The organism is Paraburkholderia ferrariae NBRC 106233 (assembly GCF_000685035.1).
GTDB lineage: Bacteria > Pseudomonadota > Gammaproteobacteria > Burkholderiales > Burkholderiaceae > Paraburkholderia > Paraburkholderia ferrariae.
Genome location: NZ_BAYB01000002.1, coordinates 341,893 through 399,282, shown reverse-complemented (window position 1 = coordinate 399,282; position 57,390 = coordinate 341,893). Strand labels below are relative to the sequence as shown.

At 65.5% G+C, this 57,390-nt stretch carries 49 protein-coding genes and 1 tRNA gene (2 of these 50 cut by a window edge); 24 read left to right on the top strand and 26 right to left on the bottom strand.

Features of this window, described 5'->3' with window-relative positions:
- The 3 genes in view from BFE01S_RS02085 to BFE01S_RS02075 are tightly spaced (at most 35 nt apart) and all read right to left on the bottom strand, a layout consistent with a single transcriptional unit that may run on beyond the window.
- Positions 1–315, bottom strand: partial view of a serine hydrolase domain-containing protein gene (locus tag BFE01S_RS02085; protein WP_028224166.1) — the 5' portion only. The gene continues 735 nt to the left of window position 1, outside the view; 315 of the gene's 1,050 nt are visible here — the first part of the coding sequence; it begins with the start codon at positions 313–315; its stop codon lies off the left edge, out of view.
- Positions 316–350: 35 nt separating this feature from the next.
- Entirely contained in the window at positions 351–1,643 is a 1,293-nt protein-coding gene (locus tag BFE01S_RS02080) for an MFS transporter (protein ID WP_028224165.1), read from the bottom strand.
- Positions 1,633–3,081 (bottom strand): M20 family metallopeptidase, encoded by a 1,449-nt coding sequence (locus BFE01S_RS02075; protein ID WP_028224164.1) that lies wholly within the window; start codon positions 3,079–3,081, stop codon positions 1,633–1,635. The genes BFE01S_RS02080 and BFE01S_RS02075 overlap by 11 nt, the downstream gene beginning before the upstream one ends.
- Before the next feature lie 192 nt (positions 3,082–3,273).
- On the opposite strand from BFE01S_RS02075, the gene BFE01S_RS02070 reads away from it, so the two are divergent.
- Entirely contained in the window at positions 3,274–4,179 is a 906-nt protein-coding gene (locus tag BFE01S_RS02070; protein ID WP_028224163.1) for a LysR family transcriptional regulator, read from the top strand.
- Here the strand turns inward: BFE01S_RS02070 and BFE01S_RS44920 are convergent.
- A complete protein-coding gene (locus tag BFE01S_RS44920; RefSeq protein WP_169742580.1) occupies positions 4,142–4,420 on the bottom strand; it encodes a hypothetical protein in 279 nt (92 codons plus the stop codon). The genes BFE01S_RS02070 and BFE01S_RS44920 overlap by 38 nt on opposite strands.
- Between BFE01S_RS44920 and BFE01S_RS02065 the strand changes: the two genes are divergently transcribed.
- The 4 genes from BFE01S_RS02065 to BFE01S_RS02045 all read left to right on the top strand — a co-directional run bounded on the left by BFE01S_RS02065 (position 4,364) and on the right by BFE01S_RS02045 (position 8,200).
- Positions 4,364–5,116: a membrane protein gene (locus tag BFE01S_RS02065; protein ID WP_028224162.1), complete on the top strand. Its 753-nt coding sequence runs from the start codon at positions 4,364–4,366 to the stop codon at positions 5,114–5,116. The two genes, BFE01S_RS44920 and BFE01S_RS02065, sit on opposite strands and share 57 nt — an antisense overlap.
- A gap of 82 nt (positions 5,117–5,198) precedes the next feature.
- Positions 5,199–6,035, top strand: a complete 837-nt coding sequence (locus BFE01S_RS02060; RefSeq protein ID WP_028224161.1) for a class I SAM-dependent methyltransferase — start codon at positions 5,199–5,201, stop codon at positions 6,033–6,035.
- 373 nt (positions 6,036–6,408) lie between these two features.
- Entirely contained in the window at positions 6,409–7,647 is a 1,239-nt protein-coding gene (locus BFE01S_RS02050; protein ID WP_028224160.1) for an aspartyl protease family protein, read from the top strand.
- 25 nt (positions 7,648–7,672) lie between these two features.
- On the top strand, positions 7,673–8,200 hold the full coding sequence (locus BFE01S_RS02045) for an SRPBCC domain-containing protein (protein ID WP_052420761.1): 528 nt from the start codon (positions 7,673–7,675) through the stop codon (positions 8,198–8,200).
- Between the two features lie 52 nt (positions 8,201–8,252).
- Here the strand turns inward: BFE01S_RS02045 and BFE01S_RS02040 are convergent, their stop codons facing one another.
- Complete coding sequence (locus tag BFE01S_RS02040) at positions 8,253–9,521, bottom strand: GGDEF domain-containing protein (protein ID WP_245621007.1); 1,269 nt, start codon at positions 9,519–9,521, stop codon at positions 8,253–8,255.
- A gap of 45 nt (positions 9,522–9,566) precedes the next feature.
- Here BFE01S_RS02040 and BFE01S_RS02035 point away from each other — a divergent pair, with 45 nt between their 5' ends.
- Complete coding sequence (locus tag BFE01S_RS02035; protein ID WP_169742586.1) at positions 9,567–11,279, top strand: GGDEF domain-containing protein; 1,713 nt, start codon at positions 9,567–9,569, stop codon at positions 11,277–11,279.
- Between the two features lie 33 nt (positions 11,280–11,312).
- Here the strand turns inward: BFE01S_RS02035 and BFE01S_RS43840 are convergent.
- The 7 genes from BFE01S_RS43840 to fdnG all read right to left on the bottom strand — a co-directional run bounded on the left by BFE01S_RS43840 (position 11,313) and on the right by fdnG (position 20,520).
- Positions 11,313–11,408 (bottom strand) — tRNA-Sec (locus BFE01S_RS43840).
- Between the two features lie 38 nt (positions 11,409–11,446).
- Complete coding sequence (selB, locus tag BFE01S_RS02030) at positions 11,447–13,366, bottom strand: selenocysteine-specific translation elongation factor (protein WP_028224156.1); 1,920 nt, start codon at positions 13,364–13,366, stop codon at positions 11,447–11,449.
- On the bottom strand, positions 13,363–14,841 hold the full coding sequence (selA, locus tag BFE01S_RS02025; RefSeq protein WP_028224155.1) for an L-seryl-tRNA(Sec) selenium transferase: 1,479 nt from the start codon (positions 14,839–14,841) through the stop codon (positions 13,363–13,365). The genes selB and selA overlap by 4 nt, the downstream gene beginning before the upstream one ends.
- Positions 14,842–14,853: 12 nt before the next feature.
- Positions 14,854–15,786: a formate dehydrogenase accessory protein FdhE gene (gene fdhE, locus BFE01S_RS02020; protein ID WP_028224154.1), complete on the bottom strand. Its 933-nt coding sequence runs from the start codon at positions 15,784–15,786 to the stop codon at positions 14,854–14,856.
- Positions 15,787–15,889: 103 nt separating this feature from the next.
- A complete protein-coding gene (locus tag BFE01S_RS02015) occupies positions 15,890–16,516 on the bottom strand; it encodes a formate dehydrogenase subunit gamma (RefSeq protein WP_028224153.1) in 627 nt (208 codons plus the stop codon).
- A complete protein-coding gene (fdxH, locus tag BFE01S_RS02010; RefSeq protein WP_028224152.1) occupies positions 16,503–17,438 on the bottom strand; it encodes a formate dehydrogenase subunit beta in 936 nt (311 codons plus the stop codon). Before fdxH ends, BFE01S_RS02015 begins: the two co-directional genes overlap by 14 nt.
- A gap of 10 nt (positions 17,439–17,448) precedes the next feature.
- On the bottom strand, positions 17,449–20,520 hold the full coding sequence (gene fdnG / locus BFE01S_RS02005; RefSeq protein WP_156966870.1) for a formate dehydrogenase-N subunit alpha: 3,072 nt from the start codon (positions 20,518–20,520) through the stop codon (positions 17,449–17,451).
- Between the two features lie 248 nt (positions 20,521–20,768).
- Between fdnG and BFE01S_RS01995 the strand changes: the two genes are divergently transcribed.
- Positions 20,769–22,265 carry a YhjD/YihY/BrkB family envelope integrity protein gene (locus BFE01S_RS01995; RefSeq protein WP_028224149.1) on the top strand — a complete coding sequence of 499 codons (1,497 nt, stop codon included), beginning with the start codon at positions 20,769–20,771 and terminating at the stop codon, positions 22,263–22,265.
- Between the two features lie 202 nt (positions 22,266–22,467).
- A complete protein-coding gene (locus BFE01S_RS01990; RefSeq protein ID WP_028224148.1) occupies positions 22,468–23,652 on the top strand; it encodes a porin in 1,185 nt (394 codons plus the stop codon).
- 184 nt (positions 23,653–23,836) lie between these two features.
- Here the strand turns inward: BFE01S_RS01990 and BFE01S_RS01985 are convergent, their stop codons facing one another.
- From BFE01S_RS01985 to BFE01S_RS37060, 3 genes are all read right to left on the bottom strand, one after another.
- Entirely contained in the window at positions 23,837–24,745 is a 909-nt protein-coding gene (locus BFE01S_RS01985) for a LysR substrate-binding domain-containing protein (RefSeq protein WP_028224147.1), read from the bottom strand.
- Positions 24,746–25,047: 302 nt separating this feature from the next.
- Positions 25,048–25,491 (bottom strand): HU family DNA-binding protein, encoded by a 444-nt coding sequence (locus tag BFE01S_RS01980; protein WP_028224146.1) that lies wholly within the window; start codon positions 25,489–25,491, stop codon positions 25,048–25,050.
- Between the two features lie 440 nt (positions 25,492–25,931).
- Positions 25,932–27,443 (bottom strand): peptide MFS transporter, encoded by a 1,512-nt coding sequence (locus BFE01S_RS37060; protein WP_042336975.1) that lies wholly within the window; start codon positions 27,441–27,443, stop codon positions 25,932–25,934.
- A gap of 236 nt (positions 27,444–27,679) precedes the next feature.
- On the opposite strand from BFE01S_RS37060, the gene BFE01S_RS01970 reads away from it, so the two are divergent.
- The 4 genes from BFE01S_RS01970 to BFE01S_RS01955 all read left to right on the top strand — a co-directional run bounded on the left by BFE01S_RS01970 (position 27,680) and on the right by BFE01S_RS01955 (position 31,753).
- Positions 27,680–28,357, top strand: coding sequence for a DJ-1/PfpI family protein (locus BFE01S_RS01970; RefSeq protein WP_028224145.1), 678 nt, complete (start codon positions 27,680–27,682; stop codon positions 28,355–28,357).
- A gap of 209 nt (positions 28,358–28,566) precedes the next feature.
- A complete protein-coding gene (locus tag BFE01S_RS01965) occupies positions 28,567–28,899 on the top strand; it encodes a hypothetical protein (protein WP_028224144.1) in 333 nt (110 codons plus the stop codon).
- A 263-nt stretch (positions 28,900–29,162) separates the two neighbouring features.
- Positions 29,163–30,656, top strand: a complete 1,494-nt coding sequence (locus BFE01S_RS01960) for a DASS family sodium-coupled anion symporter (protein WP_028224143.1) — start codon at positions 29,163–29,165, stop codon at positions 30,654–30,656.
- A gap of 44 nt (positions 30,657–30,700) precedes the next feature.
- Entirely contained in the window at positions 30,701–31,753 is a 1,053-nt protein-coding gene (locus BFE01S_RS01955; protein WP_028224142.1) for an Ldh family oxidoreductase, read from the top strand.
- 48 nt (positions 31,754–31,801) lie between these two features.
- Here BFE01S_RS01955 and pobA read toward each other — a convergent pair whose 3' ends face one another.
- Entirely contained in the window at positions 31,802–32,974 is a 1,173-nt protein-coding gene (gene pobA, locus BFE01S_RS01950) for a 4-hydroxybenzoate 3-monooxygenase (protein WP_028224141.1), read from the bottom strand.
- 428 nt (positions 32,975–33,402) lie between these two features.
- On the opposite strand from pobA, the gene treF reads away from it, so the two are divergent.
- The 4 genes from treF (at position 33,403) to BFE01S_RS01930 (ending at position 39,167) form a co-directional block, all read left to right on the top strand.
- Complete coding sequence (gene treF / locus BFE01S_RS37055) at positions 33,403–35,094, top strand: alpha,alpha-trehalase TreF (RefSeq protein ID WP_042337081.1); 1,692 nt, start codon at positions 33,403–33,405, stop codon at positions 35,092–35,094.
- Between the two features lie 102 nt (positions 35,095–35,196).
- On the top strand, positions 35,197–35,871 hold the full coding sequence (locus tag BFE01S_RS01940; protein ID WP_028224140.1) for an HAD family hydrolase: 675 nt from the start codon (positions 35,197–35,199) through the stop codon (positions 35,869–35,871).
- 241 nt (positions 35,872–36,112) lie between these two features.
- Positions 36,113–37,072, top strand: coding sequence for a glycosyltransferase family 2 protein (locus BFE01S_RS37050; RefSeq protein ID WP_042337079.1), 960 nt, complete (start codon positions 36,113–36,115; stop codon positions 37,070–37,072).
- A gap of 46 nt (positions 37,073–37,118) precedes the next feature.
- Positions 37,119–39,167 carry a PAS domain-containing hybrid sensor histidine kinase/response regulator gene (locus tag BFE01S_RS01930; RefSeq protein WP_028224139.1) on the top strand — a complete coding sequence of 683 codons (2,049 nt, stop codon included), beginning with the start codon at positions 37,119–37,121 and terminating at the stop codon, positions 39,165–39,167.
- A 31-nt stretch (positions 39,168–39,198) separates the two neighbouring features.
- On the opposite strand, the gene BFE01S_RS01925 is transcribed toward BFE01S_RS01930, so the two are convergent.
- Together BFE01S_RS01925 and BFE01S_RS01920 are read right to left on the bottom strand one after the other, a co-directional pair.
- Positions 39,199–40,032: a class II glutamine amidotransferase gene (locus BFE01S_RS01925; protein WP_028224138.1), complete on the bottom strand. Its 834-nt coding sequence runs from the start codon at positions 40,030–40,032 to the stop codon at positions 39,199–39,201.
- A gap of 24 nt (positions 40,033–40,056) precedes the next feature.
- Positions 40,057–40,737, bottom strand: coding sequence for a MarC family protein (locus BFE01S_RS01920; protein WP_028224137.1), 681 nt, complete (start codon positions 40,735–40,737; stop codon positions 40,057–40,059).
- A gap of 264 nt (positions 40,738–41,001) precedes the next feature.
- Between BFE01S_RS01920 and BFE01S_RS01915 the strand changes: the two genes are divergently transcribed.
- Together BFE01S_RS01915 and BFE01S_RS01910 are read left to right on the top strand one after the other, a co-directional pair.
- Positions 41,002–41,217, top strand: a complete 216-nt coding sequence (locus BFE01S_RS01915) for a DUF3311 domain-containing protein (protein WP_028224136.1) — start codon at positions 41,002–41,004, stop codon at positions 41,215–41,217.
- Complete coding sequence (locus BFE01S_RS01910; protein ID WP_028224135.1) at positions 41,214–42,689, top strand: sodium:solute symporter family protein; 1,476 nt, start codon at positions 41,214–41,216, stop codon at positions 42,687–42,689. The genes BFE01S_RS01915 and BFE01S_RS01910 overlap by 4 nt, the downstream gene beginning before the upstream one ends.
- 60 nt (positions 42,690–42,749) lie before the next feature.
- Here BFE01S_RS01910 and cobM read toward each other — a convergent pair whose 3' ends face one another.
- From cobM to BFE01S_RS45520, 3 genes are read right to left on the bottom strand one after another with little or no spacing between them, the layout of a single operon-like run.
- On the bottom strand, positions 42,750–43,481 hold the full coding sequence (gene cobM / locus BFE01S_RS01905; RefSeq protein WP_028224134.1) for a precorrin-4 C(11)-methyltransferase: 732 nt from the start codon (positions 43,479–43,481) through the stop codon (positions 42,750–42,752).
- A complete protein-coding gene (locus BFE01S_RS45525; protein WP_028224133.1) occupies positions 43,478–44,224 on the bottom strand; it encodes a cobalt-precorrin-6A reductase in 747 nt (248 codons plus the stop codon). Before BFE01S_RS45525 ends, cobM begins: the two co-directional genes overlap by 4 nt.
- Complete coding sequence (locus BFE01S_RS45520; RefSeq protein WP_042336973.1) at positions 44,221–45,444, bottom strand: bifunctional cobalt-precorrin-7 (C(5))-methyltransferase/cobalt-precorrin-6B (C(15))-methyltransferase; 1,224 nt, start codon at positions 45,442–45,444, stop codon at positions 44,221–44,223. The genes BFE01S_RS45525 and BFE01S_RS45520 overlap by 4 nt, the downstream gene beginning before the upstream one ends.
- 185 nt (positions 45,445–45,629) lie before the next feature.
- Between BFE01S_RS45520 and cobG the strand changes: the two genes are divergently transcribed.
- Genes cobG through cobJ form a run of 4 tightly spaced genes read left to right on the top strand, consistent with a single transcriptional unit; the run spans position 45,630 to position 50,090 of the window.
- Positions 45,630–47,024: a precorrin-3B synthase gene (gene cobG / locus BFE01S_RS01890; protein WP_028224131.1), complete on the top strand. Its 1,395-nt coding sequence runs from the start codon at positions 45,630–45,632 to the stop codon at positions 47,022–47,024.
- Positions 47,017–47,643, top strand: coding sequence for a precorrin-8X methylmutase (locus BFE01S_RS01885; RefSeq protein ID WP_028224130.1), 627 nt, complete (start codon positions 47,017–47,019; stop codon positions 47,641–47,643). Before cobG ends, BFE01S_RS01885 begins: the two co-directional genes overlap by 8 nt.
- Positions 47,644–48,375 carry a precorrin-2 C(20)-methyltransferase gene (locus BFE01S_RS01880; protein WP_028224129.1) on the top strand — a complete coding sequence of 244 codons (732 nt, stop codon included), beginning with the start codon at positions 47,644–47,646 and terminating at the stop codon, positions 48,373–48,375.
- Positions 48,363–50,090, top strand: coding sequence for a precorrin-3B C(17)-methyltransferase (gene cobJ / locus BFE01S_RS01875; RefSeq protein WP_042336972.1), 1,728 nt, complete (start codon positions 48,363–48,365; stop codon positions 50,088–50,090). The genes BFE01S_RS01880 and cobJ overlap by 13 nt, the downstream gene beginning before the upstream one ends.
- A 3-nt stretch (positions 50,091–50,093) precedes the next feature.
- Here cobJ and BFE01S_RS01870 read toward each other — a convergent pair whose 3' ends face one another.
- The 3 genes from BFE01S_RS01870 to BFE01S_RS01860 form a co-directional block, all read right to left on the bottom strand.
- Positions 50,094–52,484, bottom strand: coding sequence for a DNA polymerase II (locus BFE01S_RS01870; protein WP_028224127.1), 2,391 nt, complete (start codon positions 52,482–52,484; stop codon positions 50,094–50,096).
- A 113-nt stretch (positions 52,485–52,597) separates the two neighbouring features.
- Positions 52,598–52,942 (bottom strand): DoxX family protein, encoded by a 345-nt coding sequence (locus BFE01S_RS01865; protein ID WP_028224126.1) that lies wholly within the window; start codon positions 52,940–52,942, stop codon positions 52,598–52,600.
- Positions 52,943–52,944: 2 nt separating this feature from the next.
- Positions 52,945–53,910, bottom strand: a complete 966-nt coding sequence (locus BFE01S_RS01860) for an NAD-dependent epimerase/dehydratase family protein (RefSeq protein ID WP_245621005.1) — start codon at positions 53,908–53,910, stop codon at positions 52,945–52,947.
- A gap of 87 nt (positions 53,911–53,997) precedes the next feature.
- On the opposite strand from BFE01S_RS01860, the gene BFE01S_RS01855 reads away from it, so the two are divergent.
- Positions 53,998–54,603 (top strand): TetR/AcrR family transcriptional regulator, encoded by a 606-nt coding sequence (locus tag BFE01S_RS01855; RefSeq protein WP_028224124.1) that lies wholly within the window; start codon positions 53,998–54,000, stop codon positions 54,601–54,603.
- Positions 54,604–55,256: 653 nt separating this feature from the next.
- On the opposite strand, the gene BFE01S_RS01850 is transcribed toward BFE01S_RS01855, so the two are convergent.
- Complete coding sequence (locus BFE01S_RS01850; RefSeq protein WP_028224123.1) at positions 55,257–56,369, bottom strand: porin; 1,113 nt, start codon at positions 56,367–56,369, stop codon at positions 55,257–55,259.
- A 197-nt stretch (positions 56,370–56,566) separates the two neighbouring features.
- Here BFE01S_RS01850 and BFE01S_RS01845 point away from each other — a divergent pair, with 197 nt between their 5' ends.
- A complete protein-coding gene (locus tag BFE01S_RS01845) occupies positions 56,567–57,274 on the top strand; it encodes a GntR family transcriptional regulator (protein WP_028224122.1) in 708 nt (235 codons plus the stop codon).
- Positions 57,275–57,362: 88 nt separating this feature from the next.
- On the opposite strand, the gene BFE01S_RS01840 is transcribed toward BFE01S_RS01845, so the two are convergent.
- Positions 57,363–57,390, bottom strand: partial view of an MFS transporter gene (locus tag BFE01S_RS01840; protein WP_028224121.1) — the end only. The gene runs 1,283 nt beyond the window's last position; the window shows 28 of its 1,311 coding nt (coding positions 1,284–1,311); the start codon falls outside the window, past its right edge; the stop codon is at positions 57,363–57,365.

Sequence of the window (57,390 nt, the reverse complement as noted above, 5' to 3'; positions counted from 1 at the left end):
CACGAGCACGTGCACCGCTTCGTCCAGGTCGGGCAGCAGGCCGCGGTCGTGGGCGACGCCGGCAAGCAGCGCGAGATAGGTCTTGGCAATACTGAACGTGAGGTCCGCGCGATCCGGCTCGCCCCACGTCGCGAGTACACGCGAGTCGAGGGCGAGCGCGCCCGATACGGGTCCGCGGTCGTGCACGGGACCGAGCAGACGGTTCCAGGGTGCGGGATCCTTGATGTGGACGCCCCATTCGCCATCGACCTCGCGCGTCCAGGTCGATTCATGATCGACGGAAAACTGGATGGCGCTTTGCAAAGCCTTGTTCATCTGCATTTCCGGATTCTTTCCAGGGTGAAGGTCGTTCATCGCGCGAGCCGACGCGCGCGCGCCCAGCCTATCGTGAACAGACTCACGACCGCGGCGATCATGAGGTAGAAGCCCGGCGCGAGATTGTTGTGGGTCACGGCAATCAGCGAGGTGACCGCGAACGGCGTGAAGCCGCCGAACAGCGTCGTGCCGATGTTATAGCCGAGCGCCATGCCGGTCGTGCGGGTCGCCGTGGGGAACAGCTCGGCCATGAGCGCAGGGATGGGCGCGAAGTACGTGGCCTTGAGCAGCGCAACCCAGATCACGGCGATCAGCAGCGTGGGCAGCGACGGATGCGCATTCATCAGCACGAATGCCGGATAAATCGTGACGAAGAAAATCACGCCCGCCACGAGCATGATGCGCGTGCGGCCGATCTTGTCCGAGAGATGTCCGACGAACGGCACCAGCACCATCATGATGAAGCCCGCGCTCAGGGTAGCAATGAAGCCCGACGACGGGGCGAGACCCAATTGCCGCGCCGCGTAGGTGGGCATATAGAGCAGCATGTAGTTGGCCGTGGTGGTGAGCACGAGCGAGCCGATGGCGATCAGCACGCGCTCCTTCTGCTTCGCCAGCACTTCGCGCACCGGCGAAGCAAGCTTCTCGGCCTGCTCGAACTCCGGCGTTTCCTCCATGCGGCGGCGAATGTACAGGCCGATCGGACCGATCAGCATGCCGAACAGAAATGGGATGCGCCATCCCCAGCCTTCGAGTTGCGGCGGCGTCAAAAACCCTGTGAGCACCACACCGAACAGCGAGGCAAGCAGCGTGCTCGCGCCCTGACTCGAAAACTGCCAGCTCGACATGAAGCCGCTTCGCCTGGGCGCATGCTCGACGAGAAATGCCGTGGAGCTGCCGAATTCGCCGCCTGCGGAAAAGCCTTGCAGCAGCCGCGAGCAGAAGATGAGAATCGGCGCGGCGAACCCGATGGTGTCGTACGAGGGCATGAGCGCGAGCATGCCCGTGCCGACCGTCATCAACGCGATCGACAGGGTGAGCGACGCCTTGCGTCCGTGGCGGTCGCTGTACGAGCCGAGCACGAGCGCACCGACCGGGCGCGCCAGGTAAGACAGCGCGAAGGTGCCGAAGGTGAGCAGCAGCGAGATCGTGCGATCGTGCACCGGGAAGAACAGGCGCGAAAGCGTTGTGGCGAAGTAGCCGTACGCGACGAGATCGTAGAACTCGAGCGCGTTGCCAATGGAAGTCGCGACGATCAGCCGGGTGACATTCGACTTCGACGCCTGCGTGTGCGGCGCTTGCGTCAGCGTGGCGGATTCACTGCTCATGGCGTAGGCCTCCGGTAAATTTGCGGGGCAGATGAAAAGCGGAGTTGCTGCCGGGCACCCCGGCCTCGCGCGTGCCGAGATCCCAGAAGAGCCCGGCCATGATCTGGAGTCCTTCGCGTATCACGGGGCCGAGCATGTGCTCGTCGGGCGCGTGCTGCGAGCAACCAGGGTACGAATGCGGCACCCAGAGCGTGGGCATGCCGATCACATCGGCGAACACGTCGTTGGGCAGCGTGCCGCCGAGGTTGGGCAGCAGCACCGGTTGCGCTCCCGTGGTCTGCGCGAGCGAGCGCCGGGCCCACTCCACCCATGGGTTGTCCGGATCGACGCGCGTGGCGGACATGCCGCGCTCGACTTCGACCTCGACCATCGTGTAGCCCTGCGCGTCCAGATGGCGGCGCACGATCTGCTGCAGGTTCTGCCAGTCGGTCCCGACCACGAAGCGCAACTGCATGTGCGCGAACGCATGCGGCGGAATCGCGTTCACCGGCTTCTCCGGGTTGCCGGTGCGAAACGCCAGCACTTCGATGGTGTTCCAGGCGAACACGCGCTCGGCCGGTGTCAGGCCGGGTTCGCCATAATCGGCATCGACTGCGGGCTCGTCCGGATTGCCGCCTACAACGACCTCGGCGAGCGCGCGGCGCACGGCGTCCGGAACCGGCGGCGGCCGCAGCCCATCAATCGCGATGCGGCCGTTCGCATCGACCATCGAGGCAATGGCATTGGCGAGCACGACACCCGGATTGCGCAGCAGGCCGCCCCAGTTGCCCGAGTGATGCGCGCCGTCGCGCAGCTTGACGTCGAGGCGGAAATTGATCGAGCCGCGCGAGCCGAGAAAAATCGTCGGGCGGCCGGCGGCGAGCCGTGGGCCGTCCGAAGCGATCAGCACATCGGCGGCGAGTTCGTCGCGCAACTGCGCGCACAGCGCGGCGAGTCCCGGCGAGCCCCGCTCCTCCCCGGTTTCGAACAGCAGCTTCACGTTGAACCCCAGCCGGCCGCCGCGTGCGTCGAGCACGGCTTTGAGCGCGGCGAGATTGATGCTGTGCTGGCCCTTGTTGTCGGCCGTGCCGCGGCCGTACCAGCGCTCGCCGCGCAAGGCGACGCGCCAGGGCGAAAGCCCCTCGGACCACTGGGCGTCGTAGCCGCGCACCACGTCGCCGTGACCATAGCTCAGCACCGTCGGCAGATCGTCGCCCTCGTGCCGGTGGGCAACGAGAAACGGGCCCGCGCCGTCAACGGGATTCTCGACGATGCGGCAAGCGAAGCCCCAGGCCGCGAGCGTGGGCATGAGTTCCTCGTCGAGATAGGCGCGCAACAGCGCGTAGCTGCCGGCCTCCTGGCTTTCCGTGCGTACGGCGACACGGCGCTGCAAGTCGTCGAGAAAGGCTCCGGATTCGTAGCAATGCGTGGCTAACTGGATGGCGGTGTCGCGAGTCACAGGGGTCTCCGTTCAGGCGTGAGAGCGGCCGCCGGGCAGCGCATGGTGCGTGGCACACCACCCCGGATCGGACGTCATGTATTCATGCTGACGCGGACGATATTTCTGGACAATTACAATATTTCTCACCGATCTTTGCCGAATCGGCAAAGCTCACCCGTGTTTTCCCGTAGCCACCGGGGTGCCGATACCATGGATCAAACCGCTTTACGCTACTTTCTCGAGGTCGCCCGCAGCGGCTCGCTCAGCAAGGCTTCCGAACGGCTGTTCGTGGCCGTGTCGGCACTGAGCCGGCAGATCGCGAAGCTCGAAGAGCAGATGGGCACGCCGCTCTTCGAACGCCGGCCGCGCGGCATGGTGTTGACCGAGGCGGGACGCCTCGTCGCCAATCATGCGCGGCGCAGCCAGCTCGAGGAAGAACGCGTGATCGACGAGATTCGCGGCTTGAGCGCGCACGGGCGCGTCATGCTGCGTATCGCTGCGTCGCAAGGCGTCGCGCCGGATTTTCTTCCGCAGGTCTGCCGGCATTTCCTCAAGACCTGGCCGGGCGCGCACTTCCAGATGGATGTTTCCGCGCCCTCGGTGGCCACGCAGCGCGTGCGCGAAGGCACGCACGACGTGGCCGTGTGCTTCAGCATGGCGCCGGAAAAAGATGTGCATGTGCACTACGCACAGCGGGCGCCCATTTATGCGGTGATGCGAAGCGGACATCCGCTTGCTTCGCGGGAGGCCGTGGCGCTTGCCGACCTGGTGTCGTGGCCGGTTGCCATGAATAACGAAAGCGGAACGCTGCGGCAGTTGTTCGATATTGCGTGCAGTCTGGAGGGTCTTATTTTCGAGCCTGTCTTCGTCGCCAACCTTCAGACAGCACTCCAAAGCTTCGTGCTCAATACCGATGCAATCACGCTGGCCGGCTATCTCACGGCGCGCAGCCGCTTGGGACCCGGCGGACTGACCGCCCTGCCCATCACCAACCCCGAACTGCACCAACGCACGCTGCAGATCCAGACGATGGCGGGCCGCACCTTGCCGCGTGCCGTTGTTGCGTTCGTGGATCTGGTTAAAGAGGCGATTGAAACGCCGGAACTGGTGGACTAGCGTCTTTTCCTTTTGGAAACACAAGGCTTGTTCGCGATAGAAGACGAATCGCAAGTTCGCTGCCTGACAACGCGCGGCTGATCGAGCCAACGCGCATGCGGGCGGACTCGTGTACTTCTGTCACAATCGGAGTCAGCGCTTTTGCCGATCCGACTTCAGCCACGCACCCTACCGGAATTTGTACATGCCCATTTTCGGAATCAGCCTTCACGTCATCATCGCGTTGTTCTTTGCCGTCCATGCAGTGCGCACCCAGCAGAACATGTACTGGCTGCTGATCCTGTTTCTCTTTCCCGGCATTGGCAGCGCCGTCTACCTCTTTGCCGTTTATTTGCCGGCGCTTCGCCAGTCGCGGGGAGCGCGGGCCGCGACGCGCACCCTCTCCCGGCTCGTCGATCCCAACCGGGCGGTGCGCGAGGCGCGCATGGATTTCGACAGTGCGCCGACCGTGGCGCATCGCATGCGTCTGGCTGCCGCGCTGCTCGAAGCCGGCGATGCCGCCGAAGCCCTGACGCACTATCAGGCGGCGGCCAGCGGGCCGTTCTCCACCGATCAGGCGCTGCTCGAAGGCATGGCGCGCGCGCAGTTCGCCACCGGCGATGCGTCGGCCACGAGGGAGACGCTGGAGCGGCTATTCGCCGCCCATCCCATTTGCCGCCAGCAGCCCGAGCCTGCCTTGCTGTATGCGCGGGCGTTGGCCGCGACAGCCGCGCCACAGACACGCGCCGCATTCGAGACGGCACTCGCCAGTGCGCGCGACGCCGAGCCACGGTGCCTGTACGCCGACTGGCTATCCGCACAGCCCGATGAGGCAGACCACGTGCGCGCCCGCGAACTGTATGCCGAGATCGTGCACGATGCCCGGCACTGGCCGCGCCATGCCCGCGAACACAACAGCGAGTGGCTGCAACGAGCCCAGGCCGCGCTGGCGCGATGAACGCAAGGAGGCCCTCAGCAGAAAGGGGGCGTTGGCTGCTTGTCTCCACGCTTATCTCCACATTGACGAAGGGAGTCAACGCTTGAACGCGCATACCGAAGCCGAAAATTATTTGCTGGACTTCCATCGACGGATAGTCAGCTCCACGAGCATTGCGTTTGGAGCGGTTCCCGCCTCGCTCAACGGTGTCGTCCATGCATCGTCCTACCATGCTTTGGCTTCGATGCTCCCGTTGGACGACAACGCGCTATCGGTTGTGGACATCGGCTGTGGAGACGGCCACCTGCTCGGCTTACTGGCTGCGCAGAAGCATCGAGGATTGCGATTGATCGGCGTTGACATGAGCGACGGAGAACTGGACGTCGCCCGAGCCGTATTACCCGCCGATATTGCCTTGTTAAGGGAGCGCGCACAGGATCTATCGATCGCGACGGGATCGATAGACGTTGTGCTCAGTCATATGGCTTTGATGCTCATGGGCGACCTCGAGCAAGTTTTCTCGGAGATACGCCGGATTCTACGTCCGTCCGGTTTAGTCGCGTTCATAGTCGGCGGCAAGGGATTGCTGGAGCCGGTCAGGCATCTGTACCTGAACGAACTGCGACCGATTCTGCGAGAGGAAAACATATCTCTGTGCTTGCACAACGAAAGAACGACAAGCGAAGAAGGATGGCGCACGCTCCTGTCACCCTCCTTCACCGATTGCAGGTTTGCCGATGTTGATCTGAGAATCGATGCAACGCCAACGGAGATCTGGGATTCCTTTCTATCGACGACCTACGACGTTGACTTGCTGTCTTCCGAGGGACAAGAGAAGTTGCGCAAGCGCACCATGGCGGCGCTGGCGAGTCATTGCGATAGTAACGGGAAACTCCGTTACGGTTGCGGGCTTCGGCTAGTCGCTGCGCGGGCACGGTGAAATGGGCTAATCAGGCGGCATTGCCCCGGTGGTGCTTTTCCAGCATCGACGCCATTTAGCCTTAGCCATAGAGCCCGATGCAATTTTCCCAAGGATCGCGCAGCATGCACATCTGCTTGCCGGCTTCCACGTGGGCCGGCCCTCGGTAAAGCGTGGCACCTATACGCAGGAAATGCTGTAACGCTTCGTCGAAGTCGTCGACAGTCCTGTGCATGCGTCGATCTACCTTTCATCACGATTGCGAGGGCAAGGATGCGGATCTCGGTCGTTGACGCAGAGCCACGCAAAGGAACAAGCCTGCCAATGCTTCTGCCTCTCGGCTCGTAAGCAAGCGCAAGCCGTACAAGTCGCGTATCGATCTGGGGAGAAAAACATGCGTCTCGCGCGCGCAAGCCTCTTTGCCCTGCTCTGGCTGTCTGCCTCTATAACCAGTCTCGCGTCGGCATCCGAAGGTCGCCAACCCGGACGTTTTCCGCTTTCTATCATCGATAACCGTGCCTTCGTTGATGTGCAGGTCGATGCAAAGGGTCCATTCGCTTTCATTCTGGATACGGGCTCGTCCAGTTCGACGATCAGTACCGCGTTAGCGGAAAAATTGAAGCTCGTCCCTGTGGGCGCCGGAACGGGAACAGGCGCCGGCGAGCAGCCTCTCTCTTTTAGCAACGTCCACCTGAACGACCTGGCCGTCGGCTCATTCTCCCTCGGCGACCTGGATATCCCGGCAATGGACACGACTCGACTGAGTCGCGTCATCGGCTTTCAGCATTTCGACGGTGTGCTTGGCGCAGAGCTATTCCGGAAATACGTTGTGACGCTGGATGCTGCGCGCAAGCAGGTAGCCATTCAGGATCAGGATCAATTCAAGCCGGCGGCAGATGCGATACCGGTTCCGTTCACATTGGACGAGAACGAAACACCGCTTGTGGAAGCTTCCATTGATGGCACAACTGCCTTGTTTCAGATCGATACCGGCGACCGCTTCAGCCTGACGCTGTTCAACGGCTTCTGGCGTTCCCATCAACTCGACATGAAAATGGGGACTACCGTTGAAGCCATGACCGGGTACGGCGGCGGCGGTCCGATCCGCGGCATTGTCGGAAGGCCAGCACGCTTTTCCATCGGCAATCTTGCCGTGCCGCCACCCGTCACGCGTCTGTCGCTTCAGGCAGCCGGCGCATTTACCCGGAGTGACCGCGCGGGAAGTATCGGCATGGGCATTCTGAAGCGATTTACGGTCTCATTCGACTATGGTCATCGCGTGATGTGGCTTTCGAAGAGCGCCGGGTTCGATGTCCCGGACCGGTACGATCGAAGTGGCATGTGGCTGGGGCTATCCCCGCAGGGGCTGCGCGTAATCGACGTGATCGCAAACGGACCCGCGGCAAAGGCCGGCGTGCATGACGGCGACGTCGTCACGAAAGTAGGTGCCCTGCCAGCAGATGCGAATACGTTGTTCGCGATCCGCACGCTGCTTGAGGAGCCGGGCATATCGAGTGTTGCCGTGCTCGTAAGCCGGGCAAGCGGAGTTCAACTGACCCATGTTGTACTTCAGGATCTGATCTCGCCCCAGGCTGCGCTAACTGGGCGCTCCGGCACAGCCGCCCATATATGACTTCTTCGACCGCAAGGAATGCACCTTGAATCTGGCAAAGCGCGTTACGTACGGATTGGCTGGAGTGGTTTTCCTGTGCTTTCTGGTCATACTAACGCTGCATCACAATGGGTCGATTGAGACAGAGACCTTGATCGACAGTTCGCCTCAGACCGTGTGGACGGTGCTCACGGCAACCGACGATTACCCGTTGTGGAATCCCGAGATTTCACAGCTTCACGGACAGCTTCGCGAGGGCAACGTCATCGAGTTCGTCGAGGGGACGGGGCCGGACGCGATGGTGTTTCATCCCACGATACTTGCGGTGCAGGCTGATCGAGAATTGCGATGGAAGGGGTACGTCGGGTTTCCGGGTATTTTCGACGGCGAGCACCGTTTCGTTCTCGAGGCCGTGGGCAATAAAACGCGCTTTATCCAGAGTGAAACGTTCACCGGCATTCTTGCTGGCGCACTGACCGAGAGCGTCCTGAAAGACACGGTGAATAGCATGCATGCAATGAACGATGCGTTGAAGAAGCGAGCCGAGCTAGTGTCGGGTCAATCGCCGAAATAGCCAGTCGGCTCGCACTGGGTAACAACGGCCGCTAACCAGCCCGCCATCGAGTTCAGGGTGGCACGCTCGCGAAGGCGCTCTCCTCCGTCCGCCCCTGATAGACACAGATCCGGTTTCGGCCCGAGTACTTCGCCTCGTAAAGCGCGGCGTCCGCGCGCATATTCAGGAGATCGAATGTATCCCCTGGCTGCCATGCCGCGATACCTCCGCTGAAGCTGTACCTGCGAGGCCCCGAGCCGGTATCCACCGGTTGCAGGGTCACGGAGCGACTCAGCCTCTCTGCGAAGCGCAGCGCGTCGTCCGTCCCAGCCTCGGGCAGCAGTATCGCAAACTCTTCGCCGCCCATGCGCCCCAGCACATCGCCTCGCCTTAGCTGACTCTCGACTCGACGGACAAACTCGCGCAACACCGCGTCGCCGCCCGCATGACCGAACGTGTCGTTGATTGCCTTGAAATGATCGAGGTCGACGATCAAAAGAGAAAGCGGCACGCCGGAGCTCACAGCGCCGGCAGACAGGCGCTGCACAGCGGCCTCGAACCCCTTGCGCGACAGCGCACCGGTCAGGAAATCGCGGTCGGCGGCGGCACGCGCATCGGTGAGGAGGGCGTCATGCACCATCATCATCGCCGCCATCGAAAGCATCGGCATGATTGCCCCGCCGATCGCCAGCAACGCCACACTCCCGGCGGTGGCAAACAGCAGCGTGTTCGTCGTACCGGTCAGCGTCGTGAAATACACGCCTCTCACAAGCTGGCAGACACCGAGCACAAGTGCCATCGTTGCCGTCGCCCAATACGGATACGCCGCTCGCGCGGGCGGCCGGTGGCGCACAACGAGGACCGCAACGGCCATGCACAACGCAGCCGAAAAGAGTACCGTGACGAGCACACGCTGCGGAATGCTGTCGACAACGTAGCGCCAGTACACCAGGGCGGCGCCAAGCGCGACCAGCCCAGCAATCAGGACGCTCCAGCGAACCGGGCGCTGGAGAAAGCGTGCGCAGCCCACGTAATAAATAACGGCCGAAAGCGCCATCAACTCGTTTGCCACGACGACCGATACGGCGTCCGGAATCCGTCCGCGCAATAAAATGAGCGGCAGCGCCACCACCATCATGAGGTTGGAGGCAAACCAGTCAGATACGCCCGGCATTCTGGAGCGAAGCAGTGAGCCCAACAGCGGCGTCAACATCAGGCTCATCAGCGCAGAGATGGCAATGGCTACTGCGGGATCTAGCATGCAGGACAACCCGACCCGGAAGGCATAAGGCACCGGTGGAGCAAAAGCCGGCGCACCCGATTTGTAAAGAAGTTCCAGCAAAGCACGCCGGTGCCTTTGCTTCGACGCGCGGCCCGCGCAACGCAAGTGCGATCCCACCAGCACCCGCACCCACATTGTGCGCAAGGAGCCTCAAGTTTTCGCCCTGCGTGCCGTCGATCATACTATGGAGAATGCCTGCATAAGCAAGGCAACGAAAGCATTGCGTCAGCCTATGCCCGCTCCTGCGACTTCCACTTGCCTCCTGGGCCCCGGGATCAGACCGTGCGCCGCCCGCCGACGTTGACACATCTCGTGGTGCTTGCCGCCACGTTCGTGCTGCTGCATGTTACAGGTCTATGGTTACTGCCCGCGCAGGCTACGCTGGTCACTTATCCGTTTCTGCTGCTGGCGCCGCTGCTTGCCTTTGCCAGTTGCTGCTGGCAGGCCAGGGCTGAAACGTCGGGGGCACGTTTGCCCTGGGTTCTGCTCAGCGCAGGTATTTTTCTGTGGGCGTGCGGCATTTTCCTCAGTGCCTGGGAAGATATCTGGCAGCACCTTCCGCAGAGCGCCGCATGGTTTTCGGATTTCGCGTTCTTCCTTTATGGCGTGCCGGTTCTGCTGGCCCTTTCGTCGGCATCGGAGGAACAACGCATCCCCTCTTTCATCTGGATCGACGCGACGCAGGCCCTGCTAACGGGCTTTCTGCTGTACATCAGCATTTTTTCGGCCATGCCGTTTGCGGACGACACCCTCGCGCCGGTTTCGGCTTCCACGCTTGTTCTGACCTATAACACCGAGAATTTCATTCTTGCCATCGCGGCCACCTTGCGCGTGCTCGCCCAGCCACGAGGCCCGGAGCGCCGGTTTTACCTGATCCTGTTCCGTTTCCTGTGGATCTACGCGCTCATGGCCTACGTGTACAACAACTGGGCGGCGGTGTCGAACGCGCATACCTCGATGGATGTGCTGGTCGATCTGCCATTCCTGTTCCTCGCCGTGGCAGCCGGGGCGCCGCGCCCGTTGCGCGTTGAAGGCGACGAAGCCGCTGAAGCAGGGGGAGCGCCCCACCGGCACACACTCGCCCTGTTCGTCGAAAACGTCAGCCCGGTTTTCTATACGGTGGCTCTGCTCGCGCTCAGCACCTCGCTGATGCGCCGGCATTTCTACGTGGGAACGGCGGGCGTTTTCGCGGCTATCGCGCTCTATGGAACCCGCTCGACGCTGCTCCAGAGCAGGTACATCCGCATACAACGCGAGTTGCGCGAGGCGCGAGACCGCCTGGAGCAGATCGCGCTCACGGACGCCTTGACCCATACCGCGAACCGTCGCCGCTTCGACGAGGCACTGGTGCTCGAATGGAATCGCGCTATCCGCCACCGGCATCCGATTGCGCTGCTGCTAATCGACATCGACTATTTCAAGCAGCTCAACGACCGCTTTGGACATCCGGCTGGGGACCGTTGCCTCGTTTCCGTTGCACTCGCGCTGCAATCCACGTTGCCGCGCGCCGGCGATCTGCTCGCCCGCTACGGCGGCGAAGAGTTTGCCGCGATTCTGCCTTCGACCGATGAAGCCGGCGCGCGCCGGGTGGCCCTGACGATGCAGGAAGCCATTCGCATGCTCGAACTTCGCAACGAAACGGCAACGGGGCCGTTTGTCACGGTAAGCGTGGGGGCTGCCGTGTTCGAATCGCCGCAAGGCGGCCCGGCGGATATTGTGGCGGCCGCAGATCAGGCGCTCTACCGGGCAAAACAGTGTGGCCGCAACCGCATTGAGGTCACTACGGAGTGCGGTATTCTGCGCAGTGGCATGCAGTAGCGGCCAGGTATTCGCGCCAAGGCGCCTTGCGAGTGGCGGAAAGCAGCCGGAGTCGAACCGACCTGGGAACGGCTGACGTCCCCAACCAGGTTTGAAGCCTGGCCGTACCACCGGATACGAATGCCTTCCTTCGCACACCTGACATACCGCGGACAACCACGCGGCATTCACAGCACGTCACGCAACCGGCTATCGGCACGCAGCACGTGCCGCTCGCGGTGAAACCGAGTATATCCAACGCGGTCGAAGAACTCCAGAATCTGGATCGCGCGCTTGCGGCCCAAGCCCGTAGCATCGCGGAACGCCGCGGCGGAAATCGAGCCGCCTTCGGCAGCCGCCACTTGCGCCGCGAGCCGCGCGAGTTCGTGCACGACATCCCGGTCGTAGAACAGATCGCGCACGACCTGATACAGCTCGCCTAGCCGAGCGAGCTTGCGCAGCAGCGCGCGCACGGCCTCCTCGGGCTGCTGCGTCTCGCGCGCGAGATCGCGCACCCAGGGCGGATCATAACGTCCTTGCGCAATCAACGGTCTCAAACGTGCCGCCAGCGCGTCCTCCCGCGCATCGAGCGACACGGCATGCGAAGGCAGATGCAGCCACGGCCCGCTGCGCGCGAGGCGGCCGTCTTCCACGAGCGCATCCACTACGGCACGCCAGACGGTATCGGTCACGAGCGGCGCTGCGATACGGCGCAGGCGCGCGGCATCGGGCCCCTGCTCGTCGGGCATGCGTGCATGAAATTCGTGCAACGCTTCGACGATGCGCGCCGCCATCCGTTCCCAGTGCTGCCGCGCCATCACGACACCGTCGTCCGCGCGGCCATGCGCTGCAATTTCGATAGCGTCGCGAGGCAGCGCAAGCGCATCGGCGGCGTAGCCCGTCAATTGCGTCAGCGTGGTGCGGGCGATGCCTCTCGGCGCCTGCTGGATCAACGCGTCGATACGCCCTTCGTCGAGCCACACCTGCAACGCGTCGAGCCACGCGCGGCGCTCGGGCGTGCGCCGTCGTCTGGCCGGCCCGAACGGATCGAGCACGCGTCCGCCGCCCACCGTTCGCGTGGCCTGGGCATTGCGCACGATGAGCCGGTCGCCGGGCAATGCGACCAGCGGCGTATCGAAAACAAGTTGCACGCGCGCATGCTCGCCGGGCCCCAGCGTCTCGCCGTCGAGCAGCACAACGTTCGCCATGCGGTGGGCCGTACCCAGATGTACGTGCAGCGGCGTCCAGTGCTGCAGCGTGAGATCCGCGTCGCCGAGCAGGTTCAGTTCGCAATCGATACGCGTCGCGCCCTGCGCGAGCCTCGCATCGACGATCCAGTCGCCGCGCACGATCTGCGCCTTGTCGATGCCCGCAAGGTTGAGGGCGCAACGTTGCCCCGCTCGCCCCTCCTGCGCCGGGCGGTTCTGCGCATGGATGCTGCGCACGCGCACGGGCAACCCCGCAGGTGCCAGCATGAGCGTATCGCCTACCTGCACGCGACCCGCGAAAACCGTACCCGTCACGACCGTGCCCTGCCCGGCCAGCGTAAAGACGCGGTCCACGGCCAGCCGAAAGAGCCCGTCCGCGCGGCGCCCCTGCCACGCCATCGCCTGCTCGCGCAGCCAGGCGTCGAGCCTCGTCACGCCTTCGTCGCCCGCCTGCGTGGCGCGTGTTTCGAAGCACGGCGCGAGCGCAAATGCAGTCGGGGCAAGCCATGCGGCGACTTGCGCGCGTACCTCGGCGAGCCGGTCGGCATCCACACGATCGGTTTTCGTGAGCGCGACGGCACCCTCGGTCACGCCAAGCAGTTGCAGGATCGCGAGGTGCTCGCGCGTTTGCGGCATCACGCCGTCGTCGGCGGCCACCACGAGGAGCGCGAAATCGATGCCGCAGGCGCCCGCCGCCATCGTGTGGACAAGCTTCTCGTGCCCCGGCACGTCGATGTAGCCCAGCACCTCGCCGTTGGCGAGCGGCACATAGGCATAGCCCAGCTCGATCGAAATGCCGCGGGCTTTCTCTTCCTTGAGGCGGTCGGTATCGACCCCGGTCAGCGCGCGGACCAGCGTGGTCTTGCCGTGATCGATATGTCCGGCCGTGCCGACGATCACAGGCGCAACTCCGCCAGCTGCGCGATAAAAGCGGCTTCGTCGGCGCTTTCGAGGCAGCGCAGGTCGAGCCGCAATGCGTCGTCGGCAATGCGGCCGATCACCGGGCGCGGCAGTTCGCGCAAGGCCCGCTCGAGTTTCATGAGCGCACGGCCGCTGCCGCTCTTGCCCGCATGACGCACGACCAGGCCGCAGCTCGGCAGCACATCCACGGGTAACGCGCCGCTGCCGATCTGGCTGAACATGGGTTCGACGCTCGCCGCATAGGCGTCTCCCAGTGCGCGCTGCAACGTGGGCAGCGCGCGCTCGGCCAGCGTCTGCATCTCCGCCGCTGGCCGCGTAAGCAGACGCAGCGTGGTGAGCCTTTCGCGCAGAAATTCCGGCGCCTGATAGAGCCTGAGCACCGGCTCCAGCGCGGCCAGCGTGAGTTTGCCCACGCGCAGCGCCCGCTTGAGCGGATGCTTCTTGATCTTCGCGATCAGTTCCTTGCGGCCGACGATCAGCCCCGCTTGCGGGCCGCCCAGCAGCTTGTCGCCGCTGAACGTCACGAGATCCGCACCGGCTTCCACGGTCGCGCGCACGGTGGGCTCGGCCGGCAAGCCCCACTGCGTGAGGTCGGTCAGCGTGCCGCTGCCCAGATCGACCGCTACGGGCAAGCCCCGCGCACGCGCGAGCGGCGCGAGTTCGTCGAGTTCGACGCTCTTCGTAAAGCCGCTAATGGCGTAGTTGCTGCAATGGACTTTCATGAGCAGCGCCGTGCGCGCATTGATGGCTGCTTCGTAGTCCTTGAGATGTGTGCGATTGGTCGTGCCGATCTCGCGCAGCTTCGCGCCGGCGCGGCTCATGATGTCGGGAATGCGGAACGCCCCGCCGATCTCGACCAGTTCGCCGCGCGAAACCACCACTTCCTTGCGCGTGGCAAGCGCCGAAAGCGCGAGCAGCACGGCGGCGGCGTTGTTGTTCACCACGGTCGCGGCCTCGGCGCCGGTCAACTCGCAGATCAGGTCGTCGATCAGATCGTCGCGGTCGCCGCGCTTGCCGGTTGCGAGATCGAACTCCAGATTCGCCGGCTGCGTCAGCGCCTGGACGACAGCGGCAACCGCGGCATCGGGCAACAGCGCGCGGCCAAGATTCGTATGCAGCACGGTGCCCGTCAAATTGAACACGGGACGCAGCCGGCCCTGCGCGCGCTGCGCCAGGTAACGTCCCGCTTCGCCGATCGCCCGTTCCGGCGCGAACGGCTCGGCCTCGCCTTGCCCAGTTGCCGGCACGCCGCCCTGGCCGTTTGCCTGCACGTCTTGCCGCCATCGTTCCAGCGTGGCGCGTATCGCTGCCAGCACCTGCGTGCGGCCATATTCGGCAATCAGCGGTTGCGCCGCTGCGGAGGCAATCACACGCTCTACGGCCGGCACCCTCGCGAGCAACGCATTCAGCGCGCGCGCGTCGCGCTCCGTTTCCTGTCCCACGGCTTCGCTCATCGGGCTTGTCGGTTATTGGTCGGCCGGCACGTCGGGCCATAGCAGCGGATTCGGGCTCGCGCGCCGGTAGCCCGCATCGCTCATCAACAGGTCGAGCGTGAGGCTCGCGAGATCGTCGGCCAGCGGCTCGAAATCGAGGTCCTTCTCCTGATAGCCGATTTTGCGGTACGTATGGCACTCGTCGCACGATTCGGCCTTGACCGCCGGGTCGCCGCCATCGATGCCGTGGTACGCAATGCCTTTAGTCGAGTCGCAGTTCGTGCACTTCACGCGCACCACGTGCGTTTCGGTCCCGCACAGGCTGCATTGCACGTAGCGATAGCCCTGGTACGCGCCGCCCACGCGCACGATGCTCGCAACGGGCGGCACGCCGCACACGGGGCAGGCGCCGGGCGCATCCACATAAGGAATGTCCCGCGTGTCGAGCCGGCTGGCGAGGTCGGTCCAGATCACCTGGAGCGCGGCCATGATGAAGGGCGCGGTAGCGGGTGAGACTTCGGCGTAGCGCTGCGCGAGCAGGGCGTCGGCTTGCGCGTCGAGTTCGGCGTCGCTCATGGCGCGCAGCGTGTCGATCACCTTCGCGAGCGCGGGCGCCACCGCACCGGCCGCTTCCACATGATCCAGGAGGCGGCGCAGCACCTCGCGCCACTGCGGATCGCGCTCGCCGGAATGCGCGGGCAGGATCGGCATGGAATGGCGCTGTGCGTTCGCCACAGCATCGGCATCGGGCATCTGCGCGGCCGTGTGTTCGAGCACGGCCTGCTGCGCATCGACCAGCGCCGCCATCAGCCGGACATATCCGCCGATGGGACTGCGCGGCGCCAGGTGGCGCAGCCGCTCGGCGCGCGCGGCGAAATGCGTTGCGCGCTCGGGCAGGCGAATGCGCGGGATCGCGGAAGGATCGAGGGCCTCGATCTCGCGGGGTTCGAGAATACGTTGCGTCACGGCTTGAGTTCTCCAGAAACAAAAAGCCGCCGCGCCCTGCCGGGCGGGCGGCTTGCTGGCACGCTCCCGAGGCCTCGCTCCGAGGCCCGATGCGGCGCGCCGGCTACTTGATGCTCTCGCGGAACCAGCGCGGATGATGCTTCATCGCCCACCCCCACGTAACCGTGCCGCGCACCATCGCACCGATCGAGCCTTTCACCCACAGCGCCGCATAGATATGAACGACGATGCTGACGATCAGCACGAAGGCCGCCGCCGCATGCACGAGGGCAGCGATGCGGACCACCTCGATCGGAAAGTAGAACGAAAAGTAGCGCCGCCAGATCACGATGCCGCTCGCGAGCAACAGCACGAGACAAGCCACCAGGGTGAAGAATAGCAGCTTCTGTCCCGCATTGTATTTGCCGATCTCGGGCAGCTTGTCCTCGCGGTTGTGCAGCACGTCGTCGATCTGCTTGAGCCACTGCACGTCGTTCTTGTCGAGATAGTTGTGATGCCAGAAGCGCAGTGCGAGGATCAGAAACGACACGAACATCACGAGGCCGACGAACGGATGCAGGATGCGCGTCCACTGCCCGCCGCCGAACAGCGCGGAGAGCCAGAACATGGCCGGATGAAACATCGCGAGACCGGAGAGCGCGAGCAGCACGAAGGTGATCGCGGTGATCCAGTGATTGGTGCGCTCGTTGGCCGTGTAGCGCACCAGCAGCTTCGGTTCATGATCTTGCATCGTCGCGCTCCTCGGGTTCACCCTTGATGCGGCGCGCCTCTTCCTCGGCGGCCGCTTCGTCTTCGGCGCTCACCTCGTTCGGACCGATCCGCGTGTAATGGAAGAAGCCCGCCAGTGCGGCGAGCGCGATGCCCGCCAGCGCCAGCGGCTTCGCCACGCCCTTCCACAACCGCACGAACGGGCTGATGCGCGGGCTGTCGGGCAGGCCGTGATAGAGCGAGGGCTGGTCCGCGTGGTGCAGCACGTACATCACGTGCGTGCCGCTCACGCCCGGCGGATCGTAGAGGCCCGCGTTCTCGAAGCCGCGCTCCTTGAGGTCCACGATACGTTCGGCCGCGTGCTGCTTCATGTCCTCCTTGGTGCCGAACACGATGGCGCCGGTGGGACAGGTCTTCACGCAGGCCGGTTCCTGGCCCACGGCCACGCGGTCCGAGCAGAGCGTGCACTTGTACACGCGATGGTCCTTCTTCGAAAGCCGCGGGATATTGAACGGACAGCCGGCAATGCAATAGCCGCAGCCGATGCAGTTCTCCTCATGGAAATCGACGATGCCGTTCGTGTACTGCACGATCGCGCCCGGCGAGGGGCAGGCCTTCAGGCAGCCGGGATCCTCGCAGTGCATACAGCCGTCCTTGCGGATCAGCCACTCGAGGTTGCCGTTCGGATTTTCGTACTCCGTATAGCGCATCACGGTCCACGAATGCTCGGAGAGGTCCATGGGGTTGTCGTACACCCCATGGTTCACGCCCACCTCGTCGCGCAGGTCGTTCCACTCCATGCACGCTGTCTGGCAGGCCTTGCAGCCGATGCATTTCGTGACGTCGATGAGCTTCGCCACGGTGCCCGTGACCGGCTCGCGCACGCCAGGCGGCGGCGTGGTGGTCGCGGAGAGGCGCTTGATATCGAGTGATTGCAGTGCCATATCGCGCCCCCTATGCCTTTTCGACCTTCACGAGGAACGACTTGAACTCGGGCGTCTGCGAATTGCCGTCGCCCACCGGCGGCGTCAGCGTATTCGTCAGATAACCCGGTTTGGTCAGACCCGTGAAGCCCCAATGCAGCGGTACTCCCACCGTATGCACCTTCTTGCCCTCGATCGTGAGCGGCTTGATGCGCTTGGTGACCACGGCCACCGCGATCAGATAGCCGCGGTTGCTCGACACCTTCACGCGCCCGCCATCCACCACGCCCACCTCCTTCGCGAGTTCTTCGCCGATCTCCACGAACTGCTGCGGCTGGATGATCGAATTCAGGCGCGCGTGCTTGGTCCAGAAGTGGAAGTGCTCGGTGATCCGGTAGGTCGTCGCAACATGCGGGAACGACTGCACCGTGCCGAACGTGGCGCGATCGTCGGGGAACACGCGCGCGGCCGGGTTGTTGGTCGCGAGCGGGTTGTTGGGGTGGAACGGGTTGTAGCCGAGCGGATTCTCGAAAGGTTCGTAGTGCTCAGGGAATGGACCTTCGTTCATCCCGTCGCGCGCGAAGAAACGTGCCACGCCCTCCGGATTCATGATGAACGGCCCCATGCCCAGGTCGGGCGCTTCGTCCACCTTGTAGTCGGGAATGTCCGCGCCGGTCCACGCAGCGCCGTTCCAGGCGATCAGCTTGCGCGTGGGGTCGAAGGGCTTGCCCGCCGTATCGCACGAAGCACGGTTGTAAAGCACCCGGCGATTGGCCGGCCACGCCCAGGCCCAGTTCAGCGTCTGGCCGATGCCCGTGGGGTCCGAGTTGTCGCGCCGGCCCATCTGGTTGCCCGCCTCGGTCCACGCGCCGCAGAAGATCCAGCAGCCGCTCGCCGTGGTGCCGTCGTCCTTGAGCTGCGCGAAACCGGAAAGCTGTGCGCCCTTCTTCACGAGCACCTTGGTGGGGTCCTTCGCGTCGGTCTGATCGGCAAGCGCCTGGCCGTTGTACTCCTTCGCCAGTTCCTCGGGCGTCGGACTCTCGGGATCCGAATACGGCCACGTCAGCTTGACGATGGGATCCGGGCACTTGCCGCCGTCCTTCTCGTACGCGGCGCGAATGCGCAGGAAGAGGCCCGACATGATCTCCAGGTCGCTCTTCGCCTCGAACGGCGCATCTGAGCCCTTCCAGTGCCATTGCAGCACGCGGCTCGAACTCACGAGCGAGCCGTTTTCCTCGGCAAAGCACGTGGTGGGCAGGCGGAACACCTCGGTCTGGATCGAAGCCGTATCGACGTCGTTATAGTCGCCGTACTTCTTCCAGAACACCGATGTTTCGGTCTCCAGCGGATCCATGATGACGAGCCACTTGAGCTTGCCGAGCGCGGACAGCGTCTTGGCCTTGTCCGGCGCCGAGGCCATCACGTTGAACCCCTGGCAGATGTAGCCCGTGAGCTTGCCCTGGTTCATGAGTTCGATGGTCTGCAGCAGGTCGTAAGGCTTGTCGAGCTTGGGCAGCCAGTCGTATCCCCAGTTGTTGTCCTTCGTCGCGTTATCGCCCCACCAGGACTTCATGAAGCTCACGAAGAACGCACCGTAATGCTGCCAGTAGCTCAACTGGTTGGGCCGCAGCGGCTGCGAGGCACGCCGCTTGATGTAGCCGTCATAGTCCTGCTCGGCTTCGCCCGGCAGCGTCATGTAGCCGGGCAGCAGGTTCGACATCAAGCCGAGGTCGGTAAGCCCCTGGATGTTCGAGTGGCCGCGCAGCGCGTTCATGCCGCCGCCCGCAATGCCGATGTTGCCGAGCAGCAGTTGCACCATCGCGCCCGTGCGGATCATCTGCGCGCCGACCGAGTGGTGCGTCCAGCCAAGCGCATACAGGACCGTGCCCGCGCGCCCCGGCACGGCCGTGCTCGCGAGCATTTCGCACACCTTGAAGAATTTTTCCTTCGGCGTGCCGCAGACCTTCTCCACCATTTCGGGCGTGTAGCGCGAATAGTGCTGCTTGAGCAGGTTGTAGACGCAGCGCGGGTGCTGGAGCGTCGGGTCGGTCTTCACGAAGCCGTCGTCGCCCCGTTCGTAGTCCCACGACGATTTGTCGGGATACGTGTGCTTTTGCGCGTCGTAGCCCGAATAAATGCCGTCGTTGAACGCGAAATCCTCGCGCACGATGAACGTGAAGTCCGTGTAGTTCTTCACGTACTCGTGCTGGATCCGGTCGTTCGAGATCAGCCAGTTGATCACGCCGCCGAGGAACGCGATGTCCGTGCCGGTGCGAATCGGTGCATAGAAGTCCGCCACCGATGCGGTGCGATTGAAGCGCGGATCGACCACGACGAGCCGCGCCTTGCGGTGCGCCTTCGCCTCCGTGACCCACTTGAAGCCGCACGGGTGCGCCTCGGCCGCATTGCCGCCCATCACCAGTATCACGTCCGCATTGCGAATATCGACCCAATGGTTCGTCATCGCACCACGGCCAAACGTCGGGGCAAGACCTGCCACCGTCGGGCCGTGTCAGACACGCGCCTGGTTGTCGAATGCCAGCAGGCCCATGCTGCGGGCCACTTTATGCGTGAGATAACCGACCTCGTTGCTGGCCGCCGATGCAGCCAGCATGCCGGTGGTCAGCCAGCGGTTGACGGTCTTGCCCTCATCCGTCTTCTCGACGAAATTCGCGTCGCGGTCCTCTTTCATGAGCTTCGCGACGCGGTCGAGCGCCTCGTCCCACGAAATGCGCTTCCACTCGGTCGATCCCGCCGCGCGGTACTCGGGGTACTTCAGCCGCGCCGGACTATGGATGAAGTCGATCAGGCTCGCGCCCTTGGGGCAGAGCGTGCCGCGGTTCACGGGATGGTCGGGATCGCCCTCGATGTGGATGATGCTGGCCGTGGCGTTCTTCGCGCCGTCGCCCAGACCGTACATGAGGATCCCGCAGCCTACCGAGCAGTACGGGCAGGTGTTGCGGGTTTCAGTGGTGCGCGCCAGTTTGTATTGTCGGACCTCGGCGAGTGCGGTGTCGGGCGCGAAGCCCATCAACGCGAGGCTGGAACCCGCCAGCGACGTCGCCGTGATCTTGAGGAACTGACGCCGGGACATTTGCAGCATGGTGCGTCCTCGGCTATTCGAGTTGTGGGTCGTTTCAGTATATGCGCAATTTCAGAGACGGATCACTCAGAACGGCCGGAAAGTCAGATCGATCTGCAAGATGGAAGGCGCCCAGGAATCGCGCTTGCTATATTAAAAGCGATGCTGCGCCGCAGTCAGCCTGCGGCGGCAGGCGGAACCCGCGGGCCGCCCTGCGCGGGCCGCCGTCTCGGCACCCGCCCCTACGCCGGCAACACGGAACGAACATCATGGCCACGCTCTCCCCCGAACGACTGCAATCGGCCGCGCGCAAGGAAGCGTCGTGGGTGGTCGGCGCCTGCCGGCAATTCTTCAACGACCGCTGCCCGGGGCTCGCCGCCAGCATCGCGTTCTACTCGGCGTTTTCACTCGCGCCCACGCTCGTCATGGTGATTGCGGTGGCCGGCTGGTTCTTCGGCGACGACGCCGCGCGCGGCCAGCTGTTCCGCCAGGTTCACAACGTACTGGGCGACGAGGCCGCCGCCGGCATCACCACCATCGTGCAAAACGCCCACCGGGCAGGCAAGGCGGGCGGCATTGCCACGATCGTCTCGCTGTCTTTGCTGGCGATCGGTGCCTCGGCAACCTTTTCGTCGCTGCATGCCGCGCTCAACGTGGTCTGGCCGCCGGACGGCAAGCGCGCTTCCAGCGTATTCGCGCTCGTGCGGGTACGGCTGATTTCGTTTTCGCTCGTGCTGGGCGTGGCATTCCTGCTGATCGTCTCGCTCGTGCTGGACACGGCGATCACGTTCGTCGGGCAGTGGCTGTGGGGCAATTCTCCCTATGTGATTATCGGAAACCTGCTGCAATTCGCGGTCGGCCTGATCGTGCTGGCCGCCGCTTTTGCGGCGCTGCTGCGCTTTTTGCCCGACGCCGACGTGCTCTGGCGCGACGCGCTGGTGGGCGGCGCCGTCGCGGCCGTGCTGTTCTCGACCGGCAAGAAGCTCTTCGCGCTCTATCTCGCTCACGCGGGGATGGCCACGACCTTCGGCGCGGCCGGTTCGCTCGCCGTGCTGCTGATGTGGCTGTACTTCTCCGCAGCCGTGCTCCTGCTCGGCGCGGAGTTTTCGGCGGCGCGCGGGCGCATGCACGACCCGCGCGGCGCCTGGGGTTTCCTCGAGGAAACGCCGCCGGGCAGCCGCGCCAAGCTCGCCTCCGTGCTCGCCGCCTCCACGGTGCTCGCGCCGCACGGCAATCCCGCTGCGGCCCGCGCCACCCATTCCGTGCCGATCGGAAACCCGGGCGCCGGGGCGGGCAAAACAGTCGCCGAAGGGTCCGCCAAAGTGCCCACAGACTCGACTGGCGACGTGCCGCTCTATGCCGCCGCCACGCGCGCCGGGATGACCGAGGCTACGCCATTCGACACACAGACCGGCACCGCCCCGGCCTCCCCGCTCCCGGCCATGGCGCGCGCCAGCGCCGAGGGCGGCGTCTTCGCCCGCAGCCCCGGTGGCCTTTCCGGACCGCCGATCCGCCGCTCCGTCGTGCGCATGGAGGACGGCGCCACCTATGCCGCCGCGCTGACGATCGTCCATGCGGGCCGCACGGTGGCCGCCGCCGACCGCTACGTCAAGCGCCATCCCTGGGGTTCGGTGCTGCTCGCCGCGGGTGCCGCGATCGCCATGACCGCCGCTGCGGGACGCCGCCACGACGCCGCCGGCGAGGCCGAACCAGACGCACCGGCCGCCGGCGCCACGGACCCCAAGCCGGCGTCCGGAAGCAACTAGTATCAAAAACAACAATAATGCACAGTCAACGATCTAATATTGCTAAAACAGGAATAATCGCTCAAGTCCCCGTTTTATAAGGCTTGCAGGCAACGTGTCAGCTTTTTGCGACAGTCATTTTTTTCAGTTCTTGATAATGAAGGTGCTGCGTTATTCTGCTTCGCGCAACAACTAAACCAATCATCTGCGTGGAGAAATCTGGATGAAACGAGTCGCACTCTCGACCCTCTCGCTTGCACTGCTGGCTGCTGCCGGTACGGCACATGCACAAAGCAGCGTGACCCTGTATGGCGTGATCGATGAATCGATCCAGTGGGCCCACAACACGGTTGATGCCAACGGCAACAACAAGAACCTGATCGGCCTCTACGGCGGCAACCTCTCCGGCGACCGCTGGGGCCTGAAGGGCACGGAAGATCTGGGCGGCGGCCTGAAGGCAGTTTTCCAGTTGGAAAACGGCTTTGACGTCAACACCGGCAAGCTCGGCCAGGGCGGCCTGATGTTCGGTCGCCAGGCATTCGTCGGCCTGACCTCGGACCAGTACGGTACGGTCACGCTGGGTCGCCAGTACGACCCGCTCGTCGACATGATCCAGCCGCTTACGGCTGACAACTACTTCGGCAGCACGTTCGCAACGCCGGGCGACGTCGATAACAACGACAACAGCTCGCGCACGAACAACGCGATCAAGTACACCTCGCCGCTCATCGACGGCTTCCAGTTCGAAGGCCTCTACGCGCTCGGCGGCGTTGCCGGTTCGACCGGTTCGGGCCAAAGCTGGGGTGCAGCAGGCACGTACGGCGTCGGCTCGTTCAACGTGGCCGCTGGCTACTTCATGATGGACAACGCTTCGTCGCTGGCCGCCCGCACGAATTCGGACGGCACGGTGGGCTGGGCGTCGGGCGCAACGTCGGGCGCCGTGTTCGACAGCCAGATCAACCAGGCTTACGCTTCGGCCAAGTCGATCGGCACGGCTTCGATCGCAGCACAGTACGTCGCCGGTCCGTTCACGTTCAGCGCACGTTACAGCAACGTTCAGTTCAAGCCGGACGGCTTCTCGACGTTCACTTCGACGCAGAAGTACAACGTCGCTGGCGGCTTCCTCGGCTATCAGCTGAACCCGGCCCTGCTGCTCGGCCTCGGCTACACGTACACGCACGGTTCGGGCGACTCGTCGAACACGTACAACCAGGTCGCACTCGGCGCGGACTACAACCTGTCCAAGCGTACCGACCTGTACGCCATCGCGGCTTACCAGCACGCCAACGGCCAGGAGCCGGGTGCGGCGCAGGGCACGTCGGCAGGCGCGTCGATCGGCTCGTACGGCTACAACTCGGCTTCCAACTCGCAAGAGCTGGTCAGCCTCGGCATTCGCCACAAGTTCTAATAGAACGGCACAGCCGGGCTTCGGCCCGGTGCCGGAGCCGGTCCCAGACCGGTCCCGGCCGTGTTCAAACGGCGTGGCCGCTAAAAACCACACGTTGCAGCACAGAAACCAGCTCCCGGTGTCAAGCCAGAGCTGGTTTTTTTATGGGCGCGAGCCCGGCACACCCCTCCACACCCCTCGCCAATCAGCGCAATCGCGCGAGCAAAGCCTCGGCGTGAGCGACGAACGCCTCGGCAAGCGCCGGCCGCGCCTCGCCCTCCCTGCGCGCAGCACGCGCTGTGTATAGCGCCTCCGGCAAAGCCGGCGTAAAGCGCTTCACGACCACACGCGCAGCCGCGCCGGTAGCACTCAACGGATCGACCAGCGCGATCCCCAGACCCGCCTCCACGAGTGCGACGACCGATTGCGCGAGCGTCGCCTCGGCCCCTGCGCGCCGCACGACACCGGCCTGCGCGAAGACCTGATCGATCCTCATGCGCCGCTCGCTGGTTCCGGCAAACGAGACGAACGCAAGACCCGCACAATCGGCCGCACTCACCGCGCGCTTGCGCGCCAGCGGGTAACCGCGCGGCACGATGCAACGCATCGGCCATTCGCCGAGCATGGCGAGCCGCACTTGCGGATGCACCATCGACTGCGCGACGAAGCCCAGATCGCAGCGCTGCGCGCCCACGCTTTCGAGCACGGCGGCGGGTTCGTGCGCGACCAGCGCCACCTCGACGCCCTCGTGCTCCCGAGCGAACGACGCGAGCACGCGCGGCAAAAAATCGGCGGCAAGATCCGGCGTAGCGGCCACCGAGAGTGCGCCCCGGCGCCGCTCGCGAATCTGCCCGGCGGCCTGCGCCACGCGCTCCAGGCCGACGAATGCACGCTCGACCTCTTCGTTCAACGCATGCGCTTCGGCGGTCGGCACGAGACGCCCGCCTCGCCGCTCGAACAACACGAAGCCGACGCCAGCCTCGAAGTCGGCAAGCAAGCGGCTCACAGCGGGCTGAGAAACCCCTAGCGATTCGGCGGCGCGCGTCACGTTGCGCCGCTGCATAACGGCGCGAAACGCTTCAACCTGACGGATACGGAGATCGGAGGGAGGCATAACATTCAGGAATGGTTGACTACGAAATACCCGGCAGCGTGAAGATTTCACATTGCCGTTTCGTCATTTATTCCGGAATTTAGCAGTCATTCTTTCAAGTTGCCAGTTATAACATTGGCACATGAATTTCTTGAACCTCGTCATGTCATACCACCTTGCCCGGAGCCGGCAAGCCACATGAATCGCAAGCCCTCCAGCGAGCGCGCATGAAAAATCCCCGCGGACGAGACGCCGGCGGGGATCTTTGGGTACTGACGTGTGCCGCAAACCCAAGGGCTGCGACACACAGCAACAGGCTGCAATTATGCAGTCGCTGCGTCCTTCAGCTTCTTCAGTGCGCGTGCCTTGATGCGAACCGATGCGGGCTTCGCCGGGAACCAGCGCTCCTGGCCCGTGAACGGGTCCTTGCCGAAGCGCTTCTTCTTCGCCGGCACAGCTTGCACGACGATCTTCAGCAGGCCCGACAGCGTGAATTCGCCAGCGCCCTTCTTGTGGACCGAACCGAGGATCGTGTCTTCCAGTGCGGCGAGCACGGCCTTGGCGGCCTTCGGCTCGACACCGGCGCGCTCGGCAACGTGCGTAGCCAGCGAGGCCTTCGTGAAGGTGTCCTTGATCGGCGCCGGTGCGCCGGACGCCTTCACGGCGACCTTCTTAGCTGCGGCCGTCTTGGCGGGCGCTTTCTTTGCTGCAACCTTCTTGGCCGGGGCAGCTGCCTTTTTGGCCACTTTCTTTGCGGAAGTCGGCATGTTTCTCCTACCAGTGTTGGTCAGTGAATCAACAAAGCACTGCGGAATGCATGTGCTTCAACGGCGGATTCTACAAGCGCGCAAGCGTTTTGCGTGACTCTTTTGCATCGCCAATGCAAATTTGTTGCGCGGCACTGACTGCCGGACTCATTTTGACGCCTGTTTACAGGGGTAAACGTGTGCCTCGCCTCGCTCGACACCCGAAGCCCCAGGCAGGCGCAGCCGTCAGACACTGCGTCAAAAGCGCTACCGTCACGCACTTTTCGCGCGATCGGGCGCCGTGCTCGCGTGCCGCAGCGGCATGCGCAACGCCGCCACGCCGCTATCGCGCCTTAAAAAGCAAAGCGCCCGGGCGTGCAGGACGTCCCGGGCGCGTCATCTTAAGCGTTGCCTGAATGCGGGCTTGCGCTGCCCGCCTGCGGCTCAGTTCGGCGCTAACCTCAGCGTGCGCCTTCGCGCTGGGCAGCGGCTTCTTTCAGGGCCGCCACATTGCTCTCGTGATGCTCGCGCGAGAGGCGGCGCATGAGCGGCAGCAGCGCAATGGCGATCACCATGCCGAGCGCCGCGAGCCAGCCGAGGCCCATGAAAAGCCGCGTATAGAGCGGCAGCGAAACAAGCGGTTCGAGCTCGCCCGAGGGCATCTGGGCGAAGTTCGCAACCACGCTGCCGAGATACTGCGAAACGCCGGTGGCCACGAAATACGCGCCCATCATGAAGCCGCTCATGCGCGCCGGCACGTAGCGTGCGACCATCGCGAGGCCAAGGCCGCTCACGAGCAGCTCGCCGAGCGAGTAGAGGCCGTAGCCGCCCACCATGAACCACGAGGACACGCGCCCGTCGACGGCATAGCGCCCGCTCGCCGCGAACACGAAGAAGCCCGCCGCGACCACCGCAAAGCCGAGCGCGTACTTCACCGCGACCGGCATGTCGCGCCCGTTGCGCGCGAGCGAGGTATAGAGCGAGGCGAGCAGCGGCGAAAGCAGCATGATCCAGATGGGGTTGAGCGCCTGGAACTGCGCTGCGCTCCAGCTAAAGAGCGTCGTGCCGAACAGCGTGAAGCCCGGATCGACGTTGCGCAGCGCGAAGAGCGTGAGCGACGTGGACATCTGCTGGTAGAAGATGAAGAACAGGATGGCCTGCAGCATCAGCACGAGCGCGGCAACGAGGCCCGCCCGTTCGGCACGCTCGGCGCGCATCAGCATCCACGCGAATACCGCGAGCACCGCCACGCCCGCCGCGTACACGCAGCTCACCGCCACGGCCTTGTGCTGCAGCACGAAGGTCGTCCCCGCGCCCAGCGCTACCGCGCCCACGGCAACGTAAGCCGCATAACGGTAGTTGATCGGCGCGTCGTCCGGCACGGAGCCGATATGCGCGAGCGTGCGGCGCATCAGCAGGAAGTTGAGCACGCCGAGCAGCATGCCGGCGCAGCACACGGCGAACGCGGCGTGCCAGCCCCAGTGATCCTTGATCCAGGGCGTGGCGAGCATCGACACCGTCGAGCCGATGTTCACCGCCATGTAATAGATGGTGAAGGCGCTGTCGAGCCGGGCGTCGTCGCCCTCGTAGATGCGGCGCACGAGGTTCGCCGCGTTCGACTTGAAGAGCCCGTTGCCCACCACGATCACGCCGAGCGAGGCGTACATGTGGTGCAGGCTGTCGTCGGGCATCGCGAGCATCAGGTAGCCGGCTGCGAGGATGAGCGCACCGACCACCATCGAGCGGCGCGCGCCCAGAATCTGGTCGCCGATCCATCCGCCGATCGACGGCGCCGCATAAACGAGCGCCGTGAAGGCGCCCCAAGTGAGGTTCGCGCGGCTGTCGTCGAAGCCGAGCTGGCCGACCATGAACAGCACGAGCAGCGCGGCCATGCCGTAGTAGCCGAAGCGCTCCCACATTTCGATCAGGAAGACCGTTGTAAACGAGCGGGTCCGGGAAGCGGGGGTAGTCATGTCACTCCTTGTCTGCGGGCGCCTGCGACGGGCGCCGACTTTACTCCGCCGGGCAGATGCAGCGGGCACGGGGCTTCGCGGGACACCCGGAAGCCGGCCGCCGGCCGGTGCTCCGCCACTGGCAGCAAATACGCCTTTTTTGGCGGCCTGGCGCGTATTCCCGGCAATAGAGTGGCAATCGACCGGCGGCAACCGGCCCACTGCCCTCCTTTCCACACCTCGCACGGAACCTCGCCATGGCGCTTCAAATCGGCTTTCTCATCTTTCCTCGCGTGCAGCAGCTCGACCTTACGGGGCCTTACGACGTGCTCGCGTCCATGCCGGACACGGAGGTCCGGCTTATCTCGAAAACGCGCGACTGTATCACGTCGAGCACCGGCCTCGTCCTGACGCCCGATACGACCTATGAAACCTGCCCGCAACTCGACGTGCTCTGCGTGCCGGGCGGCAGCGGTGTGGGCGACCTGATTCCCGACGAGGAAACGCTCGCTTTCCTGCGCCGCCAGGCCGCGGGCGCGCGGTATGTCACGTCCGTCTGCACGGGCGCGCTCGTACTGGGAGCCGCGGGCTTGCTGAAGGGGCGCCGCGCGACCACGCACTGGGCTTTCCACGAACTGCTCGCGCCGCTCGGCGCGATTGCCGTGAAGGAGCGCGTGGTGCGCGACGGCAACGTGATCACGGGCGGCGGCATCACGGCCGGCATCGACTTCGCACTGACGCTCGCAGCCGAATTGAGCGGCGACGAAGCGGCCCAGGCGCTGCAACTCGGGCTCGAATATGCGCCCGCGCCTCCCTTCAACGCGGGCAGCCCCGAGACCGCGCCGCGCACCATCGTGGAGCGTGTGCGGGCCCAGAACGCCGAGTCGCTTGCCACGCGCACGCGCATCGTTCAAGAAGCTGCAGCAAGACTCTGACGGCTCGAACGGAAACGGCGCCTTCCCCTGACACCCAGAGTCGTTGCTCAGGGTCTTTTCGCGCTATTCACTGCCATGCGCATCGTATACATTGCACGAGGGGCTTTCGCCCCGGCCGCAGCATGGCATGCGTGGTCGCCACACCATGCTGCGCGTTTTTGCCGCTTCACCCTGGCAAGCCCATACCAACCAACCAGAAGGGGTAGTCAATGCGTCTTTCCACCAGCATGCCGATTCTCGCCGCGGCCACTGCCGCATTTCTGATCGGCACGGCCGTGCCCGCGTATGCGCAGGACGCGAGCGCGCCGGCAGCCGCCGCACCGGCGGCTGCCGCCTCCCAGCCGCTCACGAAGGCCGAGAAGAAGAAACAGGCCAAAGCCCAGCACAAAGCGGAACGCAAGGCCGCGCGCGCGAAGAACAACGCCGAACTGAAGAAGCTCGAGCAAAACGGCTACAACCCGGGGGTGAACGACCCGAACTATCCGCAGAACCTCCAGAACGCCGAAAAGAAAGCCATGCCCGCCGCCGGCGCAAGCCAGTAATCCGGCCAACGCTCCGGCATCGGCCGACACGTCGAAGGCGGGACTGGGCGCAGCAGCGACCCGCCTTCGAACGCGCAACACACCCCGTGTTTCCGAAAGGAACACGGGGTGTGTCGTTTCTGGAGGACAAGGCGTCCAACGGCAAGCCCCCCGCACAGCCACCGGACGCATTTGAACAGCTTGGGGGCATTCGTCCTTCAAAACGATTACGCTTGCCCTGCCGTTCGTCGTTGCACGCACGCTCATCACGGGAGCCCAGGCCCATGAACGTATCGAAACCCGATGCCGTCCCCGCGCCCGCACCAAAAAAGAACATTCCGCTGGGGTTGATCGCAGGTATCGTCGCGCTCGTGGTGGTGATGCTCCTGCCGCTGCCGGCCAGCCTGCCGCCCGCCGGCCAGCGCATGCTCGCGATCCTCGCCTTCGCCGTGGTGGTGTGGCTCACCGAAGCCGTCTCCTACGAAGCGAGCGCCATCATCATCACTTCGCTGATGGCGTTTCTGATCGGCACCGCGCCCACCATCGAAGATCCCGGCGTCTACTACGGCACCTCCAAAGCGATCGGCATGGCGCTCGCGGGTTTCTCGAACTCGGCGCTCGCGCTCGTAGCCGGCGCGCTGTTCATTTCCGCAGCGATGACCGTCACGGGGCTCGACAAGCGCATCGCGCTCGTCACCCTCTCGCTCATCGGCACCACCACGCGGCGCATCCTGATCGGCGCGATCGCGGTCACCATCGTGCTCTCGCTCGTCGTGCCGAGCGCCACCGCGCGCAGCGCCTGCGTGGTGCCGATCATGGTGGGCGTGATCTCCGCGTTCGGCGTGGACAAGCGCTCCAATATCGCCGCCGCCATCATGATCGTGGTGGCCGAGGCAACCAGCATCTGGAACGTGGGCATCCAGACAGCCGCCGCGCAGAACCTGCTCACGGTGGGCTTCATGGACAAGGTGCTGGGCGGCCGCGTGACCTGGCTCGACTGGCTGATCGCAGGGGCGCCGTGGGCGATTGCGATGTCGGCCGTGCTGCTCGTACTCGTGCTCAAGATGCTGCCGCCAGAGACGGATGCGATCGCCGGCGGCAAGGAAGCGGTCGAGCGCTCGCTGCGCGAACTCGGCCCGATGACGGGGGCGCAAAAGAGGCTGCTGGGCGTTTCCGTGGGCCTGCTGCTGTTCTGGGCCACCGAGGGCAAGCTGCACCCCTTCGACACCACCTCGGTCACCTATGCCGGCCTCGTGCTGCTGATGCTGCCGCGCTTCGGCGTGATGGACTGGAAGACCGTGCAAAACCGCATTCCGTGGGGCACGGTGATCGTGTTCGGCGTGGGCATCAGCCTCGGCACCGCGCTGCTCACGACCCGGGCGGGCCAGTGGCTGGGCGAACTCGTCGCGCATCACACGGGGCTCGACACGGCGGGACCGTTCGCCGCGTTCGCCATCCTCTCGGCATTCCTGATCGTGATTCACCTTGGCTTCGCCAGCGCGACGGCGCTCACCTCGGCCATGCTGCCGATCCTCATTTCGGTGCTGCAGTCGATGCAGGGCGATTTCAGCCGCCTCGGGCTCACGATGCTGCTGGGCTATGTGGTGAGCTTCGGCTTCATTCTGCCGATCAACGCGCCGCAGAACATGGTGTGCCTCGCCACTGACACCTTCACCGCGAAGCAGTTCGCGCGCGTGGGCATCGCGCTGACGATCGTGGGCTACGCGCTACTGCTGCTTTTCGCCGCCACGTGGTGGCGCTGGCTGGGCTGGATCTGACGCGCGCACATCCTCGTTGAAGCACAACCGGCAAGGAGCCGCAGATGGAAGTCGCAATCGATGACGCACGCCGTTTCGCCGCCGACGTGCTGATGAAACTCTCGGTGCCCGCCGACATCGCCGCCGACGTGGCCGACCATCTCGTCGAATCGGACCGGGTGGGCTACTCGAGCCACGGGCTCTCGATCCTGCCGAACTACAAGCGCGGCGTGGAAGCGGGCTTCGTCACGCCCGACGGGCGCCCCGAGCGCGTCGTGGACCGCGGCAGCCTGATCGGCTACAACGGCCATCACGGCTTCGGCCAGCACGTGGGCAAGGTGGTGATCGACGACGCCATTGCGCGCGTGCACGAGCACGGCCAGTGCATCGTGACGCTGCGCCACAGCCACCACCTGGGGCGCATGGGGCAGTACGGCGAGATGGTCGCGCAGCAGGGCTACGTGCTGCTCGCGTTCAGCAACGTGGTGAACCGGCCGCCCGTCGTCGCGCCGTATGGCGGGCGCGAGGCGCGGCTCACCACGAATCCGCTGTGCTTCGCGGGGCCGCTGCCGGGCGGGCGGCCGCCGTTCGTGGTGGATATCGCAACGAGCGCCATTGCCATGAACAAGGCGCGCGTGCTTGCCGAAAACGGCCGGCCCGCGCCGGAAGGCTCGCTCATCGACGCCAACGGCGACCCGAGCACGGACCCGAACGTGCTGTTCGCGGACCCGCCGGGCGCCTTGCTGCCGTTCGGCGCACACAAGGGCTATGCACTCGGCCTCGTCGCCGAGCTGCTGGCCGGCGTGCTTTCGGGCGGCGGCACGATCCACCCCGACAATCCGCGCAACGGCATCGCGACCAACAATCTCTTCGCGCTCGTGCTCGATCCGCAGGTGGACTTCAACCAGACGTGGCGCTCGCAGGAAGTGGAATCGTTTCTCGACTATCTGCTGGGGTGCCCGCCGCAAAACCCCGACGATCCGGTGCAGTACCCCGGCCAGTACGAAGCGGCCAACCGCGCGCGCCATACGGTCACGATCGACCTGCCCGACTCCGTGAAAAAGCCGTTCGGTGAACTCGCCGCGGAACTGGGCATTGCGACGCTCGATGCCGTCTAGCGCCGTCGAATGGGGCGGGCGCGGCATTCACCCCGCAGCCGCCCACCGTTATACGGCGACGGCCCCCACGTAGTTTTCCGCCATGGCGGTCGCCGCCGCACGCGAGGTCGTGACATGCTCCAGTTCCGCCACCTGCAGGCGTTGCTCGAAGGGCGAAGCGTCGTCGAGGCGGTGCATCATGCGCGTCATCCAGTACGAGAAGTGCTCGGCACGCCAGATGCGGCGCAGCGCCGTTTCGCTATAGGCGTCCAGCAGATCCGTGCGGCCTTCCTTGTAGAACGCCACCAGCGCCGCCGTGAGCACGCGCACGTCGGCCACGGCGAGGTTGAGGCCCTTCGCGCCCGTAGGCGGCACGATATGCGCCGCGTCGCCCGCGAGAAACAGCCGGCCATGCTGCATGGTTGCCGAAACGAAACTGCGCATGCCCACGATGTTCTTCTGGAAAATCCGCCCTTCCACCACGTGCTGACCGTCCGAGGAATCGACCCGCGCATGGAGTTCCGACCAGATGCGGTCGTCCGACCAGCGATCGACGGAATCGGCGGGATCGCATTGGAAATACATGCGCTGCACATTCGGCGAGCGTGTACTGACGAGCGCGAAACCGCGCTCGTGGCGCGCATAGATCAGTTCGTCGGAAGACGGCGGCGCCTCCACGAGAATGCCGAACCAGCCGAACGGAAAGACGCGCTCGTAGTCCTCGCGGCGCACGGCCGGAATCGCGGCGCGCGAAACGCCATGAAAGCCGTCGCAACCGATCACGTAATCGCACTGCACTTCGTGCGGCTCGCCTTCGTACACGAAGCGAAGCGACGGGTGATCGGTTTCGATGCCGTGAATCGAGGTATCGGAAACGTTGAAGAACACTTTGCCGCCGGCGGCCACGCGCGCGGCGACGAGGTCCTTGAGCACCTCGTGCTGCGCATAGACGGTGATCGATTTGCCGGTGAGGCCGGTGAGGTCGATGCGGCGGCGCTGGCCTTCGAAGGCCAGTTCGAAGCCGTGGTGCACGGCCCCCTCCGCCTTCATGCGCTCGCCCACGCCCGCTTCGGTCAGCAGGTCCATCGTGCCCTGCTCGAGCACGCCGGCGCGGATCGTCGATTCGATCTCGTCGCGGCCGCGCCGCTCCAGCACCACCGAATCGATGCCACGCAGATGAAGAAGATGAGAAAGCAGCAAGCCCGCCGGGCCTGCGCCGATGATGCCAACCTGAGTGCGCATGACGCTGTCTCCTGTCAACCGGAGTTGGCGCTTTAGCGCCTACTCTGGTTTCATGAAAGGTGTTGCTCGTTGAAATTCGTTTTGCGCAAGTTTGGCTGCCCGGCGGGATATCGCGCAACGCGATACGGTGAATATGAATTATCTCAATTTTAGATACAGCATCAGGCAGGGTTGCCGGCACGATAGCCGTCGCGCTCCCCCGGGCGGAACGCGAATTGCTGGCGCCCATCCGCTCGACCTGCCTGACCCGCTGGCTGCGGGCGCGATGCCGCGCGGCCGGACCGTCTTTCGCTTAACCGCACACGAGAGCCATGCCGAATCCGTTACGCTTTTTCCCTACACTTTCCCATACGAAACAGCGCGGCGCGCGCGCGGCAGGCGTCGCCTCGGCCGTTGCGCTCGGCATCGCCCTCGCCGCCACGTTCGGGATGGCGGCTTCTTCCATGGAAGCGGCGCAAGCAGCAGATGCGCCGGCCGTCCCGGCGCCCGTGCAACCGGCTGCTCAAGGCGTAGCCGCCGGGCAGCGCCTCCAGGTCGAACCGCTGCCGCCCTCGGAGCTTTACGGCCTGCTCTATCGAGACGTGGAACTCGCGCAGATCTATCCGGACAGCAAGACCTTCGCCGACATGATCCCCAAGGTCCCACCGGAAGAAGTCGCCTCGGCCTACACAAGCTGGCAGCAACAGAACGCCGGGCTGCGCGACCGCACGGCGCGCAAGGCGGCGCTCACGCAGTTCGTGCAACGCTATTTTTCCGCGCCGCCGCAGGCCGATGGGCACTATGTTTCCGATCCGAACCAGGATGTGGTGGCCCATATCGATACGCTCTGGAACGTGCTGCGCCGCAACCCCGACGCCGCGCAGCACACAGGGTCGTCGCTGCTGCCGCTGCCGTATCCCTACGTCGTGCCCGGCGGCCGCTTCAACGAGATCTATTACTGGGATTCGTACTTCATCATGCTCGGGCTCGAAGCGAGCGGCCGCCATGCCCTCTCGCTCGACGAGCTCAACAACTTCGCTACCCTGATCGATCGCTACGGCCACATTCCCAACGGCAACCGCAGCTATTACCTGAGCCGCTCGCAGCCGCCGTTCTTCGCGCAGATGGTGAGCCTCGCCGCGCAGCGCGACGGCGACGCCGTCTATCTGCGCTACCTCCCGCAGCTACGCAAGGAATACGACTACTGGATGGAGGGCGCGCAAGGGCTGAAGCCGGGCAAGGCAGCCGGCCACGTGGTGCGGCTGGCCGACGGCACGCTGCTCAACCGCTACTGGGACGCGCGCCCCGCGCCGCGCGACGAGTCGTACCGCGAAGACGTGCTGACCGCGAAGGCCACGCCGCAGCGCGACCCCGGGGATCTGTGGCGCAACCTGCGCGCAGGCGGCGAAACGGGCTGGGATTTCAGCTCGCGCTGGCTGGCGGACAATCGCACGCTCGCCACCATCGAAGTCACCTCGCTCGTTCCCGTGGATCTCAACAGCCTGCTCGCCGATCTCGAACGCACGCTCGCGAAGGCCTATGGATTGAAGGGCGATGCGAGCGAAGCACAGGTGTTTTCGCAGCGCGCCCAGCAACGCACCGCCGCGATCGACCGCGTGCTCTGGGACCCAAAGCTGCATGCCTTCACCGACTACGACTTCGTTCACGGCCGGCTCACGCACCGGCTCACCGCGGCCACGGTGCTGCCGCTTTATACGGGCATCGCAACGCGCCAGCAGGCGCGCGAAGTGGCCGCGACCGTGCGCGCGGGCCTGCTGCGGCCGGGCGGCCTCGCCACGACCCAGGTATCGACCGGCCAACAGTGGGACGAGCCCAATGGCTGGGCGCCGCTGCAGTACCTCGCGGTCATGGGCTTGCGCCGCTACGGCGAAGACGCCCTGGCCCAGACCATCGCCACGCGCTGGATCGCGACCAACCTCCTCTACTACCGGCGCACCCACAAGCTCGTGGAAAAGTATGACGTGAGCGCGGCGGCAGCCAATGCGACATCGGCGGGCGGCGGAGAATATCCGCTGCAGGATGGCTTCGGATGGACCAACGGCGTGCTGCGCGCGTTGCTCCTCATGTACCCGCACACCTCCACTTCGACTTCGATGAAAGGTCTGCCGGCCACGCCGTAAGCCGCTGCCCCCGCGCCGGACGCACGCTGCGAGCGACCGGCGTACACTTTTTCCGCGCGGCGCTGCAACATCGCGCCGCCCTCTGCTTCCCCGGAGTTTCCGATGCGCAACGACACCGCCTTTCTGTTCGATCTCGACGGCACGCTCGTCGATAGCGTCTATCAACATGTGCTCGCATGGAAAGACGCACTCGATGCCGACGGCATCGAGCTCTCCGTATGGCGCATTCATCGCCGCATCGGCATGAGCGGCGGCCTGTTCATGAACCAGTTGCTGCGCGAAACGCACGAGGCCATCTCGCCCGAACGCCTCCTGCGCCTGCAGCAACTGCATGCCGACGCCTACCGCCGCCACGCCGACCAGATCCGCCCGCTGCCCGGTGCCCGCGCCCTGCTCGACGCGCTCACGGCCGCGCAGATTCCCTGGGCGATCGCGACCAGCGGGCGGCTCGAAACGGCGTCCGTGAACCTCGCTGCGCTCGGCGTGGACCCGGCCGTGACCACCGTCGTCACCCGCGACGAGGTGCGTCACGCGAAGCCCGACCCCGACCTGTTCGTCGGCGCGGCGTTGCGGCTGAACGTACCGATCGAACGCTGCATCGTGGTGGGCGACAGCGTCTGGGACATGCTGGCGGCACAACGCTGCCGCGCGCTCGGGGTCGGGCTGCTTTCGGGCGGCTACGGCACCCAGGAACTCGAACGCGCGGGCGCGCTGCGCGTGTATGAAGATCCCGCCGATCTGCTCTACCACCTCGACGAAGTCGCCGCGCGCAATTGATGGTGTGGCCGGTGGCTCCGGCCACGCGCAAACCGGCGATAGCCCGGCCGCCGCTTCACCGGGCATGCCGCTTGCGGTCAGGCATTTGCGAATCCACGGGTAAAACCCGGCAAAACCGCCGCCAAACCCGCTTCCATCGCCGTGCCCGAGCCCACAGTCCGTGGTGCACGCCGCGCGCCTTCGGCGTATGCTGATTGCAATCACTACAACATGGACGTCCGGCTTGCGCCGCTCGACCGCGATGAACGCCTTAGCCCCTGCCCCCGGTTCCCAGCCCGCCTCGCGCGTGACCGTGGTCGTGCTGACGCGCAATCACGTCCGCCAGACCGTCGATACCGTCGCCCGTCTCATCGCGTTGCCGGAACACCCCCGCGTGATCGTGGCCGACAACGGCTCGACCGACTCCACCATCGGCCTGCTCGCCTCGCTGTTTCCGCAGGTGCGCATCGTTCAGGGCCTGCGCGACCTCGGCATGGCCGGCTTCAACCGCGCCGTGGCGCTCGCGCGCACCGAATACGTCGCCTGCTGCGACGACAGTACCTGGTTTGCGCCGGGCGCGCTGGCCCGCGCCGCGCAACTGCTCGACGCGAATCCCGGCGTGGCCGTGCTGAATGCCTGCGTGGCCGACGCGGACGAACGCGAGATCCATCCGGCCTGCCTGATGTTCGCCGCCACCTCGCCCGGCGGCGACGGCCTGCCCGGCCCCGCGCTCGCCAATTTCATGGCGGGCGCGTGCATATTCCGGGTAAGCGTGTTCCGCGCACTGGGCGGCTACGAAGAGCGGCTCTCGCGCGGCGGCGCCGAAGAGCTCGCCGCACTCGACGTGCTTTCCGCCGGCCATTCGATCGTCTATTGCGAGAACGCGCTCGCGCATCGCGAGCCGCTCTACCGCTGGTTCACGCGCACGCAGCAATGCACGCTCGCGCGCAATTCGGCGTGGGTCGCCTGGATGCGCCTGCCGGCGCGCGACGCGCTCGCCGCCACCGGCCGCGCGCTCGCGGTCTTTGCGCGCCAGCGCTCGCTCGGGCCCGCAGGTTTCGCGCTGCTGCGCGGCGCGTTCTGGACGCTGCGCCGCCGCCGCGTGGTGCCGCCGCACGTCGTGCTGCTCACGCGCCAGGTGCGGCGCGCCCAGCGGCACGTGCGCGTGGGCATTCCGGCCATGGCCGAGAAGTACGACCGCTCGGGACAACGCGCATGGTGAGCTGGGCCGCACACTGCCTGCACTGCCCCCTATCTGGTCGAGGACCATGACGAAGCCCGACTCCGGCCTCGCGCCGCCAGGCAGCGCCGCCCCGCAGGCCGAGAGCCTCGCCGCCGTCGGCCACAGCAGCCGCCGTTTCGAGGCGCTCGTGCAGCCCATCGAAGACTACGCGATCTTCCTGCTCGACCCCGAAGGCTGCGTGGCGACCTGGAATCGCGGCGCGGCGCGCATCAAGGGCTACGAAGCCCACGAAATCATCGGCCAGCATTTTTCGCGTTTCTACACCGAAGAAGCCAAGGCGCGGCGCTGGCCCGAGCACGAACTCGAGCAGGCCGTCCTGCACGGCCGCTTCAACGACGAAGGCTGGCGCGTGCGCAAGGACGGCTCGATGTTCTGGGCCAACGTCGTCATCACCGCGCTGCGCGAGCACGACGGTTCGCTCGCGGGCTTCGCGAAAGTCACGCGCGATCTCACGGTCGAGCGCCGCCAGGTGGAGGCGCTGCGCCTTTCCGAAGAGCGCTTCCGGCTGCTCGTGGAGAATGTGAGCGACTACGCGATCTTCATGCTCGATCCCGAGGGCCACGTGGTGAGCTGGAACAGCGGCGCGACCAACCTGATCGGTTATCGCCCCGCCGAAATCGTCGGCCAGCATGTTTCGGTGTTCTATCCAATAGAAGACCTCGCCGACGGCCTGCCCGAGGCCGAGATGCGCCGTGCCGCCGAAGAAGGCCGCAGCGTGAACGAAGGCTGGCGCGTGCGCAAGGACGGCTCGATGTTCTGGGCCAATGTCACCCTCACGGCAATCCACGACGCGCAAGGGCGCCTCACCGGTTTCGCGAAAGTCACGCGCGACCTGACCGAAAGCCGCCGCAACGAAGAGCTCGAACATTCGAGCGAGCAGATGAAGCAGTTTCTCGCACTGCTCGCCCACGAACTGCGCAATCCGCTCGCGCCGGTGCGCAACGCCATTGCGACCCTGCGGCTCGCGCCGCTGACGAGCGCCGAAACGGACCGCGCGCGCGACCTCATCGAACGGCAGATCGTGCATCTCACGCGGCTCGTGGACGATCTGCTCGACGTGGGCCGCATCACCTCCGGCAAGATCGAGCTGCGCGAGGCGCCGCTCGAACTCCACGAAGTGATCGCGCATGCCGTGGAAGCGGCGCAGCCGTTCACTGCCGGGCGCGGCCAGCAGGTGGACGTGCAGGTGCCCGAGACGCCGCTGCGCATGATCGGCGACCATACGCGTCTCGTCCAAGTGCTGCAGAACCTGCTGCACAATGCCTCGAAGTTCTCGCCCGACGGCAGCCGCATCGTCATCGACGTGCATGCCGCCTCGCGGGTCGCGCAAATCCAGGTTCGCGACCACGGCCGGGGCCTGCGGCCCGGCACCTTCGAATCGATTTTCGGGCTCTTCAGCCAGGACCGCACGCTGCCCGGCCCGAGCGAAAACGGCCTCGGGATAGGCCTGATGCTGTGCCGCTCGCTGGTGGAACTGCATGGCGGCACGATTTCGGCAACGAGCGCGGGGCCGGGCACCGGCAGCACGTTCAGCATCCGCCTGCCGCTCGAGCGCACCGGCATGCATGGGCTTGGGCCGCTCTCGTCGGCCCCCTCGTTATCGCCGCTGTCACCGCCGCTCGCAGGCGCGGCGCACGCGGCGCCGTCCGTTCCCGCGGCGCCCGCACTGCCCGCATTACGCGTGCTGATCGTGGACGACAACTGCGACTCCGCGGACAGTCTCGCGATGCTGTTCGAACTCAAGGGTCACGACGTACGCGTCGCCTACAGCGCCAGACAGGCACGCGAGCGGATTGCGGATTTCACGCCGGACGCAGCGTTGATCGACATCGCCATGCCCGAGATCGACGGCTATGCGGCGCTGCGCGAACTGCGCGGGGAGGTGCGGCTCGCGAATACGCTATTCGCCGCGATGACCGGCTTCGGCCAGGCCGCCGACGTGGAGCTCACGCGCGCAGCGGGCTTCGAAATGCATCTCGTGAAGCCCGTGGATGCGGCCCGCTTCGACGAAGTGCTCGCGCGCGCCGCCGAACGGCGGCAGCCGGCGCCAGGATCGGCGCAAGCGAAGACATAAGCGAAGCGGCGAGCGCCGGGCCGCCCCAACGTCACGGGCCGACCGGCACGAACTGCCGGTAATCCACCTGCGGGCCGCGCACGATAATCGCAGTGGCCTCCGGCACTTCGACCCACGCATCGGGCAAATCGACGAGCGGCTCCGAGACGATCAGATAGGCGTCGTCGCCCGCGCCCGTAATGCGCGGATCGTCGGGATAGAGTTCGTGCAGGTGCCTGAACGAGTTGCTGTGATAGAGCGAGCGCGACTTGCCCTCGCTCGAATAGCGCACGGCCACGAGCTGCTCGCCGTCGCTCGCGCAAATGGTCATGTTGAGCGGGCGTTCGATACCGCGGCGCCTCGCCGTCGCTTCGACGAACCCGGCCATGCGTTCGAGCGCTGGCACGGGTTCGTGTTCGAGCCCGAAGGTCATCGCCAGATAGAACATCACTTCCGAATCCGTCGATCCCTCGAGCGCGTTGAAGCGCTCCGGATCGATGGCCACGAGCAGGTCGCGCCGCACCAGCGGAAAGCTCTCGATCAGCCCGTTGTGCGCAAACATCCAGCGCCGGTGGCGAAACGGATGGCAGTTGGTTTCCTGCACCGGCGTATGCGTGGCCGCGCGAATGTGCGCGATGAACATCGGCGCCGTGACGGCGCGCGCGAGTTCGCGCAGGTTGCGGTCGTTCCAGGCGGGCTGGATGCTGCGGTAGCGATAGGGAATGTCGTGCGGATGCTGGTACCAGCCGAGGCCGAAGCCGTCACCGTTGGTCGTCGTCGCGCCGAGCTTCGAATGCAGGCTCTGGTCGATCAGCGAATGGCGCGCGCGAAACAGCACGGTTTCCAGATGGACGGGATTGCCCGAATAGGCGAGCCAGCGGCACATGTTGCACTCCTTCGTGACGGTCGGTCAGTTCGCGCCGCGCAGGTCGGCGATAGGGGTGAGGAAGCCCGTGAGCCCGGTCAGAATGATCTGCACGCCGATACATAACAGCAGGAACGAAGAAATGCGCATGGCGACGCGCGTGCCTTCCACGCCGAGGTATTTCGAAAGGCGCGCGGCGCGGCTGTACACGTAATAGATCACCACCATCACCAGCGCCGAAATGACGATGGAGGCAATGCCGGAGAGCAGCCACGCCGAAAGCTTGTGCGTGCGGTTCGCGTTGAGCGCAATGGCCGTGGCGATGGAGCCGGGGCCCGTGGTGAGCGGCACCGTGAGCGGGAAGAACGCCTTGCCCGTGGCCGACTCCGGGCCGACGCGCTTGACCGCCGGGTCCTGCTCCTTTTCCACCGGCGTTTCGGGTGCATTGAGCATTTGCCAGCCGCTCACGGCCACCGCAAGGCCGCCGCCGATGCGCAGCGCCTCCATGGAAATGCCGAAGAAGTGCAGGATGGGCGTGCCGACGAAGAATGCCACGAGCAGCACGAAGAACGCGTTCATGGCCACGCGCCAGGCGAGCTGGCGCCGCTCTTCGTCGCTGAGCCAGGCGGTGCGGTCGAGAAAGACGAACGCAATGCCGATGGGATTGATGATGCTGATGAGTCCGGTGAAGCCGAACAAAATGTCTGAGATGAGGCTTTCGATCATGAAGTCGATCCGGTAGGGATAGTCCGGCCACGGCATGCCCCCCGCGATCCGGCTCGCGTGCAGTGTAACTGGATCGGCGGCGCGCGTGCCTCTTCTGCGCCTGCCGCCGCCGGCGCCCGGCCGCGATCCCGCGCCGCAGCATGCTTTCAAAATACATACGGCATTATTGGCACCTTTACGGGGCACCCTCACCAAGCATAGAGTGAGCGCAACGGCGCTGGTCACGACGTTGTCCTTTTTATAGTCATATAAGAGGAGTTGTTCATGTCATTGCGGTTGCTCGCTGCCTTGCCCTTCATCGGCATCCTGCTCGGGGTGCCGTTCGTCAACCGCACCGAGCCGCTCGTGCTCGGCATGCCGCTCGTGCTGGCGTGGATCGTGATGTGGGTCGTGCTCACCGCGGCGATCATGGCGATCGTGTACCGGCTCGATCCCATCAACCGCGAACCGCTGAACGACGCGGGCGAGGTGCAATCATGAGCGCACTCGTTCTTATCGCCGCCATCACGCTGGTCGCGCTTTATCTGGGCATGCGTGCGCGGCGCGGCCACGACATGGATCTCGAGCAGTGGTCGGTAGGCGGGCGCAGCTTCGGCACCGCCTTCGTGTTCCTGCTCATGGCGGGCGAAATCTACACGACCTTCACCTTCCTCGGCGGCAGCGGCTTCGCCTACGGCAAGGGTGCGCCGGTCTATTACATCCTCGCCTATGCCACGCTCGCGTACATCATCTCGTACTGGATGCTGCCGCCCATCTGGCGCTTCGCGAAGGCGCACCGTCTCGTCTCGCAGCCCCACTTCTTCGCGCGCAAGTACCAGAGCCCCGCGCTCGGCGTGCTGGTCGCGCTCGTCGGCGTGGCGGCCCTCGTGCCGTATCTGGTGCTGCAGCTCAAGGGCCTCGGCATCATCGTCTCCACGACCTCGTACGGGGCAATTCCTTCCACGGCCGCGGTCTGGATGGGCGCGTTCGTGGTGACCGCCTACGTGATCGTTTCGGGCGTGCGCGGCTGCGCGTGGAATTCGGTCGTGAAGGACGTGATGATCCTGGCCATCGCGATCTTCCTCGGCATCTATCTGCCCGTTCATCATTACGGCAGCCTCGGCGGGATGTTCCGCGCCATCGACGCCGCCAAGCCAGGCTTCCTCACCTTCCCGGCCAAAGGCCAGAGCGTGACGTGGTTCCAGTCCACGGTGCTGCTCACGGCGCTCGGCTTCTTCATGTGGCCGCATACGTTCGGCTCGGTCTATACCGCGAAGAACGAACGCATCTTCCGCCGCAACGCAGCGATCCTGCCGCTCTACCAGCTCATTCTGCTGTTCGTGTTCTTCTGCGGCTTCGCCGCCGTGCTGAAGGTGCCGGGCCTGAAGGGCGGCAACATCGACCTCTCGCTCTTCAAGCTCGCGCTGCAGACCTTCGATCCGTGGTTTGTCGGCGTGATCGGCGCAGCCGGCGTGCTCACGGCGCTCGTGCCGGGCTCCATGATCCTCACCACCGCCTCCACATTGCTCGCCAACGACGTCTATCGCGGCGCGATGATGAAAAACGCCGACGATGCCCGCGTGCGCAACCTCGCACGCATGCTCGTGCCGGTCATCGCACTCGTGGCGGTGGGCTTCACGCTGAAGGGCGGCGACACCATCGTCGCGTTGCTGCTGATGGGCTACAACTTCGTGACGCAGTTGTTCCCGGCGCTCGTATGCAGCCTTGCGGCACGCAACCGCGCCACGAAACAAGGGGCCTTCTGCGGGATCCTCGCGGGCGTGGCCGTGGTGGTCGTGACCACGCTCCTGCACGTGAGCGTCGCACAGCTCATTCCGTTCGCGCCCGATGCGCTCAAGGACATCAACATTGGCTTCCTCGCGCTCGGCGTGAACGTGATCGTGCTCGCCGTGGTCAGCGCGGTAACGCAGCCGCGCACGCACGCAGGCCATACGCACGCAGGCGCGCACTGACGCCGCACTCTCTGCCTCCATCGCGCCGGGCGCCATGCGCGTCCGGCGCTTCCCCTGCGATCAGCGCTTCGCCGCGCCGTAGAGCGTCGAGTCGGCGAAGCCTTCCGCCGCCAGCACGTCGCCCACCAGAATGAGCGCCGTGCGCTCGATATCGGTGGCGCGCACCTTCTCCACGATGTCGGCCAGCGTGCCTGTCACGCGCTCTTCGTCGGGCCAGCTCGCCCGGTAGATCACGGCGACCGGGCAGGCCTCGCCGTAATGCGGGCGCAGTTCCCCGACAATGCGCGCGAGATGGCGCACGCCCAGGTGGATCGCCAGCGTCGCGCGGTGGCGGGCGAGATCGCCCAGTTGCTCGCCCTCGGGCATCGCGGTTTTCGTCGCATAGCGCGTGAGGATCAGCGTTTGCGAGACGCCCGGCAGCGTGAGCTCGCAGCCGAGCGCCGCCGCGCAGGCAGCCGTCGCCGTGACGCCGGGCACGATTTCATAAGGAATGCCAAGCTCGCGCAAGCGGCGGATCTGCTCGCCAATCGCACCATAGAGCGAGGGGTCGCCCGAATGCACGCGCGCGACATCGCGGCCGTGGCGATGCGCCTCGTGCAGCAGCGCGACGATTTCGTCGAGCGTGAGCGGCGCCGTGTCCACCACCTGCGCGGCGCGATGTCCTTCGAGCACGGCGGGCGGCACGAGCGAGCCCGCGTAGAGAATCACGGGGCAACTGCGCACAAGCCGCTGCCCCTTGACGGTGATGAGCTCCGGGTCGCCCGGTCCGGCGCCGATGAAAAAGACGGTCATTGCGTGACGTTCCGAAGAAAATGAGCGGCGCCCAGCGCGTCGAGCAGCGATTCCACCGACTCGAACTCGCGCCCGGCAGCCGGCAGCACGGGGCGGCGCAGCATCACGACCGGCAGGCCCCGCTCGCGCGCTACGCCGAGCTTTGCCTCGGTGGCCGCGCCGCCGCTGTTCTTGCTGACCACCACGTCGATGCGCGCCTCGCTGAACAAGCTGCGTTCGCCCTCGGGCGTGAACGGTCCGCGCGCGTCGATCACGCGGGCGCGCGCGTGGCCCGGGTGCGCGTCGAGACAGCGGATCGTCCAGTGCTGATGCGCGGGCACCTCGTCGAGGTGGGCGAGCGGCTCGCGCCCCAGCGTGAAGAGCGGGCGCTCGAACGGCGCGAGCGCGGCCATCGCCCCCTGCCAGCCATCGACCCTGCGCCAGTCGTCGCCGGGCTGCGGCTGCCACGGCGCACGCCGCAGCGCCCAGTACGCCACGCCCGCCGCGGCGCACGCGCGCGCCGCGTTCGCGCTGATCTGCGCCGCGTAGGGGTGCGTGGCATCGGCCACCACGGTCATGCGCGCGGTCTCCAGATAGCGCGCGAGCCCCTCGGTGCCGCCAAAGCCCCCCACCCGCACCTCGCAGGCAAGGTCGTCGGGCACGCGGCCGAGGCCCGCGAGGCTATAGACATGCGGCGCCGCCAGTTGCCGGGCGATACGCAACGCGTCGCCGGTGCCGCCCAGCAGGAGCAGGCGCGCCGTCACGGTTTCGTGGCCTCGTAGAGCGTGACGGGCAACGCCTGCCGCCACGTGTCGAAGCGGCCCAGCGGCTCCGCTTCGCCGATGCCGATGCGGGTAAGCGTGCCGCCATGCTGCGCGCGCCAGGCCACGAGCGCGGCTTCGCTCTGCAGCGTCACGGCGTTCGCCACGAGGCGGCCACCGCTTGTGAGCCGGTCCCAGCAGGTCTCCAGCACGCCGGGCACCGTCACGCCGCCGCCGATGAACACGGCGTCGGGCGCCGCGAGGCCCGCCAGTGCATCGGGTGCGCGGCCCGCTACGAGCTGCAGCGCAGACACGCCCAGCGCCTCGCGATTGTGTTCGATGAAACGCTGGCGTTCGACATGCGATTCGATGGCAATCGCCCGGCACGCTGGATGCGCACGCATCCATTCGATGCCGATCGAGCCGCTGCCCGCGCCCACGTCCCAGAGCAGCGCGCCCGCCGTGGGCGCGAGCCGCGCGAGCGTGAGCGCGCGCACGTCGCGCTTCGTGAGTTGGCCGTCGTGCAGATAGGCCTCGTCGGGCAGCCCCGGGGTGAGGGTCCACGCGCGCGCGTTGGCATGCGCGTCGGCCACGCATTCGAGCGCGACGAGATTGAGCGCGGCCACTTCGCCGCCCGGCCAGCCATCGGCACGGCCGTCGATGCGGCGTTCCCGCTCGCCGCCCAGGTGTTCGAACACGGTCAAACGCGTGGCGCCGAAACCGAGCGTGGCGAGCCACGCCGCGAGTGCGGCCGGCGTGCGGCCATCGGCGCTCAGTGCCAGCACGCGCGCCCCGGCATGCAGATGACGCCGCAGTCCGTCGAGCGGCCGGCCGACGAGCGACACCGCGGCCACGTCCTGGAGCGCCCAGCCAAGCCGTGCCGCCGCCAGCGACAGCGACGACGGCGCGGGCAGCACCGCCATCTCTTCGGGCGCCACGCGCCGCGCCAGCGTGGCGCCGACACCGAACAGCATGGGGTCGCCGCTTGCCAGCACGCACAGCCGCAGGCCCGCGGCGCGCTGCGCGAGCACGCTTTCGACGCTGAAGGGCTGCGGCCAGGGCTCGCGGCGGGCGCGCACGCGCGCGGGCAGCAGCGCAAGATGGCGCGCGCCGCCCATCACCACCTGGGCATCGAAGAGCGCGCGCCGCGCCGCGCGCCCGAGTCCCGCGTAGCCGTCCTCACCGATGCCGATCACCGTCAGCCACGCGTGCGTGCCCTGCATGCACTCTCCGTTCAAGTCCTGCATTTGCGTCCTGCCAAAGCCGCCCTTTGCCCGGGGCTGCGCCTGAAAACGGGCATAATACCGTGTCCGCCGGCGCCCGACAGGCCCGGGCCAGATTCGATGCCAGGCCCGGAACGCAACAGCCAGGCCCTTTGCGCCCCGCGCGCCCCGAACCTGGTGTGCCCTTGAAACACGACTCCCCCCTTGCCTGTGCCAGCTCCGCTGCGGCGCGCCGTTCTGCGTGCCCGGGGCTGCTGCGCGTGGTCGCGGCGCGTGACGGCGGCCTGTGCCGCATCCGCCTGCCCGGAGGCCGGCTCACGGCAACGCAGGCGCAAGCCGTCGCCCAGGCGGCGCGCACGCATGCAAGCGGTGCCATCGAACTGACGAACCGCGCGAACCTGCAAGTACGCGGCGTATGCGCGGGCAGCGAACATGCGTTGAGCGAAACGCTCATGCGTGCGGGCCTGGGCCCCGAAGCCGATGTGCCCGCCATACCCGGTCACGACGCGGCAGCCCGCGAAAACGCCTGCGCCGCCGACGATCTGCGCAACCTGATGCTGAGCCCACTGGCGGGCTGCGATCCCGAAGCATGCTTCGATACGACGCAACTGGTCGCGCCGATCCTCGACCTGCTGCAAGGCGAGGCTCGCTTCGCAGCGCTCTCGCCGAAATTCGCCTTGCTCGTGGATGGCGGCGAACGGCTCGCGGCGCTCGATCATCCCCACGACATCTGGCTCGCGGCGCTGGCCCATGAAGACAGCGTGGCCTTCGCGTTCGGCCTGGCAGGCACGCCTTGCGACGGCGCGCTGGGCGCCGTTACGCCCGCGCAGGTGCCTGCCCTGATCCGCGCGCTGCTGCATGCCTTCCTCGACCTCGCGCAAGACGACAAGCGCCGCATGCGCGAAGTCTGCGCGGTGCATGGCGCGCACGCAGTCCTGCAACACGCCCAACGCTACCTGGATTTCGCACCGTTGCGCGACGAGTCCGTATGCCGATGGACTCGCGCATCCGTCGAGACGGCAGCCCGCCTCGGCGCCCACGCGCTGCATGCGGATGGTACCGGCTATGCCGGCGCGCAACCGCCGCTCGCCAGGCTCGATGCCGGCACCCTCGACGCGCTCGCATCGCTCGCGCAAACGCACGGCGACGCCACGCTGCGCATCACACCGTGGCAGGGCGTGATATTGCCCAACGTGGCGGCCGGCGCGATGTCGCTTGTCCTCGCGCAACTGCGCACGCTGGGTCTCGTCACGGACCCCGCCGCACCGCTCGCACGGCTGATTGCATGCACGGGCTCGGCGGGCTGCGCGAAAAGCCGCGCCGACACGAAGGCCGATGCGCAGCGTCTCGCGGCCTCGCTCCCCGCGCAGGCCGACGTGCATCTGAGCGGCTGCGAGCGTTCGTGTGCCGCAGCCCATCGCGCACCGTGGACCCTGCTTGCCGTCGCGCACGGCTGTTACGACCTCTACGCACGCGACGCGGCGCATGCCGGATTCGGCCGCCTCGTCGCCTCCCATCTGACGATCGAAGCCGCTGCGCAACGACTTGCGCAGCCGCCCCGGAGCACCCCCGATGTCTGACTACCTGCGCGACGGCGCGGCGATCTACCGCGAATCGTTCGCGACGATCCGCGCCGAAGCCGACCTCACGGGCATTGCGCCCGACCTCGAAAAACTCGCCGTGCGCGTGATTCACGCGTGCGGCATGACCGACATCACCGCCGACCTCGCGTTTTCCGCAGGCGCGGGACTCGCGGGCCGCGCGGCGCTGGCTGCCGGCGCCCCCATCCTGTGCGACGCAAAGATGGTGGCCCACGGCATCACGCGCGCACGCCTGCCCGCCGGCAACGAGGTGATCTGCACGCTCGACGATCCCCGCGTGCCCGGCCTCGCCGGCGAGATCGGCAATACGCGCTCGGCCGCCGCGCTCGAACTGTGGCGGCCGCATCTGGCAGGCAGCGTGGTCGCCATCGGCAACGCGCCAACCGCGCTCTTTCATCTGCTCGACATGCTGGCCGCAGGCGCGCCGCGGCCGGCGCTGATTGTCGGCATGCCGGTGGGCTTTGTCGGCGCGGCGGAATCGAAGGCGCTGCTGGCGCACGGCGCGCACGGCGTGCCCTTCGTGGTCGTGCGCGGCCGGCGCGGCGGCAGCGCCATGGCCGCCGCAGCCGTCAACGCACTTGCTTCGGAGACCGAATAAATGAACCGTAAAGGGCGCCTCTACGGTATCGGCGTCGGCCCCGGCGACCCCGAGCTTCTCACGCTCAAGGCGGTACGCCTTCTAAAATCGGCGCCCGTGGTGGCATATTTCGTCGCCAAGGGCAAGAAGGGCAACGCCTTCGGGATTGTCGAAACGCATCTCGAAGCGAGCCAGACCCACCTGCCGCTCGTCTATCCCGTCACGACCGAAGCCCTGGAGCCGCCGCTCTCGTACGAGGCAATCATCGCCGACTTCTACGATACGGCATCCGCGGTCGTCGGGACGCATCTCGACGCGGGCCGCGACGTGGCCGTGATCTGCGAAGGCGACCCGTTCTTCTACGGCTCGTACATGTACCTGCACGACCGGCTTGCAGCACGCTACGAAGCCGAGGTGGTACCCGGCGTATGTTCGATGCTCGGCGGCGCAGCCGTGCTGGGCGTGCCGCTCGTCTATCGCAACCAGAGCCTGTGCGTGCTTTCGGGCGTGCTGCCCGAAGACGAACTGCGCCGCCGCCTGGCCGATGCGGATGCCGCCGTCATCATGAAACTCGGCCGCAACTTCGACAAAGTGCGCCGCGTGCTGGGCGAACTGGGACTCGCGGACCGCGCGCTCTACGTCGAGCGCGCAACGATGGCCAATCAGCGCATCGTGGCACTCGACGAAGTCGATCCTATGGCGTCGCCCTATTTTTCCCTGCTGGTCGTGCCGGGGGAAAAATGGCAGCGCTGACTTTGCCGCCCGCCATCGTGATACTCGGACCCGGTGCGCTTGAAACGGCGCGGCGGGTGCAGCGCTGCTACCCGGGCGCGCAAGTGCATGCGCTGCAAGGCCGAGCGGAAGGCGACATCGCCTTCCGCGAACTCGGCGCCCATCTGCGCGCGCTCTACGCGAGCGGCACGCCTGTCGTGGCGCTGTGCGCCGCCGGCATCGTGATCCGCTGCGTCGCCCCGCTGCTCGCGAACAAGGGCGCGGAGCCGCCCGTGCTCGCACTCGCCGAAGATGGCAGCGCCGTCGTGCCGCTGCTCGGCGGTCTCGCGGGCGTGAACGTCATGGCACGCACGATAGGCGACGCACTCGGCATCGCGCCCGCGATCACCACGAGCGGCGAACTGCGCTTTGGCACCTGTCTGCTCGATCCGCCCGCGGGCTACGCCCTGTCGAGCCTGGACCAAGGCAAGCGCTTCGTTTCCGATCTGCTCGCAGGCGAGCCCACGCGCATCGAAGGCACCGCGCCCTGGCTCGACAGCGTGGACCTGCCGCGCGACCCGCACGCGCCTCGCGCGATTCGTGTGAGTCCGCGCACATGGGACGGCTCGCGCGAAGCGCTCGTGATCCATCCGCGCTGCATCGTCGCGGCGGTGTGCCGGCCGCACGCAGGACTCGCCGATGCGGTGCGGGAAGCGCTTGCGTCGCAGGGCTATGCCTCGCTTGCGCTCGCGGCGTTGCTCGCTCCCGCCGGGAGCATGAGCGATCCCGCGTGGGCAGACGTGGCGGCGAGTCTGGGTGTACCGCTGCGCTTCGCCGATGCGGCCGGCGCAATCTCCCCCGCTACACCAACTGCATTGCTCGACGCCTGTGGATTTGCTACGCATACCGAAGCAAATGGAATAGCGCTCGTGGTCTGCGATGCGCCCGTCGATCCGCACGCACTCGGCCGCGCCCGCGGCAAACTCACGGTGCTCGGCCTCGGCCCGGGCCACGCCGGGCTACTGGCGCCGGCGGCCCGTGCCGCGCTCGATGCGGCCACCGACATCGTGGGCTACGCCACCTATGTCGAGATGGCCGGCCCGCTGCGCGACGGCCAGCGCCGCCACGCCACCGACAACCGCGAAGAATTGCAGCGCGCCCGCCACGCATTCGACCTGGCCAGCGAAGGACGGCGCGTGGCCGTGGTGTCGTCGGGCGACCCCGGCGTGTTCGCGATGGCGGCCGCCGTGCTCGAAGCCCTCGAAGCCTCGGACGATGCGCGCTGGCACGCGGTCGAACTCGAAATCGTCCCCGGCATCTCGGCGGCGCTCGCCACAGCCGCGCTCGCGGGCGCGCCGCTCGGCCACGACTTCTGCATGCTGTCGCTCTCGGACAATCTCAAGCCCTGGGCTGTCATCGAGCGGCGCCTCGCGCACGCCGCCGAAGCCGATCTCGTCATGGCGTTCTACAACCCGATCTCGCGCGCGCGGCCGTGGCAGCTCGACCGTGCGCTGGAAATCGTGCGTGCGCACCGCAGCCCGCAAACGCGCGTGGTGCTGGGCCGCGATGTGGGACGCCCCGGCGGGTCCGTGCGCCATACCACGCTCGGCGCGCTGCGCGCCGACGACGTGGACATGCGCACGATGGTGATAGTCGGATCGTCCACCACACGCGGCTTCGCGCGCGGAGACGGCGGCGGCGGCGAGTGGGTCTATACGCCGCGCTGGTATCGCGACGAGACCCCGCCCGCGGACTGAGCTTCAGAAAAGCCGGGCTTGCCCCGACGTGACGGTTTCAAAGTCGTCGCTCAGAAAAACGAGCACGGCATCCGCAACCGGTTGCAACTGACGCGTCACATAGAACGCGTAATCGACCGGCGCCGCCAGCGTCTCCAGCGGTTGCGGCCCGGCCACGGTCATCACGTAGCTGATCCAGCCGCCGTTCTGATACTGCAACGGCCGCCCCTGCTCGCGGTTGAATTCGTCGGCCACGCGCGCCGCGCGCACGTGGGGCGGCACGTTGCGCTGATAGTCGCTCAGCGGCCGGCGCAGCCGCTTTCGGTAGACGAGCTGATCGTCGAGTTCGCCGCTCAAGGTTCGGCGCACATACTCGCGGATGTAGTCGGCATAGGGCTCGCGTTTGAAAACGCGCCGGTATAACTCGCGCTGGAACTGCTGCGCAAGCGGCGTCCAGTCCGTGCGGACCGTTTCGAGTCCCTTGAACACCACCTCGTCGCTGCCGTCCTTCGCGCGCGTAAGTCCCGCGTAGCGCTTCTTGCTGCCCTCCTCCGCGCCGCGCACGGTGGGCATGAGAAAGCGCGAATAATGCCGCTCGAACTGCAGTTCCAGTGCGCTTTCGAGCCCGTAGCGCTCCCGCAGTTCGGTCTTCCACCACGCGTTCACATGCTCGACGAGCGCCTTGCCCGTTTGCACGGCCTCCTCTTCTCCATAAGCACGCCGGAGCCAGACAAAAGTCGAATCCGTATCGCCATAAACCACGTCGTAACCCTGCGCCTCGATGAGCTCGCGTGTCTTGCGCATGATCTCGTGCCCGCGCATCGTGATCGAAGAAGCAAGGCGCGGGTCGAAAAAACGGCAGCCGGTCGAACCGAGCACGCCGTAAAACGCGTTCATGATGATCTTCAACGCCTGCGAGAGCGGCGCATTCTGCTGGCGCTTGGCGGTGTCGCGGCTTTCCCAGACCTGGCGGACGATCTCCGGAAGACAGTGCTTCTCGCGCGAAAATCTCGCGCCGAGAAAACCCGCCACGGACTGGTCGTCCGCCGGATGGCGCAGGCCTTCGATCAGCCCGACCGGATCGATAAGAAAGGTGCGAATGATCGACGGATACAGGCTCTTGTAATCGAGCACCAGCACCGAATCGTAGATACCCGGGCGCGAGTCCATCACGAAGCCGCCGGGGCTGTTCTCGCCCGTGACATCGCCAAGATTCGGCGCGACGTAGCCAAGGCGATGCATGCGCGGCAGATACAGATGCGTGAAGGCCGCGACGGAGCCGCCGGTTCGATCGACAGGAAGCCCGGTGACTGCAGCGCGTTCGAGCAAAAAGGCCATGAGCTCGGTCTTCTCGAAGATGCGCGTTACCAGTTCGCAGTCCTTGAGGTTGTAGCGCGCGAGCGCGGGCTTGTCCTCGTCGAAGCGGCGCTGGATTTCGTCCATGCGCTGATACGGATTGTCGATCGACTTGCCTTCGCCGAGCAGCGCCTGCGCGACATATTCGAGGCTGAACGAGGGGAAGCTCCACGTGGCGGAGCGCAGCGCCTCGATGCCGTCGATGATGAGGCGGCCCGCCGCCGCGGCGAAATAGTGCTGCTGCGTGGAGTGCTCGCGCCACTCCATGACCTCGCCGCCGCGGCCAAGGCGCAGCGGCACGCCGTATTGCTCCGCATGCGTGCGCAGCACGCGCAAATCGAACTGCACGAGATTCCAGCCGATAATCGCATCGGGGTCGTGCTGCGCCATCCAGGCGTTCAGGCGTTCGAGCATCTGCGGCCGGTCTGCGCAGTAGTCGAGCTGGAAATCGAGCCCGCTTGCGTCGCCGTTTGCGGGCGCGAGCATGAAGACCTGGCGCTGACCGCAGCCTTCGAGCGCAATCGAATATAGCTCGCCCCGAGCACTCGTTTCGATATCGAGCGACACCAGCTTCAATTGCGGACGATATTGCGTTGCCGGCCGCAGTTCGCCGTCGAGCAGACGGCCGGCTGCGTGGGGATCGTGGTGCTCGCCGGCTTGATCGGGATCGCCGCGAAAGAGTACCGGCGCCGTGATGAAGCGCTCCATCATGTAGCGCTCGGGCGGCTGAATATCGGCCTCGTACACATCCACGCCCGCTTTGGCGAGCCGCTTGGCAAGGCCCGCGAGCTGGCGATACTGCGGCATGTAGAGCCCCATCACGGGACGTCCGCGAAAATCCGTGAGCGAGAGCGAACGAAGCTCGACGCGTGCTTCGCCTTTGAGCAGCCGCTCGGCTTCGGCCTGCTGGTCGGCCGGAACGAACGCGATGGAGGGCTGCGGACGCAAACGCAACAGACGCGGCCCGGCCGGCGTGGACAGCCAGAATTCGACCTCGGTATGCGTGCCCGCATCGCGCCAATGGCGCGTCAGAATGTAACCCTCCTGAAAATCGGTCAAAGCCATACCCAGCCGTCTATGTGATCTCCGGGCATTTTAATACGGCGAGGTTGCGCGGCTGCGCGCGCGACCCGTTAGCGTTCCGTGCTCACTCGTCCGATGGCGAAGAAGCCTCAACCGCGGGCAGCCAGAGTGGCCACGATCAGCGCAGAAAAGACCAGCGCCGGCGCGAGATGCCGGAACGGCTCCCGATTTCGCAGCAGCGTGAAGAGCGCGCCAATCATGATCGCACCGGCCAACATCAGGCCCAGGACCCGGGTTTGTTGTCCGGCAAGAAGTGCCGCACTGAGCAATTCAAGCGCGCCGCAGAGCAACTGAAACCATGCCGGATAACCCCAGCGTGCGAAGTCGCGCTTCACCGCGCCCGGTCTTGCGAGATTGATCACGCCCGCAACGGCGAACAGAACCGCGACGATTATCGCGAGCGTCGATTCGAGAAACGTACTGTCCCACGCCATGATCATGCTCCGCCAAGTGGCTGAAAGTGTTCTTTTGCAGAGAGGTCCGCAATCAGGCCGGAGCCACGGGATTCCCACGCAAGCACGCGCCGTGCATGCTGGCCGCTCACTGCCTGGTCGAGCGCCAGGGCGTCAGCGAACGGTCCAAGCGCGTTGCGGGCATCGTCGAGCGGCCAGAGTTCGACACGACCGGCGCCAACCGAGGCTCGAATCGCTTCCGCCATTTCGGCCACGGCAACGGCCTCTTCCGCGACCACGTTGAAGAGGTGTCCCGCGACGCGGCTATCTCCGGCTTCGGCCTGCTCCAGCGCGCCCAGATACGCTGTGGCGAGATCATCGACGTGAACGGCTGGCCAGCGATTGCGCCCCTCGCCGACGACCCTCACGCTGCCGGTCTGACGAACCATCGCGGCAAGCATGCCGAAGATGCCGCCACCGTGGCCGTGCACCATCGCCGGCCTGAGAATCACCGCGGCAATCGACCGGCTCGCTGCCAGCGCCAGCACACGCTGCTCCACTGAGGGCCGCCAGGCGACGAGCGGCGTGGGGTTCAGCGCCGAAGCCTCCGTTGCGGCCTCCCCCGCCGTATTGCCGTAGACCCAGGTGCCCGACGTGTAGACAAACGCCGCGCCCGGCCGCAAATGAGCCAGCATCGCTACGACGGCAGCCTCATCCGCCACAGCGGCAGACGCATCGTTGGTCGATGCGGCGTGCACCACGCCATCGGCGGCACCGGCAGTTGCGGCGAAAGACTGTGGCTCGCGCAGGTCGCCGGCATGCAGTTTCACGCCGAGACGGGCCAGCGCGCTTGCGGCCGCCGACCGCTCCTCGCGCACCAGCGCCGTCACCCGATGGCCGAGACGGATTGCCCTGCGCGCAACCGCTTGCCCGATGTAGCCCGTACCGCCTGTCATGAACAATTCCAAAGCGTTCTCCCAACGATTGCCTGTGAAGTTGGACCGCCACACAAACGAGACTCATAAGTCTCGTTTCGTCAAATGTAAACGAGACTGATCAGTCTTGTCAACGGCCTGACGATCTGGTATTTATTTCGTATGAACGCTCCCGCTCTCCCCGACCTGAGCCCGCTGCAACGCCGCAAGCGGTCCGCCATCCTCGACGGCGCGAGAGCCGTTTTTCTAAGCCAGGGCTTCGGACTGGCAACGATGGACGACGTCGCGGCGGCGGCAGGCGTCGGCAAACAGACGGTCTACCGTCACTTCAGGTCGAAGGAAGCGCTTTTCGTGGGTTTGGTGAGCGCGATGTGCGCGCAGGTGGGTGGACTGCTTGCCGGCGCTCAGGACGCGCAATCCGATGGCTCGCCCGAAGTCGAGTTGCGCAAGCTGGGATGGCTATTGGCGCAAAGCCTGATCACGCCGGATAACCTGCGGCTTTACCGGGCCATCGTTGCCGAGGCCGAGCGCCTTCCGGAACTGGGTCAGGTGTTCTACGAAAATGGTGCAAAGGTCGTACGTGCCATCGCCGCGGAAATCCTGCGAAAGCGCTTTGACGAATCGACCGCTGCAATGCGGGCAGCGACATTTGTTCAGTTGGTGCTGGGCGACGCGTATCTGGAACTGTCGATTGGCTACACGGTGACTAATGTCGAGGCGCGCTTTGCGATGCAGATCGAGGAGGCGGTGGCGGCTGCGCTTCGGTAAGGAGTGCTTCAGGAGTACGGCTCGGCGTTGGGCAAAAATCCCCGACTCAGAAATAGACGCTCCGACGCAAGGTTTCCAACGGTAATCATCGCGCAGCATTCTCGATGACCAAGCGCCGCAAGCGATGCGAGCGCCGCATCCTGCAACGTTCCGCCATCGCCTGAACGCTTAAGGACAGGAGCGGTGGCTACCACGGCAATAACCGGGCAACCGTATGGCTTTTAATGGGAAACGAGGCACGCTGATCGGAGCTCGCCCATTTGCTCAATTGTCCATGACGCCTCCGGAATCCATTGCCGGTATGTCGTCCAACTTTACGTTCCGCAAACTTGCCGGCATCGCTCCAAAAGGAAACCCATTGGACAGCGACCGCCTCCAAAATCGCGCGCTGCGCTCGTGTGCTGAATCCGGCGTTGCGTGGCTATCTACGCGTTATGAGAGCCGAGTGGGTCGTGCAGACGGCATGATCCGACCCGCTTCTGCCCCTGGGTCCTACGTCCGGGGACTGGCAGCCGTCGGATACTCAACGGTCATAGTCTGCTTGACCGCCACCGATTCCGACCCGTCAAAGTTGGTTCGCCGCGATGCGATTTGCCGTCGTGCGACCTTCCGGGAGCTGAACGGCGTTCCCCCCGCTCAGCCCCGGACACTCTTCAGAATTTATGCCTGATCCCAAACGAGACGGAAGTCTGCTCGCGTGAACTCGATGGCGAGTTGTAGTAGATCTGCGCGAACCGGGCATCTCCCGCGGCCTTCTGGAAGATGCCCACAAGGAAAAGATCCGTGCGCTTCGAGAGGAACCAGTCAATACCGGCGTCGATCTGATGCCACTTCGGATCCTGGCCGGTCACGTTGTAGTGTCCGTTCGTGTAGATGTATCCGAAGCCTGCAAGCAGGGCCGGCGAGATGTTATAGGTCGCCGTGGCTTCGTAGTTGCTCAGGCTCAGTTTCGACGCGTCGAGATAGTCGAACTCGGAGTGCGTATACATCAGCGAGAACTTTGCGCTTCCCAGAACGTATGAGCTACCCACGCCATACATCTGCTGCTTGCTGACCGATGCGCCCTTCGTGCTCGTCACGAACGGCGACGTGAACCCGTAGTCGCCATACACGGCGCCGGCAGTGTTCGTCGTGCTGTTCGGTATATCGACGACGTGATAGGCCGCGCCCATGCTGAATGGCCCGTTACCATACGTGGCCGCCGCGTTGAAATCCCTGTTGTTGCCAAAACCGCCGGCCATGTTGGAGAACGCGTACTGTGACAGCACCTGAACGCCAAACATGTTCACGCTTTTGTACTGGACCGCGTTGTTGATGCGAAACGTGGGAAAGATATTGTCGTTGTCGCCGATCGGCGGCCCGTACGTCGCGAACTGAACGGCCGCTTCATACGGCCCGAGGCTTTGCGACATGGTGTCGATCTGGCGCCCGAACGTCAGTTGCCCAAAGCGATCGTTGGCAAGGCCGACGAAAGCCTGTCGGCCGAACAGGCGACCGCCTTGACCCAAGGTCCCGTTGCTCATGCTGAAACCGCTTTCCAGCGTGAAGATCGCCCGATTGCCGCCGCCGAGATCTTCCCGGCCTGTGAAACCGAAGCGCGGCGATTGCTGGACCCCACTCGCCAGTTGCCATTGCTGATGTCCCCCCGCGTTGCTGGTGTACATCACCCCCTCTGAAAGTATCCCGTACAGCGTCACGCTGCTTTGCGCGCACGCTGGACCTGCCACGATCAAAGGCACACAAGACAACAACAACTGACGTTTCATTCCGTTCCCCTTGGCTTGTTGGTTGAAGTCACGCGTCGCTGCGTCACCGTCATGACGGACGTTAAACTTTATAAATTATTATGTCCATATAAATTATTTAGAGTTTGGAAAAATTCGCGTTTTCCCTATCAAGATGGCTTGCGTATATACTTGGGGGTCAAATATGAAGCCGTCGAATGGCTTCACGGAGACGGGAAATGGATCAGAAGGTGCGGTCAGGACAACGTAGCCCGGCGCAATTGCCGAAAACGACGCTTTCGGAACAGGCGTACGAGCACTTGCAGAACGACTTGCTGGCCGGCGTGTTCGCGCCGGGCGAAAAGCTGCGGCCGCAGGCGCTGCAGGAGCGGTATGGCGTCGGCATCAGTCCGATTCGCGAGGCGCTGATGCTGCTCAGCTGTGATGGGCTCGTCACCAATGAAGGCCAGCGGGGCTTCAGGGTGGCCGAAGCGTCCCTTGATGATCTGCTGGACATCCTCGATGTGCGCAAAAAGATCGAGACAGAGCTTCTCGCGGACGCCATCAGGCACGGCGACGAGGAATGGGGCGCGCAGATCACTGCGGCGTTTTACAAGCTCGTTCATACGCCGCTGCCCGCGGCGGGCGATGTGCCGGCCGGGCACCGGTGGGAGCATGCCCATCGGCGGTTTCACCATGCTCTACTGAGCGCGGCGCGCTCGAACTGGCTGCACCGCATCGATGAGCAGCTAGTCTGGCATTCCGAGCGCTACCGTCGCATGCGTATCGCGGGTCCGCTACCGCAGGAAGTGCTGGAGCGCGATATCGTCAGCGAGCACCAGGAGCTGATGGATGCGGTGCTCAAGCGCGACACCGGGCGCGCATGTTCGCTGCTGGTCGCTCACATCGACGAGACGGCCCGCGTCGTCTCGCAATATCTGAGCTGAACGTTCGCGCGAGGTGACATGAAGAAACGGCCGGCCCGAGGGCTGGCCGTTTCTTCAATCGCCGTGTCGATAACCGCACAAGACAGCCTCAGCCGATTGATCGGGGCTCGGCACTG

Excerpts from the sequence above, each read along its gene's own strand:
- BFE01S_RS02080 (WP_028224165.1), bottom strand. The coding sequence starts at position 1,643 with ATGAGCAGTGAATCCGCCACGCTGACGCAAGCGCCGCACACGCAGGCG.
- BFE01S_RS02070 (WP_028224163.1), top strand. The coding sequence starts at position 3,274 with ATGGATCAAACCGCTTTACGCTACTTTCTCGAGGTCGCCCGCAGCGGC.
- BFE01S_RS02065 (WP_028224162.1), top strand. The coding sequence starts at position 4,364 with ATGCCCATTTTCGGAATCAGCCTTCACGTCATCATCGCGTTGTTCTTT.
- BFE01S_RS44920 (WP_169742580.1), bottom strand. The coding sequence starts at position 4,420 with ATGGACGGCAAAGAACAACGCGATGATGACGTGAAGGCTGATTCCGAA.
- BFE01S_RS02050 (WP_028224160.1), top strand. The coding sequence starts at position 6,409 with ATGCGTCTCGCGCGCGCAAGCCTCTTTGCCCTGCTCTGGCTGTCTGCC.
- selA (WP_028224155.1), bottom strand. The coding sequence starts at position 14,841 with ATGAGCGAAGCCGTGGGACAGGAAACGGAGCGCGACGCGCGCGCGCTG.
- BFE01S_RS02015 (WP_028224153.1), bottom strand. The coding sequence starts at position 16,516 with ATGCAAGATCATGAACCGAAGCTGCTGGTGCGCTACACGGCCAACGAG.
- fdxH (WP_028224152.1), bottom strand. The coding sequence starts at position 17,438 with ATGGCACTGCAATCACTCGATATCAAGCGCCTCTCCGCGACCACCACG.
- BFE01S_RS01995 (WP_028224149.1), top strand. The coding sequence starts at position 20,769 with ATGGCCACGCTCTCCCCCGAACGACTGCAATCGGCCGCGCGCAAGGAA.
- BFE01S_RS01990 (WP_028224148.1), top strand. The coding sequence starts at position 22,468 with ATGAAACGAGTCGCACTCTCGACCCTCTCGCTTGCACTGCTGGCTGCT.
- BFE01S_RS01985 (WP_028224147.1), bottom strand. The coding sequence starts at position 24,745 with ATGCCTCCCTCCGATCTCCGTATCCGTCAGGTTGAAGCGTTTCGCGCC.
- BFE01S_RS01980 (WP_028224146.1), bottom strand. The coding sequence starts at position 25,491 with ATGCCGACTTCCGCAAAGAAAGTGGCCAAAAAGGCAGCTGCCCCGGCC.
- BFE01S_RS37060 (WP_042336975.1), bottom strand. The coding sequence starts at position 27,443 with ATGACTACCCCCGCTTCCCGGACCCGCTCGTTTACAACGGTCTTCCTG.
- BFE01S_RS01970 (WP_028224145.1), top strand. The coding sequence starts at position 27,680 with ATGGCGCTTCAAATCGGCTTTCTCATCTTTCCTCGCGTGCAGCAGCTC.
- BFE01S_RS01965 (WP_028224144.1), top strand. The coding sequence starts at position 28,567 with ATGCGTCTTTCCACCAGCATGCCGATTCTCGCCGCGGCCACTGCCGCA.
- BFE01S_RS01960 (WP_028224143.1), top strand. The coding sequence starts at position 29,163 with ATGAACGTATCGAAACCCGATGCCGTCCCCGCGCCCGCACCAAAAAAG.
- BFE01S_RS01955 (WP_028224142.1), top strand. The coding sequence starts at position 30,701 with ATGGAAGTCGCAATCGATGACGCACGCCGTTTCGCCGCCGACGTGCTG.
- pobA (WP_028224141.1), bottom strand. The coding sequence starts at position 32,974 with ATGCGCACTCAGGTTGGCATCATCGGCGCAGGCCCGGCGGGCTTGCTG.
- treF (WP_042337081.1), top strand. The coding sequence starts at position 33,403 with ATGGCGGCTTCTTCCATGGAAGCGGCGCAAGCAGCAGATGCGCCGGCC.
- BFE01S_RS01940 (WP_028224140.1), top strand. The coding sequence starts at position 35,197 with ATGCGCAACGACACCGCCTTTCTGTTCGATCTCGACGGCACGCTCGTC.
- BFE01S_RS37050 (WP_042337079.1), top strand. The coding sequence starts at position 36,113 with ATGAACGCCTTAGCCCCTGCCCCCGGTTCCCAGCCCGCCTCGCGCGTG.
- BFE01S_RS01930 (WP_028224139.1), top strand. The coding sequence starts at position 37,119 with ATGACGAAGCCCGACTCCGGCCTCGCGCCGCCAGGCAGCGCCGCCCCG.
- BFE01S_RS01925 (WP_028224138.1), bottom strand. The coding sequence starts at position 40,032 with ATGTGCCGCTGGCTCGCCTATTCGGGCAATCCCGTCCATCTGGAAACC.
- BFE01S_RS01920 (WP_028224137.1), bottom strand. The coding sequence starts at position 40,737 with ATGATCGAAAGCCTCATCTCAGACATTTTGTTCGGCTTCACCGGACTC.
- BFE01S_RS01915 (WP_028224136.1), top strand. The coding sequence starts at position 41,002 with ATGTCATTGCGGTTGCTCGCTGCCTTGCCCTTCATCGGCATCCTGCTC.
- BFE01S_RS01910 (WP_028224135.1), top strand. The coding sequence starts at position 41,214 with ATGAGCGCACTCGTTCTTATCGCCGCCATCACGCTGGTCGCGCTTTAT.
- cobM (WP_028224134.1), bottom strand. The coding sequence starts at position 43,481 with ATGACCGTCTTTTTCATCGGCGCCGGACCGGGCGACCCGGAGCTCATC.
- BFE01S_RS45520 (WP_042336973.1), bottom strand. The coding sequence starts at position 45,444 with ATGCAGGGCACGCACGCGTGGCTGACGGTGATCGGCATCGGTGAGGAC.
- BFE01S_RS01885 (WP_028224130.1), top strand. The coding sequence starts at position 47,017 with ATGTCTGACTACCTGCGCGACGGCGCGGCGATCTACCGCGAATCGTTC.
- BFE01S_RS01880 (WP_028224129.1), top strand. The coding sequence starts at position 47,644 with ATGAACCGTAAAGGGCGCCTCTACGGTATCGGCGTCGGCCCCGGCGAC.
- cobJ (WP_042336972.1), top strand. The coding sequence starts at position 48,363 with ATGGCAGCGCTGACTTTGCCGCCCGCCATCGTGATACTCGGACCCGGT.
- BFE01S_RS01865 (WP_028224126.1), bottom strand. The coding sequence starts at position 52,942 with ATGGCGTGGGACAGTACGTTTCTCGAATCGACGCTCGCGATAATCGTC.
- BFE01S_RS01855 (WP_028224124.1), top strand. The coding sequence starts at position 53,998 with ATGAACGCTCCCGCTCTCCCCGACCTGAGCCCGCTGCAACGCCGCAAG.
- BFE01S_RS01850 (WP_028224123.1), bottom strand. The coding sequence starts at position 56,369 with ATGAAACGTCAGTTGTTGTTGTCTTGTGTGCCTTTGATCGTGGCAGGT.
- BFE01S_RS01845 (WP_028224122.1), top strand. The coding sequence starts at position 56,567 with ATGGATCAGAAGGTGCGGTCAGGACAACGTAGCCCGGCGCAATTGCCG.